We start from the raw sequence: 57,287 nt of genomic DNA, 5'->3' as shown, positions 1-57,287 counted from the left end.
TCGGGGTGATCTCGACGGCCATGACGGAGGCCGTGGTGTGGATGAAAGCGCGCTACCGTACGGTGCCGGCGGTGGTGGTGAGGGTTCCGGTGAGCTCCGCGTCGCGCAGCCGCAGCCGCCAGTCGAGGCCGGTGATCGTGCCGACCGGCTCCAGCGTGAAGTGGCCGATGGGAAGCCGGGCGAGACCGAAGAGGGAGCCGAACTCCGGCCGGTGGTCCTGTACTTCGGAGTGCTGGACGTTGAAGCGCACGGCGTTTCTGCCGGGTTCGGCGTAGATGCCGGACCCGAGGTGGCCGTTGCCGAGGTAAGGGCCCTCGTACCAGGTCCTCGGCGTCTTCTGCCAGACGAGGTCGGCGTCGTCCAGGACGGTGCGCCAGCTGTCCTCGGGCGCGGTGACGGTGGCCGCCGCGTCCACGGGCGGGGCCGGGGCGGGAAGCGCGGCGGCAGGAGGGGCGGCCGGACCTCCTACGGTCAGTGCACCGCCGACCGCGGCCCCGGTGGCCAGCACGGACCGTCTGGACCGTGGCTCGACGCCTCCCGCCGCGTGCGCGGCCCCGACAGGAGATGAGTCAGGTGCGGTTGCCATGTCGCCTCCCGGCGGCTCGTCTGTCAGGCGCGTCCATTCATCCGAGCTATCCAGGGAGGGAACGTAGGGAAGTGGCGGGATGCCGTCAATAGACCGAGAGAGATCCGATGTGTCTCTGCCCATCTGCATCCTGTTCACGACCGGCGATGCCGGGCGGTCAGCCCCAGACGACCGCGCCGAGCCAGGCGCCCACCACGAGCAGCGAGGCGAACAGCTCCACCAGCACACTCGTCCCCACGGCCCGCATCACCGCGCGGGTGGACGCGGCCGCGGGACCGTGCCCGCCGAGTCGCCGACGCTCACTCAGATAGATCCCGCCGATGAACCCCGGGATCGAGCCCACCACGGGCAGTACGACGAAACCCAGCAGCGCTCCCGTGCCCGCCCAGACGGCCAGCTTCGGCATCACGCCCACCTCGCGGATCCTGCGTGGTGGCAGCTGCCACACCACGACCTGGTCGACGATCAGCACCACCGTCGACGCCACCAGAAGCGTCCAGGCCAGGCCCGTCTGCACATGCAGGGACCACCAGAGCATCCCCGCCCACACCAGCCAGCGCCCCGGCACACCGGGGACGAGCACCCCGACCAGACCCAGCACCATGACCAGGCCGACCAGCAGGAGCTGCCACACGCTCATTTGCCCAGCGTGCAGGATCGGGATCATTCCCGCAGGTCGCGAGCCACCCAGCCCTTCGCGTACGCATGCCAGCCGAGCTGCAGACGGGTCGTTACCCCGGTGAGCTCCATGAGCCCCTTCACCCGCCGCTGGACCGTCCGCAGTCCCAGGTCCAGCTGCTTGGCCACCCGTGCGTCCGTCATTCCCGCGAGCAGCAGCGACAGGATCTCCAGATCCGTCGCGTCGGGGCCCGACGACACCTCCTCGAAGGAGCCGCCCACCGCGCCCAACCCGAGCCGCAGCGGCAGCGCCTCCCGCCACACGGCCTCGAACAGGCCCATGAGCGAGTCCAGCAGGCCGCTGCCGTGGACCACCAGCGCGGCCGGGTCGGCCCCGCGGCCCGTCAGCGGAACCATCGCCAGGGTGCGGTCCGCGACGACCAGCTTGGTCGGCACCCGGTCCACCACCCGTACCTGCTCGTCGCGGCCCAGTGCGGCGGTCAGCTCCGTGACCCCGCCCGGCGCGGACAGCACCTCGCGCTCGATCACCGCGCGGTAGGTCACCCCGCGCCGCGCCGCCTTCTCCTCGGCGTCGTTGTCCGCTCCGGTGATCAGGACCGGATTTCCGGTGACCAGGGCACAGACCTCCTCCGTCGCCCCGAGCTGGAGCTGGACGAAACGGTGCGCGACCGCACTCGCGCCCGTCACCACCTCCACCAGGTCGTGCACGGCCGGCTCGGCGGCCTCGGCGCGGTACTCCTCGGCCAGCAGTGCGGCGGCCAGTTCCGCCTGCTCCAGCTCGTGCCGCTGCTGGGTCAGCAGGGCGCCCAGGGCCACCCCCGGAGGCGCCGCCACCCAGCGGCCGGTGCGCGCCGACGACTGGGCCGCCAGCCCGTGCTGTTCGAGCCGCCGCAGCGCCCGCTCCGTCACGGTCTCGGGCAGCGCGAGCCGATGGGCGAGATCGCTGACCTCCGCCGCCCCGAGCGCCACCAACGCGCGGTACGCGGACTCCTGCTTCTCGTCGAGACCTATCGCTCCCAGCACCAGAACCCTCCCCGGACGTGCACTTCCTCGCCGCGTTGGCGGAAACCGGCCACGGCGTGTTCCCGCCGCGCCCATCATCCCTGCACCACCCGCCGCTCTGCCAATGTGGCGCCACCGCAGCACCAACAGCCTTCGGCATCAGTGCCTTTGGTGTGCACTTGTGCCGAATTCAGATGGGGAGAGCGATGCGCCTGATGACGCGTACGGCCCTGGGGGCGGCCACCGCCGCCGTTCTGGCCGTCACGGCGGTCGCGCCGTCGACGGCCGCCGGGCGGCCCGACGACGGTACGACAGGCAAGAGACCGCTGACCGGCAGCGGGTCCGCCGCCGCGCAGGCGGAGCGGCCGGTCACCGTGACCCTCGTGACCGGCGACCGGGTGGCCGTGAGCCGTGACCGTTCCGGAGCACCGTCCGCCACCGTCCTGCCCGGCGGCGACGGAACGGCTCCGCTCGTACAGACCCGCCGGTCCGGCCAGGACCTCTACGTCTACCCCGAGGGCGCCGCCGCGGCCCTCGCGGCCGGCACGGTCGACGAGGAACTCTTCAACGTCACCGGCCTGGTCCGCCAGGGCTACGACGACGCCCACTCCGCCACCCTGCCGCTGATCGCCGTGTACGGCACGGACGTCTCCCGCTCGGTGCCCGTCGTCCCCCGGGGCGCGCGCCGCGGCCTCGTCCTGAACGCCGTCGACGGCGTCGCCCTCCAGGCCGACAAGAAGCAGGCCGCGCACTTCTGGTCCGACGTCACCGCCACCCGCTCGCGCGCCGCGGCGGGGCTCCGCAAGCTCTGGCTGGACCGCAAGGTCGAGGCCACGCTCGACCGCTCCACGCGTCAGATCGGCGCAGACCTCGCCTGGGCCGCCGGCTACGACGGCAAGGGCACCAGGATCGCCGTGCTCGACACCGGCGCGGACGCCGAACACCCCGATCTCGCGGGCCGTATCGCCGAGGCGAAGAACTTCACCGACTCCGACTCCGAGACCGACCGCCAGGGGCACGGCACCCACACCCTCTCCACGGCCGGCGGCTCGGGTGCGGCGAGCGGCGGCAAGAAGAAGGGCGTCGCGCCCGGCGCCGCACTGCTGAACGGCAAGGTGCTCAACGACAGCGGCTCCGGCGCCACTTCGTGGATCATCGCCGGAATGCAATGGGCCGTCGACAACAAGGCCGACGTCGTCTCCATGAGCCTCGGCAGCCCCGAACCGACCGACTGCACCGACCCGATGAGCGTCGCCGCGGAAGAACTCTCCCGCAGCGAGGACACGCTGTTCGTCGTCGCCGCCGGCAACGCCGGTCCCGCCCTCAACACCGTCTCCTCGCCGGGCTGCACTCCTGGCGTGCTCACCGTCGGCGCCGTCGACCGCGACGACTCCACGGCTTCGTTCTCCAGCCGTGGCCCCGCGCCCGTCACCCACACCCTCAAACCGGAGATCTCCGCGCCCGGCGTCGCCATCTCCGCCGCCGCCGCGGGCGGCCGCGGGGTGTACGCCTACCAGGCGATGTCCGGCACGTCGATGGCGACGCCCCATGTCGCGGGCGCCGCGGCCCTCGTCAAGCAGCGCCACCCAACTGGACGGCCCAGCAGATCAAGGCCGCGCTCGTCTCCTCCGCCACGACCGCCGTCCCCGGGGACGTGCGTGAGACCGGCGGCGGGCGGCTCGACGCCAAGGCCGCGATCTCCACGACCGTGACCGGTGCGCCGGCCGTCCAGGGCGGCACCTTCAACTGGCCCCAGGACAGCAGCGACCGCACCACCGTCCAGATCCCTTACACCAACTCCGGCGACAAGCCGGTCCGGCTGAGCCTGGACGTCCGGTCCGTCACCGGCAACGACGGCTCCCGCATCCGCTCCTCGCTCGCCCGCCTCGGCGCACGGTCCGTCACCGTCCCGGCCGGCGCCACGGTGAAGGTGCCACTGACCCTCGACCCGTCCGCCCGTATCGACCGCGCCCAGTACGGCGACATCACCGGCCGCGTCGTCGCCACCGCGTCCGGCGTCGGTGTCTCCACCCCCTTCGCGCTGTACGTGCAGCCCGAGACCGTCACCCTGCGCGTCAAGCTCGTCGACCGCTCCGGCAGGCCCGCCGGGGGAGCGTCCTCGCTGGACGTCATCGGCACCGACGACGCGAGCGGCGAGCGGCGGTTCAACGACGGCGCCGCCGACCAGGTCTACCGGCTGCGGCCCGGCGCGTACTTTCTGTCCTCGTTCGTCGACTCGCCCGACCTGACGGTCGGCTACCTGGGCCGTCCCCAGCTCGATCTGACGAAGGACACCACGGTCGTCCTCGACGCCCGCAGGGCCCACCGGCTGAGCGTGCGGACCGACCGCACCAGCGAGAGCCGCACCGTCACCCTGGGCTTCGCCCGCAGCTGGGACGACACCTGGCTGCACTCCGGAAGCATCTCCGGCAACCGGCTCGCCGCCGGCTACTACGCCGACGTCCAGGGCCGCGCCGAGGACGGCGAATTCGAGTTCGCCAGCTACTGGCGCGCCTACGCCCCGCAGATCGAGAAGCTCTCCGTGGCCGGCGGACCCGCACTGCACCCCGTGGTCGCGAGCCTCGGCTCCGTCAACCTCGACGGCACCGGACAGGCCTCCGTCGTCGACGCCGGCACGGGCACACCCGAGGAGCTCCGGGCCGCGGGCGCCGACGGCGCATTCGCCCTGGTCGAGGTCCCCGACACCGACGCCGACATCATCACGCTCGCCCGCAACGCGAAGGCCGCGGGCGCCAAGGCCGTCATCGTGCACCGCCCGTCCGCCGGGCGCTGGCTCCCGTCGACCGGCTTCGGGACCGCGCCGCACCCGGTGCTCGGCCTGGAGGCCGCCGAGGCGAAGGACCTGCTGACGCGGCTCGCGGACGGCCTGGTCACTCTCCGCTGGAAGGCCACCGCCGCGAGCCCGTACGTCTACAACCTGGCCTTCCCCGAGACCGGCCCGGTCACCTCGGACCGCGCCTACCGGGTGCGCGACAGCAAGCTCGGCCGCAACGAGTCGACGTACCACGCCATGGGTCTGAAGGCCGACTACTCCGACTCCGTCCTCGCCCAGCGCCCCAGCGGCGCGACGGCCTCCGCCTCCGGATTCGACCTGGTCACCGTCCCCGGCACCCGCACCGAGTACTACACCGCCGGTGACACCTCCTGGGACCACTACGTCTCCTCCAGCTTCCCCTGGGGCGAGTTCCTGATCGACGAGCCGCGCACCTACAGGGCCGGCTCGGTGCGCAAGGAGAGCTGGTACGGCGGGGTCCTCGCACCGGCCGCCCCGCGCGACACCACGGGCCGGCCGGCGCTGGCCGGTGAACGGCAGGGCAATCTCCTCGGCGTGGCCCCCGCGTTCTGGGGAGACGCCGAACACGCCGGCGTCGCGGGCTCGTTCGGTGACATCGGCAGCATGCGGCTGAGCCGTGACGGCGAGCAGATCGGCGAGAGTCCGTACCCGTTCGGGGTCTTCGAGGTCCCGGCGGACGAGGCCGCATACGAACTGTCCCTCGCCACCACCAAGTTCGGGCAGCCCGCCGCGGTCTGGAAGCGCTCGACCGAGGTGCTGACGACCTGGAAGTTCCGCTCCCGGCTGGACGAGAACGTCTACTCCCAGGGCCTCGGGCTCCTGTTCCCGCACTACGGCCTGCCCGAGGACGGGCTCAAGACCCTGCCGGCGAAGGACGGCCAGAAGATCGCCCTGAGCGTCACCGGGCACGCGGGCTACACGCCCGGCGCCCTGACCGCCGCCAAACTGTCGTACTCGTACGACGGGGGCGAGACGTGGATCCAGGTGTCGACCGCCCGTAAGGACGGAGCCTGGACCGCGACCGTCGACCACGCGGGGGCGGCGGGCCGGCCCGTGACCCTCAGGACCGAACTGACGGACGCGCGCGGCAACTCCGTCACCCAGCTCGTGGTCGACGCGTACGCCGTGCGCTGACCACGAACGGGTCCGCCGGGCGTTCTTCCCGTGGGGGGTTGAGGCGCCCGGCGGACCACTTTCGTCGCGTTCTTTTTGTGGATGCCCCGTTTTCGTACCGCCCTGGCGGTGGACAATAAGGGCATGAGCCAGCAGGGGGAGAGGCCCACCACCGAGAACGACTGGTGGAACCGGCTGTACGACGAGTCCGCCCCGGACACCGGCCCGGCGACAAAGCCGGGCGACACCTTGGACGACCGTTTCGACTCGGCAGCGGACGCGGTCTCCGCGCCCGGGCCCGCCGCCGATCAGCCGGACCGGCCGAAGGCGTGGTGGGAGACGGACCCGGCGGACACGCTGGAAGTCCCGGGCCTCCCGGAGGGCTTGGCCGACCCGGCCCCGGCGGCGGGCGGCCCGTCCGGCGACGCGCCCCCGGTCGGCCCGGACAGTCCGGACTGGCCGTTCACCGCCCCGGCCCGCCAGGCGCCGCGGCCACCCGCACCCCGCCACGCCGACGAACCCCGGGCGTCCGCCCGGCCGGCGGCGCCCGAGCCCGGACTGCCGGACCGCCCCGACAGGCCGCCGGCGTCCACCGACGACCGGTCAGCGGGGCCCGGGTTCGATCCGTACCGGCCGGGGGGCGCGTCCTCCCGTCCGCCATGGCCGGCGGACGACAGCGGGCCGGCCGCACCCGGTACGCCGCCTGTGCCCCCGTCACCGCCGCGCCGGCGCGCTCCGTGGGAGCCGCCTGTCGTACCGGCACAGCCGCAGTCCTCGCCTCCCGAGCCCCGGTACGCGCCCGCGGCCCAGGAGGAGGCCGAGCCGCCGGAGCCCCGATACGCGCCCGCACCCGTCGCCGTCGAGGTACCCGAGCCGCCTGTCGCCCCGCCCGTCGCCCCGCCGCGCCCCCGCGTCGACCACATCGGGGACGGGCCGCCCACCTACGACCCCGAGCCCACCGCCCTCCCGGCCGTCGGCCCCGACGAGCTCGACGACCTGGTCGCCGACACCGTGCTCGACGGCGCCCGGTACGGCACGTACACCCTGCGCGCGGCGTCCGTGCGCGGGGACTCCGCCCGCTTCCGGGGGGAGCCTCGGCGCGACGCCCTGCTCACCGCCCGCTTCGGCAGCGGACCCGCCGCACTGCTCCTCGTCGCCGTCGCGAGCGGCGCCCGCGCGACCGAGGGTGCCCATCTCGCCGCCGCCGACGCCTGTCGCTGGATCGGCGGAGCGGTCGGCCGCAGTCATGCCCGGCTGTCGGAGGACATCCGGGCGGGCCGGCGCGGCGACCTCAAATCCGGTCTGCACCGGCTCACCGACCGCAGCCTCGGCAAGCTCCGGGCCGGCGCCGCGGCGCGGGGCGTGGAGCCCGAGGACTACAGCGCCGGTCTGCGCTGCCTTCTGCTCTCCGCCGACCCCGACTGCCGTACCCGCGTCTTCTTCGGGGTGGGCCCCGGCGGCCTCTTCCGGCTGCGCGACGGCGTGTGGCAGGACATCGAGCCGTCCGTTCCCGAGCCGGCGGCCGTCACCGGCGCTCCCGTGGTCGGGTTCGGCTCCGTACCCGCCGGGGACGGAAGGGACGGGATCCAGGGGAATCCGCTCGACGGCATCCCCTCGGAGACCCCCGCCGGCGACCGGCTGACGATGGACCTCGGCATCCCGACGCCCCCGGCCCCCTACGTCGAGGCACCACCACCGCCGCCTCCCGAGCCGTTCCGCTTCCGGGCCTCCGTGGCCCGCCCGGGTGACGCGCTCCTGCTGTGCAGCCCGGGCCTGGCGGAACCGCTGCGCGGCGAGCCCGCGCTCGCCGACGAACTGGCCGGACGCTGGGCATCCGCCGGACCGCCGGGCCTCGCGACCTTCCTCGCCGACACCCAGGTGCGGGTGAAGGGCTACGCCGACGACCGTACGGCCGTCGGCGTCTGGGAGGCGTAACCCGCTGCGCCATGGGTTGATGGACCTCCGGGCCGTCAAGCCGAGAAGGGTACGCATCCATGGCCAAGCAGAACGTCGCGGAGCAGTGCGTCGACATCCTCGTCCGCGCCGGTGTGCAGCGGCTGTACGGAGTCGTCGGCGACAGCCTCAACCCCGTCGTCGACGCCGTCCGGCGGCACGACGGCATCGAGTGGATCCACGTCCGGCACGAGGAGACCGCCGCCTTCGCGGCGGGCGCCGAGGCACAGATCACCGGCAGGCTCGCGGCCTGCGCCGGCTCCAGCGGCCCGGGCAGCCTGCATCTGATCAACGGGCTGTACGACGCTCATCGCTCGATGGCCCCGGTGCTCGCCATCGCCTCGCACATCCCCTCCGGCGAGGTCGGGCTCGGCTACTTCCAGGAGACCCACCCGGACCAGCTGTTCCGCGAGTGCAGCCACTACAGCGAGCTGATCTCCAACGCACGGCAGATGCCCCGGCTGCTGCAGACCGCGATCCAGAACGCGATCGGACAAAGTGGTGTCAGTGTCGTGGCACTCCCCGGCGACATCGCGTCCCAGCCCGCCCCGGACAAGACGATCGAACACGCACTGGTCACGACCTTGCCCTCGGTACGCCCCGGGGACGCCGAGATCGACAAGCTGGTCCGGATGATCGACGAGGCGGACCGGGTCACGCTGTTCTGCGGAAGCGGCACGGCGGGGGCGCACGCGGAGGTCATGGAGTTCGCGGAGCGCATCAAGTCCCCGGTCGGTCACGCCCTGCGCGGCAAGGAATGGATTCAGTACGACAACCCGTTCGACGTCGGCATGAGCGGACTGCTCGGCTACGGCGCCGCCTACGAGGCGACGCACGAGTGCGACCTGCTGATCCTGCTGGGCACCGACTTCCCGTACAACGCCTTCCTCCCCGACGACGTCAAGATCGCCCAGGTCGACGTCCGGCCCGAACACCTGGGCCGCCGCTCCAAACTGGACCTTGCTGTCTGGGGCGACGTACGGGAGACGCTGCGCTGTCTCACGCCGCGGGTCCGGGTCAAGTCGGACCGCAGGTTCCTCGACAAGATGCTGAAGAAGCACGCCGACGCGCTGGAGGGCGTGGTCAAGGCGTACACCCGCAAGGTCGAGAAACACCTACCCATCCACCCGGAGTACGTCGCCGCGGTGCTCGACGAACTCGCCGACGACGACGCCGTGTTCACCGTCGACACCGGCATGTGCAATGTGTGGGCCGCGCGCTATCTCTCCCCCAACGGCCGGCGCCGGATCATCGGTTCGTTCACCCACGGCTCGATGGCCAACGCCCTTCCCCAGGCGATCGGGGCGCAGTTCACCGACCGCGACCGCCAGGTCGTCTCGGTGTCCGGCGACGGGGGATTCTCCATGCTGATGGGCGACTTCCTCACCCTCGTCCAGTACGACCTGCCGGTGAAGATCGTCCTGTTCAACAACTCCGCACTCGGCATGGTGGAGCTGGAGATGCTGGTCGCCGGTCTTCCCTCGCACGGCACCACCAACGTGAACCCCGACTTCGCGGCCGTGGCCCGCGCGGCGGGAGCGTACGGGGTCCGGGTCGAGAAGCCGAAGCAACTGGCGGGCGCCCTGAAGGACGCCTTCCGTCACAAGGGCCCGGCGCTCGTGGACGTGGTCACGGACCCCAACGCCCTCTCGATCCCCCCGAAGATCAGGGCGGAGATGGTGACGGGGTTCGCCCTGTCGACCAGCAAGATCGTGCTGAACGGCGGGGTGGGCCGGATGCTCCAGATGGCCCGCTCGAATCTGCGCAATGTGCCGAGGCCGTAGGGCCTGTTGGGATCAGCCCCGCACCCTGACCGCGGCCAGGAGGGTCTCGGCGGCGGCGGTGCGGGCGTAGAGCACGGAGCGGCCCGCGCGGTGGGCGCTGACCAGGCCCGCGTCGCGCAGGGCTGTCAGGTACTGGGACACCCCGGCCGCCGAGAGCCCGGTACGGCGTGCCAGGTCGGTCGTGGAGGCCGGAGTCTCCAGTTCGGTCAGCAGCCGCGTGCGTGAGCGGCCGAGCACGGCGGCCAGGGCCTCGGTGCCGGTGACGGGCCGGGACTCCCACAGCAGGCCCACACCCCGGGCCGAATAGGCGAGTTGGGGTGGGTCGGGCAAGGCCACACGGGTGCGCAGACCGGGCCCGGTGAAGGCCGAGGGGATCAGCACCAGCCCCGCGCCCGCCGTCGCACGGGTCAACGGCTGCTTGCGGCGGGCCAGCCGCAGGGCGTTGTCGTCCCAGCTCACCGTGGCATGCAGGTCGTTGAGGAGATGGCTGGTGCCGCGCTCGGCGACCTGGCGCGCCCGGTGGAAGACATCGGCGTCCAGCACGGTCCGGATCCGGGCCCAGTACGGGGCGAGTGCCAGCTCCCAGTAGGCCTCGACCGCTGCGGTGACCTTGGGCAGAAGGGCCCGCGGGTCGGCGTACAGGGCCCGTGCCCGGGGGCCGAGACCCCCCTGATGCCGGGCCAGGTGATCGAGGTCGCCGCGTACCCGGTCGACGGGTGCGGCGCGGATCGCGGCCAGTTCCGCCGCCAGCACCGGGGCCGGGCCCACGGGTGCGGGGTTGAGGAAGTCGGGCACGTACCCCGACGGCGGGATCAGCTCGGCGAGCCAGCCCCGGGCCGGCCCGGCGGCCGCCGTGCGCGGCCGCACCTGTTCCACCCAGGGGTGGTGCACGGGATGCGTGGCGGCCGACTCCAGCAGTCGGAAGCTGGGTGTGATCTCCCACATCGGCGAGACGGCGAACCGCAGCTGCGCCAGATCGTCCGCCGAGAACGCCAGCTCCTGCAGGGGTACCACTCCAAGGATTCGGACATGCCTTAATCAATGGTCCATGAGTCTATCCGGCGGCGATCCTTGCGGCATGACAACGGAGACGATCACCGCAGCGGCATCGGGCAGTTGGACACTCGGGGACCGTGTGGTCCACCGGATGGGGTTCGGCGCGATGCGCCTGACACAGGAGGGCGAGGCGTTCGCGGCCGATGCCCGCCCGAGCGACCGTGGGCGTGCGATCAGTGTGCTGCGCCGCGCGGTCGACCTCGGGGTGAACCACATCGACACCGCCGCCTTCTACTTCTCGGCGCTGCGCTCCGCCAACGAACTGATCAATCGGGCGCTCGCCCCCTACAGCGACGATCTCGTCATCGTCACCAAGGTCGGGCCGGGCCGCGGCCCGTCGGGCCCATGGCTGCCCCATGCCACCCCGCAGCAGCTCCGCGGCCAGGTCGAGGAGAATCTGCGCCAGCTCGGCCGCGACCACCTGGACGTGGTGAACCTGCGCATCGTGGGGACCGATTCGATCGCCGAACGTTTCGGTGCCCTCGCCGAGCTGCGCGAGGCGGGGCTCATCCGTCACCTGGGCCTGTCCAACATCCGCCCCCATCACCTTGCCGAGGCTCAGGCCATCGCACCGGTGGTCTGCGTCCAGAACATGTACGGCATCGGCGCGTCGCCCGAACAGGAAGCGTTGTTGCGTACCTGTGGTGAACAAGGCATCGCCTTTGTGCCGTTCTACTCGATCGCCGGCACGGGCCGTGAGGCCGGCGTGACCACCGACGAGACCCCGCAGGTCCACACCATCGCCCGCGCCCATGGTGTGAGCGCGGCGCAGATCCGGCTGGCGTGGACGCTGCACCGCGGCCCCCATGTGCTGGCCATCCCCGGTACCGGCAACCCCGACCACCTCACCCAGAACGTGGCCGCCGGAGCCCTGAAGCTGTCCGACGACGAACTCACCGCCCTGGACTCCCTGCACTGCGAAGCGTGAACCCGCCACGGCTCACCGTGGACCGGCGGTCCGGACCACCGCGACCGCCGCGACCGCCGCCACAAGCGGCCGTAGCCGTTCCGACCGCGCGCCGACTGCGGCAATGGGCGTACCTCGCCTCCCACTTCTGTGCGCAAAGTCCGTCTCCTGGGAGTGCTTGACCCGGCCCGATGAGTGGCGCGGCGTGGTCGGGGCAATGCTTTCCGTGAACACTTTCGAGGTCGTTCCGGAGTAAGGGGCTGTTCCGACGTGCGGGTGGGGATGATGAGTGGGCGTCAGGGAGGAGCCGGAGCCGGTGCGGGTGGGCACGGCGGCGATCCGGGAGCGGAGGCGGCGACGGGCCGGCTGCGGCGGCGATTGGGCTGCGCCGACCTCAGAGCCGTCCCCGAAGTCCGTCAGGTATTACGGGAGTTGCTGCACCACTGGCACGGGTCCGACAGAGCGCATGTCGCGGAACTGCTGACGAGCGAGCTGGTGACCAACGCGCTGATCCACACCGATCACGGCGCCGTGGTGACGGCGACCGTGGCATCCACCACCCTGCGGGTGGAGGTGCGTGACTTCATGGCGGGACTGCCCGTGCCGAGCCACCCCGAAGTCCATCTCGGGACCCACGGACGGGGCTTGATGCTGGTGCAGAGCCTCGCGGACGCCTGGGGCGTCCGGACACACAGCATGGGCAAGGTGGTCTGGTTCGAGCTGCACGAAAGGCCGGCCTGAGGGTCGGGCCGGCCTTCCGGGGCTGTGCCACTCAGCCGAACTGCTGCTCCAGATCCTTGAGTTTGCGCTCCAGCGAGTCCAGCCGCGGCAGCGCCTGGGTGTCGTCCTCGGCGGTGAGGTCGACCGTGCGGGGCTCAGCGCCGTCCGAGCGGACGGCCTGGAGGGAGGGCCGGGAACGCAGCGGCAGCTGTCCCGGCTCCGTTATGGCAGGCTCCGCGACGGACCCCGATCCGCCGGTGACGGCCGGTGCGGAGGCCGAGCCGGCACCGAGCGCGGGGCCGCCTGCCGCACCGAGGGCGGCCAGCTCGGGCTCCCGGCCGGTGCGGCTGCGGCCCCAGGCCCGGTGCTGCCGGTTGAACGCCCTGATGCGCGCCCGCTCCAGCTTCTCCCGGTCCCGCCTGCGGAGACGGTTCTGTTCCTTCTCGCGCCGGTCCTCGCGTACCTCCTCCACCGCCTCGTCCAGGGTGCGTACGCCTTCCAGCAGCATCAGCGACCAGGCGCCGAAGGTCTCCCGGGGGGCGCGCAGCCAGCGGACGATCCGGATCTGCGGCAGCGGACGGGGCACCAGGCCCTGTTCGCGCAGCGCTGCCCGACGTGTCTGCTTGAGCGCGCGGTCGAACAGGACCGCGGCCGAGAGCGACATGCCGGCGAAGAACTGCGGTGCGCCGGCATGGCCCAGACCCCGTGGTGCGTGGACCCAGTTGAACCAGGCCGCCGCGCCCGCGAAGGTCCACACCAGCAGCCGTGAGCCCAGGGCCGCGTCACCGTGACTGGCCTCGCGCACGGCGAGGACGGAGCAGAACATGGCCGCACCGTCGAGGCCGAAGGGGACGAGGTACTCCCAGCCCCCGGACAGGTTCAGATTCTGCTGGCCGAAGCCGACCAGTCCGTGGAAGGAGAGGGCGGCGGCCACCGCGGCGCAGCAGAACAGCAATACGTAGGAGGCGGTGCCGTACACGGCTTCCTTGCGCCGGCGGCGTTCCTCGCTGCGTTCCCAGGAGTCCTCGGCCGCAGCCTGCCCGGCGGCCCGCTTGCCGCGCGCGACGACCGCCACCGCGACCAGGACTCCCACCAGCATCACTCCGGCGGGAAGCAGCCAGTTCAGCGATATGTCGGTCAGTCTCATGTGCGGTGTCCCTTGCATCTGCATCGCGGTAGGGCGTTTCGGCCGCCATAGTGGCCGAAGTCCTGGGGGTGGCAGAGGGTTTCGGGGCAAGAGAACGCCAACGGGGCCACACGGAGCACAGATAGGTGCGATTTATTCGAACGGCCGTATGTGAGGCGGAAGTTGAGTTCGATTTAGTCCACCCGGACGGGTGGCGTGGGTGGGGCCGGGGGTCAGGCGTCGGCCAGCAGCCGGGTGATCCTGTCGGCGTCACACGTGCGCGGACAGGTCCCGCACGTCTCGTCCGGACGCAGTGTGTAGAACAGGCAGCAGCTCGCCCGGTCCCGGGTCGGCAGTTCCTCGCCCGCGGGCCCGGTGAGCACCCGGAAGCCGGGGGTGCCGACATACGGCTTGGTGGTGCCCGGCAGCAGCAGGTCCAGTTCGGTCATGGCGCGCTGTTCCTCACCGAACAGGCCCGCGATGTACCAGAGGCTCTCGACGACCTCGTCGGTCGCCATGCCCCACAGGGCCCGCTTCCCGCGCCGCATCCGCGGCCCGAAGCCTTCCAGGACGGGCCCGAGATGCCCGGCGACGGCGGCGCGCACCTCGTCGCGCAGGGCATCCTCGTCCGGCACGACCCGGGCGCCGGGCAGCGCGGCCGCGGGGTCCCCCGGCAGACAGGCGAACTCGGTCACGCGGACCGTCATGTGCCCCAGCACCCGCTGGAAGGACACGTGCTCGGGCGGCACCCGGGGAACCCGGCGGTGCAGGAACCAGGGCACGGTGATCAGCAGGCAGGCGGGCCAGGCGTAGCGGTGGAGTCCGAAGCTGGCGATCACATCGGGCCGCGCCTGCTGTCCGTAGTCGCGCAGCACCTGCGCGTTGTCCCACGCCAGGAAGGCGTCGAGCGCGGGCCCGCCGTGTGCGAGATCACTCGCACCGACCCAGCCGGCGCCGACGGGGGACTGTTCGCCGTCCTTGAGCTCGCGCACGCGCAACCCGGAGAAGACCTCGGAGAGGCGCGTGTACGCGTCCTCGACGGGCGAGGTCAGGGAGGGCAGAAGTGCGGGAACGGCCATGCCGGGGACCACCGAATCACGATCGTTAGCAGGTTAGCCTTACCTTACCCGATGTGATCGATGTTTGAACTGGAGGCCGGTCCGCCTATCGTGCACCACGGGCCCCGCCATCGCAGGCCGGGCCAGGCCCAGGCCGGAGGAGGACCCGAGTGGAGCAGGCCCGAGCGCGCGACGCCGCGACCTCGCAGCCCCACGCCTCGGTGCGCATCCCCGGCCAGCAGGGACCCGAGGGCCGCCCCGCGTCCCACTCCTCGCCCCGTGTCCCGGAGCAGGCCCGTGGCGAGCACACCCACAGCGAGCCGCCGGCCGCGCACACGGTCCGGCGTCACTCCGTCCGCGGTCAGATCCTCGACGCGCTGCGCACCGCGCTCGTCGACGGGGAACTGATGCCCGGCACCGTGTACTCGGCTCCGGCCCTCGGCGAACGGTTCGGCGTCTCGGCCACCCCGGTCCGGGAGGCGATGCAGCAACTGGCGGTCGAGGGCGCCGTCGAGGTCGTGCCCAACCGCGGGTTCCGCGTCATCGTGCGCTCCCCGCGCGAACTCGCCGAACTGGCCGAGGTCCGCGCCCTGATCGAGATCCCCGTCATGCTGCGGCTGGCACGTACGGTGCCCACCGCGCGCTGGTCCGAGCTGCGTCCGCTCGCGGACGCGACCGCAGCGGCGGCGGCCGTCGGCGACCGCGCGGCCTACGCGGACACGGACCGTGCCTTCCACCGTGCCGTCCTGTCCCTGTCGGGCAATCACCAGCTGGTGATGGTCGCCGAGGACCTCCACCGCCGCTCCCAGTGGCCGCTGTCGACCTCCCTGGTCAGCCGCCGGGCCGATCTGGTCGCGGACGCGGCGGAACACATGGCCCTCCTGGAGGCCCTGATCGCCCAGGACCTGACCGTGGTGCGGTCGCTGGTGCGGGAGCACTTCACCGGCGCGGACGGCTGACGGGACGTCAGGTCCGATGTGACCGGGATGCCGTCGCGACCCCCGGTGCTGCCGGGGCGGTGGGGACTAAAGTGATGAGCGGTACCGCTCGTGCGCGGTCACGTCCTCAGCAACGGGGGGTTCATCCATGACCGCGGAGTCGTCGGACTCGTCGGAATCGAATGAGTCGAGTGAGTCGAGTGAGTCGACTGAGGCGTCTGAGTTGTCTGGGTCGTCGATACCCGACGACGCATGGGAGCAGTTCCAGCGGGAGAGCGAGGGCCCCGCGCGGCTGAGAGCGCCCAAGGAGCCTTCGGCGCGGGCCCGGATCGTGGCCGAGCGGCTGCGGCGGGCCGACGAGGAGGCCGCGCGGCAGGGCCTCGGCAAGCGCCGCAGGGCGGAGCCCGACGCATGGCGGGCGTGGGCCTCACGGGATCGGGTGCACAAGCCTCGCAGCAGGGCCTGGGGACTGGTCTGGGTGGTGGTGGCGGTCGGGGTCGCCCTGGTGGTCATGAACCCCGGCCGTGCGCTGTCCTGGTTCTCGTGACCGTCCGCAGGTGACCGTTCTTCTCGCGGCATTCGCGAGGTCCGAGGCTCCGCCGCTTCTGCGGTCCGGGCGTCAGGAAGCCGGTGGCTCCAGCCCGGTCAGCAGTGACGCCACGTCGAGACCCGTCAGCAGGTACTCCTCGAAGGCCCGGTTGTGCAGCGCCCACGGTGAGCGCCGCAGCCTGACCCGGTCGATCGCCCCGGGTGCGTCGTGGCCCAGCTCGATCAGCGTCTGCGCGGCCACCAGCCCCGACCGGTTGTATCCGGAGTAACAGCGCACCAGCACCCGCCGCCGGCCGCGGACCGCGTCGGCCGCGACCTCCGCGATCCGGCGTACGCGGTCGATCTCCTCCGCGGTGAGCCAGTCGTCCGGGATCGGTACGACCCGGTGCTCCACACCCGGGGACGGGCCATGGCCCTCGCGGGTGTAGAGGCTGATCACCAGGTCGAACTCGCGGTCCACGACCACGTCCTGGTGGCCCTGCTCCCCGTCCGCCCAGACATGGCCGCCCATCCACAGGCCCGTCGTGATCTCGTCCCACCGGGACCGCGGCTCCGGAACGTCCCCTTCCCTGCGCCGCGTTCTCACCGGACGGACAGCCCGCTCATGCGGCGGGTTCCGGCTGGGCCGGGGACGGCTGCGGGGGGATGTGGGCGGCCAGTTGGCTCTCCAGCCACACCGGCACACCGCCCAGCAGCCGGAACAGCCTTCCCGCTTCCGCCCGGAGCCGGGACGCCTCCGGTTCCGGCTCGCAGTCGGCGAGCGCGGCGAGCGTCGGGGCCGTGCCGATCAGATACCCGAGCTCCTCGCGGATCCGCAGCGACTCCGAGAAGCCGTGCCGCGCCTCGGCCAACTCGCCCTCGCGCAAGGCCAGTCCGGCCTGATGGTGCCAGGTGAAGGAGAGCAGCAGGGTGTCGCCCTGCGCGGTGGCGCCGTCGTGCGCACGGCGGTACGCGGCGCGAGCGGCCTGCGGCGAGTCGGCGATGTGCTCGGCGACCAGCCCTCTGCGGAAGTCCAGCAGTGGCCGTCCCGGTGAGGTGGGCGCGAGCAGGGCGGCCGCGCGGCCGAGTGCGGAGCGGGCTTCGTCCGCACGGTCGCGCACCCCGAGCCGGGTGGCGGCGTAAGCCAGCCTGCCGCGCTCGCAGGCGGCCCCGCCGCGCTCCTCGTCGTCCCGGGCGACGGCCTCCGCGGTCCGCAGCGCGTCCTCGGCCTCGGCCCAGCCGTCGCCGGTGAACAGGCAGCGCTCGACGAGCAGTCCGGCACGTTCGAGCGCGGCCGCGGGGTCCGCGGCCCGCGGGGCTAGGAGAGCAGCCGCGTCGGTCCAACAGCCGCGCGAACGCAGCCGCCATACCGCGGTCTGGAGAGGATTGTCACCCGCAGTGGTTCCGTAACCAGACATGGCGGTATGCGCCACTATGCCCTCCCCGAGCACGCCATTGAGCTGTTGAGTAAGTCGCATCTCAGCATGGATGTGTACGCCGGGCCAAGAGGCTAGGTGAATGAATTCACAATCGCTCAGCGGGCGGTGGGATCGTGATATGCGCCGTCGTGGGGAGTGATCGACCGGGGCGCGCGCGGCCGGTGCGGCTACGGGGGCGGCCGCTGAGGTGTCAACCAGCTGGATCTTTCGATGACCGCCACGAGTGAAGCCGCCGACACGTCGCGGGGGTGACGGCCGCGCCCCGTGCCGAGGCGCCCGCCGGCAACGGATGCCGGCCCCGGATGCGGCATCGGGCGGGGATGCGGGTGGGGCGCGATCCGGCGGCGGGCGGGGCGAGTTCGTTGTCGGTCGGCCGCGCCCGGCAGGACGCGAGCGGGAAGTGCGGCCACCCGCCGAGCGGGTCTGGCCGCCTGTGTCGGCGGGCCGGTCCCGGCCGTGCCCGGCTGCGGCCGGTCGGGCCGTCCAGCCTCGGCGAGCACCCTGAGGTCCGCTCCGGGGTCGACCGGGAAGACCGGCAGCGGGTTACAGCGGGGAGGCCGGCTGCGAGCCGTGTCGGCGGTCCGGTCCCGGCCGTGCCCGGCTGCGGCCGGTCGGGCCGTACAGCCGTGGCGAGCACCTTGAGGTCCGCTCCGGGGGCGACCGGGAAGACCGGCAGCGGGTTACAGCGGGGAGGCCGGCTGCGAGCCGTGTCGGCGGTCCGGTCCCGGCCCTTCCCGGCTGCGGCCGGTCGGGCCGTCCAGCCTCGGCGAGCACCCTGAGGTCCGCTCCGGGGTCGACCGGGAAGACCGGCGCGGGTTACAGCGGGAAGGCCGGGTCGGCGGGCCGGCTTCTGGGTCGAGTGCCTGGAGCGACCTCGCCCGCCGGGCGGGAGGCCCGGCCGCGCGGTCGGGCGTGAACGCGCGCGCCGCGCGGGCGGCGGCGCCAACTCCCCGCGCCCGAAGCCCCTTTCGTCCCGGCCCCGAAGCGCCGCCCGTCAGCTCATCCGCAGCGCCAGGAAGAAGTCCAGCTTGTCCTCCAGGCGCGACAGGTCACGGCCCGTCAGTTGTTCGATGCGGCCCACCCGGTATCGCAGCGTGTTCACGTGCAGATGGAGGCGGGTCGCACAGCGGGTCCAGGAGCCGTCGCAGTCGAGGAACGCCTCCAGCGTCGGGATCAGCTCCGCGCGGTGGCGGCGGTCGTAGTCCCGCAGCGGGTCGAGGAGCCTGGCCGTGAACGCGCGCCGTACGTCGTCCGGGACGAACGGCAGCAGCAGGACGTGCGACGCCAGCTCGTGGTGACCCGCCGCGCACACCCGGCCGGGGCGCGCCGCCGCCACCCGGCGGGCGTGCCGGGCCTCCTCCAGGGCGCCGCGCAGTCCCTCCGCCGAGCTGACCGCCGCGCTCACGCCCAGCGTCAGGCGCCCGTCGTCCGCGAGGCCGGCCGACAGGGGGTCGCGTACGGACGACAGCAGGGCGTCCGCGTGCAGGCCCTCGTCGGTGGCCTTGGCGTCTTCCGCGTCGGGGTCCGTGGATACGGCGGGCAGCGGTACCAGGGCGATCGCCTCGTCACCCGTATGGGCCACCGCGATCCGGTCCGACGAGTCGGGTCCCGGGGCCGTGGGGTCGACCAGGATCTCCTCCAGCAGGGACTGGGCGACCGGGCCGGCCTCGATCGCCGTGGCCGCCGAACCCGGCTGGCCCGTGGACTCCTGGTCCCAGTCCACCCGCGCCACCACGACCTGCCAGTGGGGGGCGGCGCCGAGGCCGGGCAGCAGCACGGGCGCCGCCACCCGCAGACGCGCCGCGATCTCGGCGGGCGCGGCACCCGTCTGGACCAGTTCCAGAACCTCCTGGGCGAGCCGCCGCCGTACCGTCCGGGCCGCCTCGCGGCGGTCCCGCTCGACGGCGATCAGCTGGGTCACGCCCTGGAGCAGGTCCAGCCGTGCGGCGGGCCAGTCGCCCGCGTCGGCCTCCACCGCCAGCAGCCAGTCGGACAGGACGCTCTCGCGGACATCCCGGGACGCGGGCGCTGCTCCGCGGCCGGTGTTCCGGATCGGGAAGAGCGAGTACGTCGTACCGCCGAGTGTCGCCCGGTGCGGTCCACGGCGTCCCGTGCGGGTCGCGGCCAGATGTTCACCCGCAAGAGTGGCGCTCACGGAAGCGGGGAGCTCGTCGCCCGCGCCCGCGATCTGGCGGCCGGTGGGGGAGAGGACCCAGGCATGAAGGTCCAGGTCGGAGCCGAGTAGATCGAGGACGACCTCCGGTCCGCCGCCGGCCGGGCCGGAGGTCATCAGCCTTCTGTGCCTGTCTACGACGGCGGCCAGGTCGCCGGCCCGCTCGCCGGAGACCTGGCGGACGACATATTCCGTGATGGTTGCGAATGCAACGGATTCATTGACTGCAAACAAAGGGAGGCGATGGCGCGAACACGCCGCCGCCAGATCGTCCGGGATGTCGCCCATCTCGGCCTCGCCCGCAGCCAGCCCCGCGACCCCCGCGCCCGCGAGGATCCGTACGAAAGGCTCCGAGTCCTCCGCCGAATGCCGCCACGCCAGCCCGGTCAGCACCAGCTCGCCGCCCGAGAGATAGCGGCTCGGGTCCTTGAGGTCCGTCGTCATGACGCCGCGTACGCCGCGGTCGAGTTCGTCCTCGCCGCCGAGCAGCCGCAGCCCCAGCGCGTCGTTCTCCAGCAGTGCGCGCAGCCGCATCTCGTCGCCGCCGATCTGTCTCGTTGTTGCCGGTGGCCCGTGGCCAGGGTTTCCAGGGGAAAACAGTGGGGTTACCGAGCCCCACCTTTCGTTCGAATCTACAAGACGCGACAGGCGACCAGCCAACTCCTTCATGGTTTCGGTGACTGCACCGACCGGAGCACGCCCTTGTGTACTGAGGCCACACCGCGTTAACAGCACGTGAATAACCAGTCGAGGGCCGACCGTCCCGGGCCCGCTGAGACGAACGACTTCGATTCAGAAGAGAGCCACTCATGGACTTCCTTCGCCCCGCCAGCTGGGAGGAGGCGCTCGCCGCCAAGGCAGAGCACCCCACCGCTGTACCCATTGCGGGTGGCACCGATGTGATGGTCGAGATCAACTTCGACCACCGCCGGCCCGAGTACCTCCTGGACCTGAACCGCATCGGTGAGCTGTGCGAGTGGGAGGTGGGCGAGGAGAACGTCCGCCTGGGCGCCTCCGTCCCGTACACGCAGATCATGGAGCAGCTGCGCTCAGAGCTGCCGGGACTGGCCCTCGCCTCGCACACCGTGGCCTCCCCGCAGATCCGCAACCGCGGCGGCGTCGGCGGCAACCTCGGCACCGCCTCCCCGGCCGGCGACGCCCACCCGGCGCTGCTCGCCGCGGGCGCCGAGGTCGAGGTGGAGTCGGTGCGCGGAAGCCGCCTGATCCCCATCGACGCCTTCTACACGGGCGTGAAGCGCAACGCGATGGCCGCGGACGAGCTGATCCGCGCCGTGCACATCAAGAAGGCCGACGGGCCGCAGCAGTACTCCAAGGTCGGCACCCGCAACGCGATGGTGATCGCGGTCTGCGCGTTCGGTCTGGCCCTGCACCCCGAGACCCGCACGGTCCGTACCGGCATCGGTTCGGCCGCGCCCACCCCGGTCCGGGCGACGGCGGCCGAAGAGTTCCTCAACGCCGCGCTCGAAGAGGGCGGCTTCTGGGACAGCAAGAAGATCATCACCCCGTCCGTCGCCAAGCAGTTCGCCCAGCTCGCCTCCGGCGCCTGCAACCCGATCGACGACGTTCGCGGCACCGCGAACTACCGCCGTCACGCCGTCGGGATCATGGCCCGCCGCACGCTCGGCTGGACCTGGGAGTCGTACCGCGGCAACGGCCGCAGCACTGAGGGAGTCGCATAATGCGCGTGAACTTCACGGTCAACGGCCGCAAGCAGGAGGCCGACGATGTGTGGGAGGGCGAGAGCCTTCTCTACGTCCTGCGCGAGCGCATGGGTCTGCCCGGCTCCAAGAACGCCTGTGAGCAGGGCGAGTGCGGTTCCTGCACGGTCCGCCTCGACGGTGTCCCGGTCTGTTCCTGCCTCGTCGCCGCCGGCCAGGTAGAGGGCCGCGAGGTCGTGACGGTCGAGGGCCTCGCGGACTTCGCCCAGCAGCGCTCCGCGAGCGGCTGCGCGACCGGCGCCTGCGGGACGACCCTCCAGGACGCCCGTCAGTGGAGCGCCCAGGGCACCGACTCGCAGACCGGCGAAGGCGCCGAGCTCTCGCCCATCCAGCAGGCGTTCATCGACGCCGGCGCCGTCCAGTGCGGTTTCTGCACCCCCGGCCTGCTGGTCGCCGCCGACGAGCTGCTGGAGCGCAACGCCGAGCCGTCCGACGCGGACATCCGCGAGGCGCTCTCCGGCAACCTCTGCCGCTGCACCGGCTACGAGAAGATCCTCGACGCGGTACGCCTCGCTGCGGCCCGCCAGGAAGAGACGGTCTGACAGCCATGGCCACGACTGGTACCCCCACGAACATCACCCAGGGCTCCAAGACCAAGGGCGGCATCGGCGAGTCGACGCTCCGCCCGGACGGCACCCTCAAGGTCACCGGAGAGTTCGCGTACTCATCCGACATGTGGCACGAGGACATGCTCTGGGGCCACACCCTGCGCTCCACCGTGGCGCACGCCGAGATCCGGTCGATCGACGTCTCCGAGGCGCTCGCGATGTCCGGTGTCTACGCCGTGCTGACCTACGACGACCTGCCCACCGAGGTGAAGAACTACGGCCTGGAGATCCAGGACACTCCGGTGCTCGCGCACGGCAAGGTCCGCCATCACGGCGAGCCGGTGGCCATCGTCGCCGCCGACCACCCGGAGACCGCGCGCCGCGCGGCCGCCAAGATCAAGATCGACTACGCCGAGCTGCCGCTCATCACCGACGAGGCGTCGGCGACCGCTCCGGACGCGATCCTGGTCCACGAGAACCGCGACGACCACCACATCGGCCATGTGCCGCACCCCAACATCGTGCACCGCCAGCCCATCGTGCGCGGCGACGCCGACGAGGCCGCGAAGCGCGCCGATGTGATCGTCAAGGGCGAGTACACCTTCGGCATGCAGGACCAGGCCTTCCTCGGCCCCGAGTCCGGCCTCGCGGTCCCGTCCGAGGACGGCGGCGTCGAGCTGTACGTCGCGACCCAGTGGCTGCACTCCGACCTCCGCCAGATCGCACCCGTACTCGGCCTGCCCGAGGAGAAGGTGCGGATGACGCTCTCCGGCGTCGGCGGCGCGTTCGGCGGCCGCGAGGACCTGTCGATGCAGATCCACGCTTGTCTTCTGGCCCTGCGCACCGGCAAGCCCGTCAAGATCGTCTACAACCGGTTCGAGTCCTTCTTCGGGCACGTCCACCGGCACCCGGCGAAGCTCTACTACGAGCACGGCGCCACCAAGGACGGCAAGCTCACGCACATGAAGTGCAAGATCGTCCTGGACGGCGGCGCCTACGCCTCCGCCTCCCCGGCGGTCGTCGGCAACGCCTCCTCCCTCTCCGTCGGCCCCTACGTCATCGAGGACGTCGACATCGAGGCCATCGCCCTCTACTCCAACAACCCGCCCTGCGGCGCGATGCGCGGCTTCGGCGCGGTCCAGGCGTGCTTCGCCTACGAGGCGCAGATGGACAAGCTCGCCGCGAAACTGGACATGGACCCGGTGGAGTTCCGGCAGCTCAACGCCATGGAGCAGGGCACCCTGCTGCCGACCGGCCAGCCGGTCGACTCGCCGGCCCCGGTCGCCGAGCTGCTGCGCCGCGTCAAGGCCAGGCCGCTCCCGCCCGAGCAGCAGTGGCTCGCGGCCGGTGAGCAGGCGGACGTCCGCGCGCTGCCCGGCGGTCTGTCCAACACCACCCACGGCGAAGGCGTCGTCCGCGGCGTCGGCTACGCGGTCGGCATCAAGAACGTCGGCTTCTCCGAGGGCTTCGACGACTACTCCACCGCCCGGGTGCGCATGGAGGTCGTGGGCGGCGAGCCCGTCGCGACCGTGCACACCGCCATGGCGGAGGTCGGTCAGGGCGGTGTCACCGTCCACGCGCAGATCGCCCGCACCGAGCTCGGCGTCACCCAGGTGACCATCCAGCCGGCCGACACCCAGGTCGGCTCCGCCGGATCGACGTCCGCGTCCCGCCAGACGTACGTCACCGGTGGCGCGGTCAAGAACACCTGCGAGAACGTGCGCGAGAAGGTCCTCGAGATCGGCCGCCGCAAGTTCGGCTCCTACCACCCCGCGTGGGCCACCGCCGAGCTGCTGCTCGAAGGCGGCAAGGTCGTCACCGACGGCGGCGAGGTCCTCGCCGACCTGGTGGACGTCCTCGAGGACGAGGCGGTCGACCTGGAGCTCGAATGGCGCCACCGGCCCACCGAGGCCTTCGACCTGCGCACCGGCCAGGGCAACGGCCACGTCCAGTACTCCTTCGCCGCGCACCGCGCGGTCGTCGAGGTCGACACCGAGCTCGGGCTCGTCAAGGTCGTCGAACTCGCGGTCGCCCAGGACGTCGGCAAGGCGCTCAACCCGCTGTCCGTCGTCGGCCAGATCCAGGGTGGAACCACCCAGGGACTGGGCGTGGCGGTCATGGAGGAGATCATCGTCGATCCGAAGACCGCGAAGGTGCGCAACCCCTCCTTCACGGACTATCTGATCCCCACCATCCTCGACACCCCGACCATCCCCGTCGATGTGCTCGAGCTCGCCGACGACCACGCGCCGTACGGGCTCCGTGGCATCGGTGAGGCCCCGACCCTGTCGTCCACCCCGGCCGTCCTCGCGGCGATCCGGAACGCGACGGGTCTCGAACTCAACAGGACGCCGGTACGTCCCGAACACCTCACCGGCACCTGAGAGAAGCCCTCCGGGCGGTACGTCCAGGGAACGTCACACTTCCACGGCGTACCGCCCGGAGCACCGGAGCACCGCACCGCTCGCGGCCGTTCCCCCACCGTTCGTCTCGGGCCGTCCCCCGGGTCGTGCAGCCCACACAGTCATCCCAAATCCCGCAATCTCCGTCTCCATGCGGGTGCCCCTGTGAACCTTGGGAGTAGGCATCATGACCCAGCAGTCCCAAAAGCCCAGAAGCAGCGAGGAGGACGCCGGCACCGGCACCCTCCCCCCGAACCTTCGGCCTGGGGGGACCCCCACCTCGCTTCGCTCGCCCGCCGGAGGCTCTTGGCTCGACCGTTACTTCCACATATCCCGGCGTGGATCGACCGTCGGCCGGGAGGTGCGCGGCGGCATCACCACCTTCATGGCGATGGCGTACATCATCCTTCTCAACCCGGTGATCCTCTCGGTGCCCGACGCGACCGGTCACCGGCTCGACGGCGACCAGCTCACCACCGCCACCGTCTTCGCCGCGGCCGCCACCACCATCGTGATGGGCTTCATCGGCAATGTGCCGCTGGCCCTCGCGGCGGGACTCAGCGTCTCCGCCGTCATGGCCTTCCAGGTCGCCCCGGAGATGACCTGGGGCAACGCGATGGCCATGTGTGTCATCTACGGCCTCGTGATCGTCCTGCTGGTCGTCACCGGCCTGCGTGAACTGATCATGAACGCGATCCCGTTGGCGCTCAAGCACGCCATCACCATGGGCATCGGCCTGTTCGTCTGCCTCATCGGCCTCGTCCAGGCCGGCTTCGTCACCTCGATGCCCGGAGACGGAGGCATCGCCGGTGCCAAGCCCATCCAGCTCGGTACCAGCGACATGCTCACCGGCTGGCCGGTCCTCTGCTTCGCCGTCACGGTCCTGCTGATCTTCCTGCTCCAGGTGCGCAAGGTCCCCGGCGCGATCCTCATCGGCATCATCGGCGGCACCGTCTTCGCCGCCGTCGTCCACCAGTTCGCCGGGCTCGACAAGAAGGCCTGGGGCGGTCTGAACGCTCCCGAGCTCACCGGCTCCATCGTGAGCACCCCCGACTTCGGCCTCTTCGGCCAGGTCTCGTTCGACGGCATCGGCAGCGTCGGCGGCATCACGGTCGGCGTCATCGTCTTCACCCTCGTGCTCGCCGGCTTCTTCGACGCGATGGGCACCATCATCGGCATCGGCCAGCAGGCGAACCTCGCCGACGACAAGGGCAAGATGCCGGGTCTCAACAAGGCCCTGGCCATCGACGGTGCGGGCGGCGCGATCGGCGGCCTCGCCGGTGCCTCCGGCCAGACGGTGTTCGTCGAGTCCACCGCGGGCGTCGGTGACGGTGCGCGCACCGGCTTCGCCAGCGTCATCACCGGACTCGCCTTCACGCTCTGCCTCTTCTTCACCCCGCTCGCCCAGCTGATCCCCACCCAGGTCGCCGCCGCCGCGCTCGTCGTCATCGGATCGATGATGCTCACGAACGCCAAGCACATCGACTGGAACGACCAGGCCACCGCCATCCCGGTCTTCCTGACCACCGTTCTGATGCCCTTCACCTACTCGATCACCGCGGGCATCGCGGCCGGTGTCATCGCCCACGTCCTCATCAAGGCCGTCCAGGGCCGGGCCCGCGACATCGGCTGGCTGATGTGGGTGCTGTCGGTCGTCTTCCTTGCCTACTTCGCCCTTCACCCGATCGAGGGCTGGCTCGGAGTGAAGTAACTCCCGCCGCCCGCCACACACTCTGAGGAGACCGACATGCTGGACATCGCCGACGAGCTCAACCGGTGGGTCGAGCAGGGCCGTGAGTTCGCTGTCGCCACCGTGGTGGCGGTCGGCGGCAGTGCGCCCCGGCAGCCGGGAGCCGCGCTCGCCGTCGACAGCGAGGGCACGGCGATCGGGTCGGTCTCCGGCGGGTGTGTGGAGGGCGCGGTGTACGACCTGTGCCGACAGGCACTGGAGGACGGCGAAAGCGTCCTCGAACGCTTCGGCTACAGCGACGACGATGCCTTCGCCGTGGGTCTGACCTGCGGCGGGGTCATCGACATCCTCGTTACCCCGGTACGCGGCGCCGTCATCCCGGCGGCGCTTGCGGCGGCCGCGTCGGGTGAGGCGGCCGCCCTCGCCAGGATCACCGAGGGCCCTGCCGACCTGCTCGGCCGCGCGCTGCTCGTACGCCCCGACGGCTCCCGCGAGGGCAGCCTCGGCGGCCACCCCGAACTGGACCGAACCGCCGCGGCGGAGGCGGGCGCGCTGCTGGACGCCGGCCGCACCGGCACGGTCACCATCGGCGCGGACGGCAGCCGCTGCGGCCGTCCGCTGACGCTGCTCGTCGAGTCGAGCGTCCCCGCCCCGCGCATGATCGTTTTCGGTGCGATCGACTTCGCCTCGGCGCTCGTACGGATGGGCAAGTTCCTCGGCTACCACGTGACCGTCTGCGACGCACGGCCCGTCTTCGCGACCCGGACCCGCTTCCCGGAGGCGGACGAGATCGTCGTCGACTGGCCGCACCGCTACCTGGAATCGACGGAGGTCGACTCCCGTACGGTCCTGTGCGTCCTGACCCACGACGCCAAGTTCGATGTGCCGCTCCTCGAACTCGCCCTCGCACTCCCGGTCGCCTACATCGGCGCGATGGGCTCCCGCCGCACCCACCAGGACCGCAACCGGCGCCTGCGTGAAGTGGGCGTCAGCGAACTCGAACTGGCCCGGCTGCGCAGCCCGATCGGCCTGGACCTCGGCGCCCGTACCCCGGAGGAGACGGCCCTGTCGATCGCCGCGGAGATCGTCGCCCACCGCCGCGGCGGCAGCGGCGTCTCACTGACCGGTGCCCACACCCCGATCCACCACGACGCCACGGACCGCACCGCGGGCCGGATCGGCTCGGTCGCCTGACCCGTCGGCCGGTCGCCTGACCCATCGGCCGGTCGCCCGATCGCGGGCTGCCCCGCCGGGCACTCTGCCTCTTGCGCGGAACGCCGCTACGGCAGATCACGGGGGACACGGCGGCCCGCCGGAGGGGAGGCCCCGGCCGCCCGCCGGGGCGATCCGGCCGCCGCCGGGAATTCGGTTGCCGAACGCCCGCACGGCACGGTCTCATCAGGGGGACGACTCGACGACTCAGAGGTGGTGCGTGTATGCCCAGGGACCGGTGGAAGCGTTCTCGCGATCGGGGAAGGCCTCCCACCTCCGTGGTGTGAACTCCCCGGATGCGAGACGACATCGACCGCTGTCGCCCTGTCCCACGCATCACCCCAGGAGTCGTGTCCACGATGTCACGCAACACCTCCCGGCGCGCCCGCACCGAGGCGCGCGCCGAGTCCTTCCGCTGTCTGCAGTGCGGTCTCGACGTTCCGATGACCGCTGCCGGCACCGGCCACCGCAACCACTGTCCGAACTGCCTGTGGAGCCGTCACCTCGACGACACCCCGGGCGACCGGGCGGCCGACTGCGGCGCCCGGATGGAACCCCTCGCCATCTCCGTACGCGGTGATGGAGAGTGGGTGCTCGTCCACCGCTGTACCCACTGCGGTGTGCTCCACGCCAACCGGACGGCGGGCGACGACAACGCCCTGCCGCTGACCCGCCTCGCGGTCCGGCCGCTGGCGCAGCCGCCGTTCCCGCTGGAGCGCCTGACCGCGCTGTGACGACGAGCCGTGCCTCCCGGGTCCCCGGACCCGGGAGGCACGGCCCGCTCAGCCGCCCTTCGTCGCCACCACCAGCCGGCAGCGCGGGCTGCCGTCCGTCAGGCGTCCCAGCTCCTCCAGCGGCAGCAACTCCACCGTGAACCCCGCCCGGGTCAGCTCGTCCTGCACCTCGACGAGGCGGAAGGTGCGGTAGTACATGACGAACTCGGGCTTCCACACCAGGTTCCGTACGCGCATCACCGCGTCGAAGCCCCACAGGGTCCAGTACTGCCGTGAGCCCACCCGCGCGGGAGCCGGGAGCGGGAAGACGAACCGGCCACCGGGCCGCAGCGAGCGATGGACCTGGGTGAACAGCGCCGGCAGTTCACGCGGCAGGAAGTGCCCGAACGCGCCGAAACTCACCGCCAGGTCGAAGACCGGGGCGAAGGGAAGAGCCCGGGCGTCCGCACGGACCCAGTGCACCGACGGGCCCTCCGGTGTGCCCGGCTCCGGCAGGACCGCCCGGGCGTGGGCGAGCATCCCCGCACTGAAGTCGACGCCCGTGACCTGCTCCTCGCACACCTGCCGCAGTACGCCGACCCCCGCGCCGGTGCCGCAGCAGACGTCGAGCCCCGAGCGGAACGGACCGAGGGACCGCACAGCGCGGGTCACCGGATCCAGTACGCGGTCCGGGGTGCGGAAGGGTGTCCTGTCGAACGTGGGAGCCAGCAGATCGTAGCCGTGCTCGACCGACGAGAGAGCCTGGACGGCCAGCTCGCGAAGGGTGGGGCCGGAAGGGGTGAACATCACCTTCACAGTAGTGCCCCACGCGCCCCGGGGGTTGAACATCACCACTCCACGATCCGTATTCGGAGAGGGTCCCTGCGCTTCGTGAGGGCCACAGGCAGGCAGGGGAGGCAGCTTCATGGCCGGCAGCAATGTCACGGCACTCTTTCGCGCGTCCACGGCGCACAGCCCTTCGTACTTCACCCTGAACAGGGCGGGCGGCGCCGAGGCGGGAGAGATCACCGACTTCTGCATCCCCTGCAACCCGTACTTCCCCACCCCTGAGATGTTCGAGATGCTCGGCAGCCGGCTGCGCGAGATCCTCACCTACTACCCGAGCGGCGCCGACACCATCACCGCCGAGCTGTGCCAGGTGCTCGGTCTCAATCCGCAGACCGTCGCGATGGGCAACGGCTCCACCGAACTGATCACCTGGATCGATCACTTGCTGGTCCGCGAATCGCTGGCCGTCCCCGTGCCCACCTTCGGACGGTGGACCGACCAGCCGATGGAGACGGGCAAACGCGTCGACATGCTGCTGCTTCCGGAGGCACACGGATTCGGCCTGGACCCGGCCTCCTTCGTGCAGTTCATCCGGTCCCGCGGCTCCCGCACCGCCGTCATCTGCAACCCCAACAACCCCGACGGCGGCTATCTGCCCAAGCAGAAGGTCATCGCCCTCCTCGACGAGCTCCAGGACCTCGATCTGGTCGTCGTCGACGAGTCGTTCCTCGAGTTCGCGGACGCCGAGCCCGATCCGAGCGTCGCCGCCGAGGCGGTACTGCGGACGAACGTGATCGTGCTGCGCAGCCTCGGCAAGAACTTCGGCCTGCACGGCGTCCGGTTCGGCTATCTCGTCTCCAACCCGACGCTCGCGGGCAAGGTGCGTGCCGCGCTGCCCAAGTGGAACCTCAACTCCTTTGCCGAGACCGTGGTGTTCATGCTGAGGGAACACCGTCAGGAGTACGCGCAGAGTCTCGCCCAGGCGCGTCAGGACCGGCAGGAGATGATGTGGCGGCTGTCCCAGCTGCCGGGGCTGACCGTCTACCCCTCGCAGGGGAACTTCCTCTATGTACGCCTCCCGGAGGGTGTGGACGGAGCCGTTCTGCGTGACCGCCTGCTCGGCGAGCACGGCGTGCTGGTGCGCGAGTGCAGCAACAAGGTGGGCAGTTCCGGCCGCTTCCTGCGACTCGTGATCAGACCGCAGCACGATGTGGCACGGCTGATGTCGGCGATGGAACAGGTCCTCTACGGCCGCAGCGTGCAGGTCCCCGAGCAGCCTCCGCAGCCGATGGCGCCCATGCTCTCCCAGGTCCCCTCGCAGGCACAGCCCCAACCGCAGCCCCAGCCGCAACCCCAGCGCCAGCCGCAGCCTCAGATGCAGATGCAGATGCAGGCCCCGGCACCGATGCTGGCGCTCGCTCAGGAACCGGTCTCGGCCCGGGGGTTGTCCCCGGCCCGCCAGCCGGCCCCCGGCCGCACCGCTGCACCCCCGGCGGCCCCCGCGGCCGCGCTCTCCCAGGCGATGGTCCCCGGGTACACGTCGGGGACGGCGGCGGTCGACCGGCTGATCGCGGGGGCGTGACCCTCCGGAGCGACAAGAAACAGGTGGCCCTGACGCCGTGTCCGTCCGCAGGCCGACACACGGCGGCCGGGCCTGCTCCCCGTGAGGTACGGGCAGTTGCGCCGAGCAGGGGACGACCGGCCCGAGGCGGATGCCGAGGATGGCAGCAACCGTCCGAAGGAGTCGTCATGCGCCACCCTGCCGCGCTGCTTGCCACCGCCCTGCTGCCCCTGATCGCCCTGTCCACCGCCGGTACGGCGTTCGCGTCCGGGGGTGGATCCGGCCCGGTACGGCTGTCCGGGCCCAGCCCGTTCGCCGGCTGTGCACCCGGCGCGGCCGACGGGCTGATGGCCGAGGGCGCCATCGAACCCGGCCTCGCGTCCGACCCGTCCCGTCCCGGCCTGATGGCCGCGGTGTGGCCGCAGGACCGCCAGCGGGGTCTGGTCGTCGCCGTGACGAAGGACGGCGGTCGCACCTGGAAGCGGTCCGTCGTTCCCGGTCTGACCCGCTGCTCGGGAGGCCGCTTCGATTACGTCGACGAGCCGGCCGTGACCTTCACGGGCGACGGCGGACTCGTCGTGTCGGGCGGTCTGTTCATGGCCGACGGATCCGACTCGGCCGGTCTGTCGGTGCGTTCCGACGACGACGGGGCGACCTGGGCCGCCCCGGCGGTGATCGCCCGCGAGCCGGACCCGGCCGAGGGCGGGGTCGCCGCCGGTCCGGTCGTCGTCGACCCGCGCAGCCCCCGGGTGATGTACGCCGTCACCCCGCGCTTCCCGGCGACGGAACGCTCGCGCAACCAGGCCCTGATCGCGCGCAGCAGCGACGGAGGACGGACCTGGCAGAGCCCGCACCTGGTCGTCGACTCGGGCGAGGGCCACATGGTGTCGGGGCACCGGCTGAGTGTGCTGCCCGACGGCACCCTCGTCGACGTCTACACCCTCATCCGGTTCGGCGGCCCCGTCCTGTCCGTGCACGCGACGCGTTCCACGGACGGCGGGCGGACCTGGTCGGCGCCGGTCAAGGTGTCCGATCTGCGTACGAAGTGGCTCTTCCAGGACCCCGAGTCGGGGGAGCAGGTCTCCCACACCACGAGCCTGCTCTCCGACTCGGGCGTCGATCCCCGTACCGGGCGGATGTACGCGGCCTGGCAGGACGCGAGGTTCAGCGCAGGCGCCGCCGACGGGGTGGCGCTGTCGTCCTCCGGTGACGGAGGGCGCACCTGGAGCGAGCCCGTCAAGGTGAACCGCACACCGGCCGGCATCCCCGCCGCTCATCAGCAGGCGTTCACCGTCTCGCTGGACGTGGCCCGGGACGGGACGGTCGGTGTCGCGTACTCCGACTTCCGTCACAACGACGCCCGGGCGCCCCTGTTCACGGACCGCTGGCTGGTGCGCTGCCGCCCGCTCGCATCGGCCGCGGGCGGCTGTCACCTGCCGACCGCTGGTACGGACCGCGGTTCAGCCCGTTGGAAGGAGACACGGCTGACTCCCGAGTCCTTCGACATGCGTCAGGCGCCCCGGATTCCCGATGCCGGCAGTCCGCGCGGCTACTTCCTGGGGGAGCAGATGGGACTGGCCGCCACGGGCCGGGGGTTCGCCGCGGCCTGGGCAGTTCCTGATGCCCCGGGCAGCGCGGCGATCCACGTCCGCCCCGCCGCCTGATACCGCGGCGTCCGCGAGTCTTGACGCAGACACGCCACAGACCTACCTTCCTATCGCTGAGGTTGTTCAGCTATTAACCCATCGTTCAGAATCCTGAACGAACAGCGGTTGAAGGAGCCCATGATGACCGGAAAGCGTCTCTTACTGGCGGGGGCCGCAGCGACCTGCGGACTCATCTTCGTCGCGCCCCAGGCTTCCGCGGAGGTCGAGCCGGGAGGGTGGACGTCGCACTCGCCGTCCTTCTCCGTCCAGGAGAGGGGTTGCGGCCAGGTCGACAACCTCACCTTCCGCCTCACCTGCTCGACCACCAGCGGCGACCAGCGCGCCGAGCGCCGGTACGCCACGTACAACGGCGGCACCCACCAGTTCGAGGGCTACTTCCGCATCACGGCCATGAGCGGGACCCGCATCAGTCTCAAGCAGACGTTCCGCGACGGCTCGTCGGCCGGTCCGTACTTCATGCTCGCCGTCGAGCGCGGCGGCCGCCTGTACGCCGTGCACGGCGGAGCGACCGTCGCCGACGGAGCGACGGTCGGCACACAGGTCCGTGTCAACACCGTTCACCAGGTGGGCACGTCCCACCGCACCTACATCAACGGCTCCCGCCGGCACACGTACGACAGCCCCGGCGGCAGCTACTACGACAAGTTCGGCGCCTACCGCACGAACAGTGGCAACGGGACCGCCACCGTGCAGTGGAGCGGCATCAAGTTCTGGCGCAAGTGAGCGCACGGTCCTCGGATGACGACGATTCCCCGCCCGGCCGCCCGCGCGCTGCTGGCCACCGCTCTGGTGTCCGCCGTCCTGTCCGGCTGCACGGACAGCTCCGCGGACGCCTCCGCGGGCGCGCGGGCGGACGGGCCCGCCGCCGGGAAAGCCGCCGGGAAACCTGACACCACGGCCGGTGTGACGCTGGCGGCCACCCTCGACTCACCGATCGACATCACGCTGCGCTGGAGCGGCCGGGACCCGGGAGCGGCGGGGCACGTCGTCGAGTTCGCCACCGAGCGGCAGGGGCCGTACACCGTCCTGCAGTTCGCGCCGCCCGGCCGGCGCGCGTACACCCACCCCGATCTCATCCCGATGACCCCCTTCTACTACCGGCTCCGGCCCTACTACGGGCCCGCGTCGGACGCGGTCGGCATCGCGCTGCCGCCGGGCGGCTTCGGTGAGCGGGACCAGCGGAAGGACCACGGGTGGGCCGAGCCCCGGAAGCTCCCCGGCGACGAAGGGGCCGGCGCACCCCGGTACCCCGTCACGGGAGGCCCGGACAGGGCGGCGGCGCCGACCGAGCTGGAGGCGACCGTCATGCACGCGAACGGTGTGAAGCTCACCTGGCAGGACCACGCCCGGGACGAAGTGGGCTATCTGATCGAGATACGGCCCGCCGGCGAACGCGAGTACCGGGTCGCCGCGGTCCTCGACGCGGACATCGAGTCCGCCGGGCTGATCACCCTGCCGCAGGAGAAGAAGGCGGCGATCCGCGTCCGGCCCCTGCGCTACGGGCAGCAGTCCAACATCGTCCACCGCACGACGGGAGCGGAGACGTCCGGCTGACCGGGAACCGGAGGCCGACGGCCGACGCCGGACCCGGGTACCTCTGGCTACGGACGGAATGTCGCGTTCGCGCCGCCGGCCTTGTGCACAACGGCGCAGGCCCGCAGCGGTACACCGCCCCTAGCCTCGCCGGAACAGCACCAACGAGGGGCGGTACCGGTGAACTGGCTCATCCGCGACTACCGCGAGAGCGATCTCGCGGCGGTGGTCCACCTGATCGACACCACGGCCGAGCTCGGCCAGGAGTCCGTGTTCTCGCTCGCCGAGTGCATCGGCGCGCTCACCTCGCGCCAGCACGCGGTCGTCGCGGTGCACCAGGGCGTACCGATCGGCGCGGCGCTGGCCACCGTGGCGGGCGAGCGGGCCTGGGTGATGCGTGTCGCCATCTCCTCCGCCTGGCGCGGCCGGGGTCTTGCGAGCGCGCTCCTCGTGGAGCTGGAGCGGCGCCTGATCGCAGCCCGCGTGGGGCGTATCGCCTATGTGCTGCCCGAGGAGGAACTGCTCGGCGAGGGGCTGCTGAACGCCGGATACACACGGCAGCCCGCCGTCGCCTACTTCGAGAAGGTCGAGCCGTTGCACGGTCCGGCGGCCAATCTGCTGGAGGACCTCGGCGGCCGGTTCCTGCCGAGCGATCTGTGGACCAGGGTCGCCGGCATGGAGGCAGAGAAGGACTTGATCGAACGGCGGGTGGTGCTGCCGCTGGCGGAGCCCGAGCGCGCCGCCCGGCACGGCGTCCGACCGCCGCGTGCGGTCGCGCTGTTCGGTCCGCCGGGGACGGGTAAGACCACGTTCGCCCGCGCCGTCGCGGCCCGGCTCGGCTGGCCCTTCGTCGAACTGCTGCCCTCCCGGCTGGCGGACGAGGGCAATCTCGCCGCCGCGCTGCGCAGTGCCTTCGCCCGGATCGCGGAGCTGGAGCGGGTGCTGGTCTTCATCGACGAGGTCGAGGAGATCGCCCCGGTGCGCTCGGACGCGGTGCAGGTGGGCGGGATGCACGGCGTGACCAATGAACTGCTCAAGCTCATCCCGGGTTTCCGGGAGGGCGACGAGCGTCTCCTGGTGTGCGCCACCAACTCCGTACGCTCACTGGACCCGGCGTTCCTGCGGCCCGGGCGGTTCGACTACCTGATTCCGATCGGTACGCCGGACGCGGCGGCCCGTGCCGCCATCTGGTCCCGCTTCACGGACGGCCGCCCTGATGTCGAGGTCCCTGTCCTGGTCGCGGCCAGTGAGCTGTTCACGCCCGCCGACATCGAGCACGCGGCACGGATCGCGGCACAGAGTGCGTTCGAGCGGGACCTGGAGACGATCGGTGGCGCCCCGCTCGACCGGCGCGATCTCGGGGCGGGGACCGAGGACTATCTGACGGCGATCTCCCAGTGCCGTCCGACGGTGACGACCGAAATGATCGAGCAGTTCGGAGCGGACATCACCGCGCATGCGCGGGTATGACACGAGTACTCAACACCCCCTTTTCCGTTGGCCATTGCATTCGAGCCACCGTGGGCATTCCTGATCGGTAAACGATCAGTAAATGGGAACGGGCCGGCGATCGCGGCGGATACGTTCGAGCCGTGAATGCGAAAAACCTCCCCCAGGCCCGCACGGGCCTTCCCCGAACCGGCGCAGGCCCTGACCGGGTCGGCACCGGACGCCGTGCGCTGCTGCGCGCCGCGGTCGCCGGCGGTGCGACCGCGGTCGGCGGGCTCGCGCTCGGCGCGACGCCCGCCACGGCGGCACCGCGGACCGGCAACCGCCCGGCCACCCCCGCTCAGGCGCTCAAGGAGCTCTCCGCGGGCAACCATCGCTGGCGCACGTTCCGCCAGCAACACCCCCACGAGACCAGGGCCGTTCGCCATGCCCTGGTCTCCGGACAGAACCCGTTCGCGGTCGTGCTGTGCTGCGTCGACTCACGTGTACCTCCGGAGCTGATCTTCGATCAGGGCCTCGGTGATCTGCTCACCGTACGGTCGGCGGGCGAGGTGCTGGACGAGGCGGTGCTGGGCAGCGTCGCGTACGGTGTACTGGAACTCGGCATACCCTTGGTCCTCGTGCTCGGGCACCAGTCCTGCGGCGCGGTCGAGGCAGCGGTCCACGCCGACGAGACGGGGGACGAACTCCCCGCGCACATCCAGTATCTGGCCGACCAGATACGCCCGGCGATAGACCGCGGCCAGTACGGCGACGCACGCGTCGACTCGACGATCAACCGTCAGGTCGCCCTGGTGCACCGCCGGCTCTCGGCGGAACCCGACCTGGCGGCGAAGATCGCCGCCGGTGAACTGGCCGTCGTCGGGGCGCGCTACGAACTGGACAGTCAGCTGGTGCACACGATCGCCTGACGTCACCGAGCGTGTCGGGTGAAGGCCCCGGTGGCGGCGAAGGATGCCGCGGCCGGGGCGCGGCGCATTCGCCGGCGGCGCCCTTGCGCACCGCCGTATGGTTCTATACCAGCTGAATCGTCAGTCAGTAGGTGGCTACGACACGGGAAACGGAAGATGACCAACGAGCCGGAAATGCCAGCCCTCCTGGGCAGGCCCGAGCGCATGTGGGAACGCGCTGTCCTCCTCGTGCTGATCGCCGTCACCAGAACGGCCCGTCCCGCATTCCGCCTGGGGGAGCGCGCGCTGGAGTGTTCGCATTCCAATGGCGGGTGGAATCTGGAGCTGCTGCCGGACGGCAATGCGGTCTTCTTCGGCCAGGACGTCGACTGCAGCGACACCACCTACAGGGGCGACAAGCCCGTCGACCTGCTGGCCGGCGCACCTTCCTGGCTGCCCTACGGCCGGCTCCGCGATCTGAACGACGGCTATGAACTGGGCTATCTGTACTGGTGGGAGGGGGACCGCTGGGGCCGCGCCCCCTACCCCGACTTCGTCGAGGACGACGGTCTGGCCGCCTCCTGCGACGGATACGCCGGACTCTTCGACGACAGGTCACTCGCCGACAGCTTCGCCGACGCCGGCTACCGGGACCGGGAGGTGACCGAGCGCTTCACGGCCCGGGTCGCGGCCCGCACGGTGAACGCCGAAGCCCTCAGGGACCTGATGGACTCGGCCTCCGATCCGGGCCCGCTGCCGTGGGAGTCACGGCTGCCGAGCGCTCTGGAGTGGGCGCAGCGGCTGGGCGTCGCCGGACCGACGGAGGCGCAACAGCCCTCGTGAAGGGACGGGCACACGACAGCCCTCCTGGATCGACGCGTCACGGCTTCCGCTGAGCAGGGCGCACGCGTCGTACGTATCCCTTCCCGTACGCCCCCGCACGCCCGAAGGGACCTTCAGCATGGGATACGCGACCCGGAGCCGACGGGCCACCGTGTTGCTCGCAGGCCTGCTCGTACTTCCGCTCGCCGGCTGCTCCGACGAGCCGGACGGTGCGACGGACAAGAAGGCGGCGGCGAGGCAGACGGCGGAGAAGCGGACCCCGGCGAAGCAGCAACCCCGCCCGGCCGCGACCGCGCCGGCGCCGGCTCCCGCGAACGTCGAGAAGATCGGCGCGCTCACCGGCTGCACTCCCGAGGTCCGCATCCAGGCCAAGGAACTCCGTGAAGGCGTGTGCACCACGGCGCAGGGCAGTTGGACCGTCACCACGTTCCCCGAGGAGAAGTTCAAGACGATCTGGCTGGACAGTGCCCGGATGTACGGCGGGACCTATCTGGTCGGGCCGCGATGGGCCGTCGGTGGAAAGCCGGAGCTGTTGGACACCCTGCGCACCAAGCTCGGCGGTGAGGTCGTGCGTCTGCGGGACGCCGCCCCGGGCAGCAGTCCGTCCTCCTGACCCCTGCATCACTGGCTTCAACTGCCATACCGGCAACGGAGTTGCGCACCGGCGATTCGCCCGACCGTGCCCGTGCGGCCACCACGCCCTCGAAGGGACGATGGCGTCCGACGGGGCTCCCGCCGCCTCGGCGAGGTCCGGGACCGGAACGCGGAGGAGGCCGTGCCGGAGGTGCGGGCGATGGCGATCTTCCGCTGACCGGCGCGCCGCCTGCGCGGCAGCCGCACCCCGGCGGGCCGGGCGTGGCAGACTTCCGGCCGATGAACGTCCGGCCCCGCACGGCCGTACTGCTGACTGGCAACGACACCTGGACCGTCACCGCCACGGTCGGTCCGTCATACGCCGGCCGGGCAGGAGGGACATGCTGTGACCCTGTCTTCTTCGAAGGCGCGACTGGCAGCGCTGCGCACCGACCTCGAGCGCCGCAATCCGGCACAGCCCGAATTTCATCAGGCGGCGACGGAAGTGCTGGACACCCTGGCGCCCGTACTCGCCGCCCGGCCCGAGTACGCGGAACCGGGGCTCGTCGAGCGCCTCTGTGAACCCGAACGTCAGATCATCTTCCGCGTGCCCTGGCAGGACGACCGTGGTGAGGTTCAGGTCAACCGCGGATTCCGGGTCGAGTTCAACAGCGCGCTGGGCCCCTACAAGGGCGGACTGCGTTTCCACCCCTCGGTGAACCTGGGCGTGGTGAAGTTCCTCGGCTTCGAACAGGTCTTCAAGAACGCGCTCACGGGGCTCGGTATCGGCGGTGGCAAGGGCGGCAGCGACTTCGACCCGCGCGGCCGCTCGGACGCCGAAGTCATGCGCTTCTGCCAGTCCTTCATGACCGAGTTGCAGCGGCACATCGGCGAGCACACCGATGTTCCCGCGGGGGACATCGGCGTCGGCGGCCGGGAGATCGGCTATCTGTTCGGCCAGTACCGCCGGATCACCAACCGCTGGGACGCCGGAGTCCTCACCGGCAAGGGCCAGGGCTGGGGCGGCTCGGCCATGCGCACCGAGGCGACCGGGTACGGCAGCGTGCTCTTCGCCGCCGAGATGCTGCGCCTGCGCGGCGAGGAGCTCCAGGGCCAGGCGGCCGTGGTCTCCGGCTCCGGCAACGTCGCCATCCACACCATCGAGAAGCTGACGCGCAGCGGCGCCCACCCCATGACCTGCTCCGACTCCGAGGGCTGTGTCGTGGACGAGAAGGGCATCGACCTCGAACTCCTGCGTCAGGTCAAGGAGGTGGAGCGCGCCCGGATCAGCGAGTACGCCAAGCGTCGCGGCGCATCCGCGCGCTTCCTCCCCGGCGGCCGGGTGTGGGACGTGCCCTGCGACATCGCCTTCCCTTCGGCCACCCAGAACGAGCTGCACGCCGACGACGCGCTCGCCCTCGTGCGCAACGGGGTCAAGGCCGTCTCCGAGGGCGCCAACATGCCCACCACCCCCGAGGCGGTACGCATCCTCCAGGACGCGGGTGTGGCGTTCGGCCCGGGCAAGGCCGCGAATGCCGGCGGCGTCGCGGTCAGCGCCCTGGAGATGCGGCAGAACGCCTCCCGCGACGCGTGGACCGCGATGCGCGTGGAGGAGGAACTCGCCGTCATCATGCGGGACATCCACCAGGTCGCCCACGACACGGCGGAACGCTACGGCCTTCCCGGCGACTATGTGGCAGGTGCCAACATCGCGGGGTTCGAGCGGGTGGCGGACGCGATGCTGGCCCAGGGCCTGATCTAGCACCGGCAGCCCGCCGGTGGACCAGGGGCCCGCATCGCTTCGGTGCGGGCCCCTCGCACGGCTGCCGCCCTCCGCGTCAACGGCGCTGCAACGCCTTGACGTTGTTCCCGAACGTCCAGTTCTTCGACCCGTCCCAGTTGACCGACCATGTCATCAGGCCCTTGAGCCCTCCGCCGTAGGTGTTCCAGGCCTGCGCGACCAGATTCGGCGCCATGTGGCCGCCGCCGGCGCCGGGCTGGGCCGGCAGACCGGGGACCTGCTTGTCGTACGGCACCCGGATCGTGGTGCCCTGGACGACCAGACCTTTGTTGAGACAGTCGGTCTGCGCGGTGAAGCCCTGGACGGTCCCCGCGGAGTAGGAGTCGCGGGAACAGCCGTACATGCTGCCGTTGTAGTACTGCATGTTGAGCCACCAAAGCCGGCCGTTGTCGGCGTACTTCTTCACGATCGGCAGGTACGCGCCCCAGATCGATCCGTAGGCCACGCGACGCCCAGCAGACGTAACGTCCGTCCGATCATGCTGTGCTCCCTTCGTGCCGGAGTGGTACCGGAGGAGTTCAGCGTCTTGTGGTCCAGACCTTTCGTCAATAGGTCTGGACCAAGTTGCCGGGCCGGTGCGCCGGTTGACGAGGCGGCGGCGGCGGTACGGTCGGGCCGAGTGCGGAGATACCAGGGGGCGCATGTGGCACGAGTGGTGGAGTTGGCGTACTACCCCGTCAAGGGGTGCGCCGGCAGCGCGGTGCGCGAGGCGGTGCTGACACCCGCGGGACTCGCACACGACCGCAGTTTCATGGTGGTGGGTGAGCAGGGGGTGTACCGCACCCAGCGCCGGGACCCGCGGCTCGCGCTGATCGTCCCCACGATCGGCGCCGACGGCCTCCGGCTCACTCTGAACGCGCCCCGGCACGAGCCGGTCGCGATCGACGTCGACACCACCGGACCACGCAGGGACGTCGATCTGTTCGGTGCCGCCTTCCTCGGGATCGACCAGGGCGACGACGCCGCCGAGTGGCTCTCCACCGTCCTCGCCGCACCGAGCAGGCTCGTCCGCGTGCCGCCCGAGCACCACCGGGTGACCGACGGCCGCACACCCGGCACCTCCGGCTATGCCGACAGCTGCGCCGTCCACCTGCTGTCCCGGTCGAGCCTCGACCTGCTCAACGAGAAGCTCGCCGAGCGGGGCGCTGCGCCGATGCCGATGGACCGCTTCCGCCCCAACATCGTCGTCGGCGGCTGGGACGAGCCGCACACGGAGGACCGCGCACGCCACATCACCGTCGGAGCGGCGGAACTGGGCTACGCCAAACCGGCCATTCGCTGCGCCGTCACGGTGGTCGACCAGCTCACCGGCGAACGGGACGGCCCGGAGCCGCTCCGCTCGCTTGCCGGCTACCGCCGCGCGAGGGAGGGCGGCGTCGCCTTCGGTGCGAAGTTCGCGGTGCTGCGGCCGGGCAGGCTGGCCGTGGGCGACGAGCTGACGGTCGGCACCTGGGGAGAGACCGAGGTGTAGCCGCGGTGGGCACTCACCCGCGGTCGATATCCGGCAACGCGAAGAAGCTGCCGCCGTGCTCGTCGACATGCACCACGTATCTGCCCACGCGGACGACCTGCACCGGGCCCGACCGCCAGGCGCCGCACGGCCCTTGACTGCCGGGCAGGGGTGTCCAGACCTCGTGGAACGTGCTGCCGTCCGGGTTCGTGCCCGACTCGGTCATGTCACCGCCGGACGCACGCGCCAGCCGCCCCACGTCCTCGCCCGGTTCCCCGACGTCGTGATGGAACCGGACCAGGCCGTCGCCGTAGGCGGTCACGCCGGCGAAACCCCGGCTGTCGGCGTACCAGTCGCCGGCCTGGAGCCAGACCACGTGCTCGTTCTCCTGCAGCGGTCCGCCGTCACGGCTGATTCCGGCGCGCAGCCATGCGCCGGGAGAGGGTGGCTTCACCCGTCCAGCATGGCAGCCGGGCGACATGTCTTCGGCCCGCTGTGTCAGCGGCAGATACGTCAGCGGCGCCAGAGCCGTCGCAGTCCACGAGGCTGCGGGACACCACCCGTCGTGGTCGTCGCACCGGCAGCCGCCGGACGGGCCGACTCACGCCGCAGGAAGTACTCCGCGTCCTTCGGGCGGCCCAACTCCGTGGTGCGGGGCCTCGGCGCCGGCTCCAGGTGCGGAATGTACTTGGAGCAGTGGACGTACGCCTCGTGGACCGTCACGTGCACCCACAACTGCGCCTGCCGTCCCGGAGCAGCGTCCCGCGGAAGATCGGGGTGCGCGGCACGCTGCTCCTCGTCGGTGCGCAGTGCGGCCGCGCCGTTGACGTGCAGACCGATGTGATGCCGGGTGAAGTCGACGAACAGCAGGCCGAGATGGGGATTCTCGACGAGGTTCCCCACACCGGCCAGGACGCCGTTGCCGCGGTACTCGGGATAGGTCAGCGTGCGGTCGTCCAGCACGGTGACGAACCCGGGCGGCCCGCCGCGGAACGTCGCGTCACAGGCACCGCCGGCGTCCGCCGTGGACAGGAACACCATGGTCTGGTCACCGATGAACTCCCGCATGGCAGGCGTGAGTACGTCGTGCATCTGCCGGTCGTAGAAGTCGGCCGCCCGCTCGGCGGTGCCGAACTGCTTCTGGGCCAGCCGTTCCCCGTAGGAGCCGAACTCCTGGTCGCTGGTGGTCACGGCGGTTGGGCCTCCTCGGAAGAACGGCTGGATCCGGCGGAGGCTCATTTTCGTCTGCGCTGTATCTCCCCGTCCAGGGACGGGGAGATACAGCCGGCAGGTCGTCAGCGGGTCCGGCCCGCTCACCCGCCCTCCGTCTCACCTGCCGGGGCGCTCCGGGCGGTACGCGTCCTGCCGGCCCGGCTTCCCCGGGTGCTCGCCCGGCCCCTCGGTGTGGCTGGCCAGAGGGGTGGGGGACAGCGCGGTGCTCTCCTCGCCCGGCTCCAGCAGGGTGTCCGCCGGGCCGACGATCAAGGGGTCGGGACGGCCGACGGTCTCCTTGTCCTTGCTCGCGTAGTCCAGCTGCGAGAGCAGGCTGCGCATCGCCTCCAGCCGCCCCCGCCGCTTGTCGTTGCTCTTCACCACGGTCCACGGGGCATGGCTGGTATCGGTGGCCCGGAACATGTCGACCTTGGCGGCGGTGTAGTCGTCCCACAGGTCCAGCGACGCGAGGTCGGTGGGGGAGAGCTTCCACTGCCGTACCGGGTCGATCTGGCGGATCGCGAAACGGGTGCGCTGCTCGGCCTTGGACACGGAGAACCAGAACTTCACCAGCACGATGCCGTCGTCCACCAGCATCTGTTCGAAGCGAGGGCACTCGTGCAGAAACAGCTCGTACTGCTCCGTGCTGCAAAAGCCCATGACCCGTTCCACACCGGCGCGGTTGTACCAGGAGCGGTCGAAGAAGACGATCTCGCCGGCAGCCGGCAGATGTGCCACATAGCGCTGGAAGTACCACTGGCCCGCTTCGCGCTCCGTCGGCTTCTCCAGGGCCACCACGCGCGCGCCACGCGGATTCAGCCGCTCGGTGAAGCGCTGGATCGTGCCGCCCTTGCCGGCCGCATCACGGCCCTCGCAGAGGACGACCAGCCGCTGGCCGGTGTCCTTGACCCACCGCTGGAGCTTCAGCATCTCGATCTGGAGCAGCCGCTTCTGCCGCTCGTACTCGGAACGCCGCACCTTGCGGTCGTAGGGGTAGTTCTCGCGCCAGGTCTTGATGGGGCGGCCCTGCTCGTCCAGCAGAAGCGGATGCTCGGGCCTGCTCTCGTCCACCGTCAGGCCGTCGAGGAGGCTGTGCTGGTCGTCCCGGTCGTGTGCGTCACTCACAAACGTCACCTGTCTCGCAGCCGTGGAGGGATGGGAACGCCCTGCCGGTACACACCAGTAAACGGGGCCGGGCGCCGCGGGGCACCCGGCCGGGTGAGGGCGCCGGCCGGGACGGGGTCAGAGGTGGGTGGAGTGGATGGTGCGCTGCGACGGCAGTCGCAGCGCATGACGGGCACCGCTCCGCCGTCCCGTCGCGCTGCCGGACGGGACCCGCGGGCCCTGGTCCGCCAGGAGCTCCTCGAGATGCGCCCGGCCGGCGACCATGGCGCGGCGCATCGCGTCGGCATCCGTGACACCCGCAGCGGCCTGCTGCGCTGCGGCGTGCAGCAGGCGGGCACCGTCGATGTGCCGCGGGAAATGGACCGACAGGGCGTCGAGCTGGCGCTCGCGGGACTCGGCCGTGAGGCCCCGGTCGGAGGCGAGCCGGCTCAGCAGCTGGTTGGCCCGCGCGGCGGCCGCTCCGGGTGCGTCGACGAACTGCTCCTGGAGCCCTGACCAACGGCTCAGGTACTGCCGCCGGGTGGTGTCGGTGAGCGAGAAGGGGCAGAGACCGCCGAAGCACCGCAGCCGGTCGGCCAGTTCGCGCTCCGCCGCTCGCACGTCCCCGCCCGCCAGAGCGACCACCCGGTCGTACTCGGGTCCGAAGCGGCGCGTGAGGGTGGCCGTGCTGTACAGCTTCACCGGCCGGGCGAGCAGGAGTACCGCGATGATCGCTGCCACCAGTCCCAGAATCGCCAGGATGCTCACGGACATGGTTCCTGCCTTTCGACGAGTCTCCACGGCTTACGTGTGTCACTGCGTGTTACCAATGTGCCGCAGCGTAAACACCCCGGGTGACGGAGTGGTTACCTCCGGTTCCTCGTGACCCCGGACCACCTCACGTACACGGGCACCGCTCACAGATACCGGCGGATGGGCTGGACGGCGGCCTCACGGGCCCGCTGGAGCACCGACCGCCGCTTCCAGCGGCCGCCCTTGATCGGCTCGCTCCGCGCGGCGTCCTCGTCGAAATGGCCGTCCAGGGTCGCGGTGAACTCCTCGTCGAGGACGGCCAGCATGACTTCCTCGTCGTGTTCGAGCGACCGGCGGTTGAAGTTGGTGGACCCGATGAGCGAGGCCACGCCGTCGACCGTGATCACCTTCGCGTGCAGCATCGTCGGCTGGTACTGGAAGATCTTCACGCCGCAGGCGAGCAGCTCGTCGTAGTAGTGCTGCCCGGCCAGCTGGCAGACGCGTTTGTCGGTGTACGGGCCCGGCAGCAGGATCTCCACCTCCACGCCCCGCCGCGCCGTCGCGCACAGCAGGTCGATGAAGTAGGCGTCCGGCGAGAAGTACGCGGTGGTCAGCCGGAAGCGTTCCTCGGCCGACTCCAGCATGACGCGCATGAGCGTCTGCATGTCCTGCCAGCCGAAGCTGGCGGAGCCGCGCACCACCTGCACGACCGCGGAGCCCTGCCGCTCGTGCTCGACGAACCGGTCACGTTTGTCGAAGAGCTCGTCGTGGCACTCGGCCCAGTTCTGCGCGAACGCGGCGGCGATGCCGTCCACGGCAGCGCCCTGGAGCCGGACGTGCGTGTCACGCCACTCGTTCTCATTGCGGGCGTCCCCGCACCACTCCTCGGCGATGCCCACACCGCCGGTGAAGGCCGTCGTCTCGTCGACGACGAGCGCCTTGCGGTGGCAGCGGTGGTTCTGCTTGAGCGGCGACAGGTACAGCGGCTTGCGGAACCAGGCCACCTGCACGCCGTCCCGCTCCATCATCGTCAGCTGATCCTTCTCGATCAGCCGGCAGCCGAAGCCGTCCAGCAGCAGCCGCACCCGCACACCCGCGCGTGCCCGCTCGGCCAGGGCCTCGGCGAACTCCTTGGCGATGTCCCCCCGCCAGTACACGAAGGTCATCATGTCCACGGTGTGCTGCGCGGACCTGATGCTCTCCAGCATGGCGGCGAAGATCTCGTCCCCGTTGCGGAGCGGGACGAGACCGTTGCCTTCGGTGGCGGCGATGCCGATGAGGCGCTCCAGCCGCCGCCGCAGACGCCGGATCCGCTGCTCGGGCGTGGACGCCTCGGCGGCGAATGCCTCGCCTGTTCTCGCGGAACGTCTTTCGGGACGTATCCGCGGCTGGTCCTGTGTGCTCGTCATCGATTCACTGCTCCGGTGCAAGAGGGGCGTCGCGTCGGAGGACGGCGACGCCGGGACGGTACTCAGCAAGGGACCCCGACCGGTCCGGTCGGGGCCACGAGGATGCCGGCGGGTGCCCGTGATCGAGGAACCCTCTGTCCAGCCCCCCGGTCCGCCGCATGCCCCCGCGGCAACCGAACATGCCCTCCGCCTTTTCCACGAAGCTCACGGGTTTACCAGCGGTGTGAGCGGTGACGCGACTGTCAGGACCTGTTGTCTAGCCGACTTGGAAGTGAACAGCTGTGGCTGAGAACCAGAAGGCCAAGGCCAAGATGGAACAGACCAAGGGCAAGGCCAAGGAAGCGGTCGGGCGCACCGTGGGCAACGAGCGCATGACCGCGGAAGGCCGCGCCGAGCAGGCGAAGGGCGACGCCCGCCAGGCCAAGGAGAAGACCAAGGACGCGTTCGGCCACTGAGGTCTGCACACACTGTCGGGCCCGTCGCACCCCGCTGTGCGACGGGCCCTTGTCCTTAGGGGCCCAGGGCCCCACCAGGACGATGCCCAAGGAGTGCTGGAGCGTGTCTGCTGATGAACTGACGGGACCGGTGCACCCGGTTCCGCAAGGTCCCGCCGAAGCGCGCAGGGAAGTGGAGTTCCTGCTGCACGAGCGATTCTGCCGGCCCGATTCCGATCGCGACGATCCCGCCCTGACGGATGCGTTGCTGGTGACCTCGGAATTGGTGACCAATGCTCTTCTGCACGGTGGCGGCGTCACGGACTTCGAGGCGGAGCTGACGAAAGAAGGTGTCCGTGTGAGCGTGAGCGATCACAGCGACGAGATGCCGGCCGTCCAGGAACGCACCGACTCTCGTGGCCGCTTCAGAATCGGAGGACACGGCTGGCGTGTGATCAGCCGGATCGCGCGGGACGTGGTCATCACGCGCCATGACGGCGGCGGTAAGCGGATCTCCGTACTGGTCCCGCTGGTCCCCATGATGTGATGTGAGCGCATACTGACCCGGTACCCACCCGACAGGGATGGAGGACCCCAGGTCGATTTCCTGGGGCATTGCCTCCATCTCTTCGGGATCGGGTGTGTGAGCGGGCGGATCGGGGGCACACGCCTCTTCGTCACACCGTCTTCAGGGGAGGGACCTGACATGCCGAGCGCCACATCGTCCACGCACCGCAGCCTGTCGGACTCGGCAGAGTCGACGGCCGGGGCCCCGCAGTGGGTGGGGGACCTGCCGTGGGTCGAGGATGCCGGCAAGGTCGCGCCGAGGGATGCGAAGAGCCTGTCCAAGGTGTTCTTCGACCGGCTGCAGACCCTCGAAGAGGGCACGCACGAATACCAGTACGCGCGCAACACCCTGATCGAGATGAACCTCTCGCTGGTGCGGTTCGCGGCCAACCGGTTCCGCAGCCGCGGCAACGGTGAGATGGACGACATCATCCAGGTCGGCACCATCGGTCTCATCAAGGCCATCGACCGCTTCGAACTGAGCCGTGAGGTCGAGTTCACCTCCTTCGCGGTGCCGTACATCGTCGGCGAGATCAAGCGCTTCTTCCGTGACACCAGCTGGGCGGTCCATGTCCCGCGCCGGCTCCAGGAGCTGCGCACCGAACTCGCCAAGGCCCGCGACGAACTGGCCGGCGTGCTCGACCGCGACCCGACGGTGAAGGAACTCGCCGAGCTGCTCGACCTGAGCGAGGACGAGATCATCGAGGGCCTGGTGGCCGCCAACGGCTACACCGCGGGCTCCCTCGACACCCCGAACGCCGACAGCGACGACGCGCCCACCGGCGCCGGAAGCGGCCGTGCGTATGCCGACGTGCTCGGTGACATCGATCCGGCGATGGAACTGACGGAGGATCTCCACACACTCGCGCCGCTGCTCGGACAGCTGGACGACCGTGAGCGCCGCATCCTGCAGATGCGCTTCGGCCAGGAGATGACGCAGGGCGAGATCGGCAAGGAGCTCGGCATCTCCCAGATGCACGTCTCCCGCCTGCTGACCCGCATCCTGGCGAAGCTCCGGGCGGGCATGCTCACCGAGCGCTGAGCCCGGACTCGGCACGAATTCCGAGCGGATGCCGCGCTCGCCGGACGACGGCGGGCGCGGCATCCGTGCGTGTGCATCCGCCGCCCCCGGTCGCGGCGAAGTGATGACGCGGTCCCGGCAGGCGCGCTCCTGAGCCCTGCCGGGCCCGTGTCCCCGCGCGTCCCGGCGCCGTGCGAGTCATGATCGGTCCTGGGTGACCTGCCACTCGCCGTCCCGCGACCGCATCCGTTCGCCGTCCTTCGCCGGAAGTGTCGGTGCAGCTCGGCGACAGCACGGTCGCGGATCATGCGACGGACGAGCGGACCACGGGCACAGGAGGCGCCGATGCCGACGGATGGGGACAACGGACGTACGGGGGCGCAGGACCGGCCGGAGTCCGGGTACCGACCGGTGACGCGTGACCAGCCGGAGACGGGGCGGGACACCTCGCCGCTGCGGTGCCTGGTCACCGGGGCCACCGGATACATCGGCGGCCGGCTGGTGCCCGAGCTGCTCGAAGCCGGACACTCCGTACGCTGTCTCGCCCGCTCTCCCGACAAGCTGCGCGACCATCCGTGGGCCGAGGACGCCGAGGTGGTCCGGGGCGATGTCACCGATCCCGCGTCCGTCAAGGCCGCGATGCAGGACATCGACGTGGCCTACTACCTGGTCCACGCCCTGGGCACCGGCTCGCACTTCGAGGACACCGACCGCGAGGCCGCCAGGATCTTCGCCGACGCGGCGCGGTCGGCAGGCGTACGGCGCATCGTCTACCTGGGCGGTCTCACACCCGCCGGAGTCCCCCGGCACGAGCTCTCCGCGCATCTGCGCTCCCGTGCCGAGGTCGGGCAGATCTTCCTCGACGCGGAGGTCCCCGCGGCCTTCCTGCGCGCGGCCGTGATCATCGGCTCCGGTTCGGCGTCCTTCGAGATGCTCCGCTATCTGACCGAGCGCCTGCCGGTCATGGTGACCCCCAGCTGGGTGCGGACCCGAATTCAGCCGATCGGCGTACGCGACGTCCTGCGGTATCTCGTCGGGGCGGCCCGTATGCCCGAGGACGTGAACCGCGCCTTCGACATCGGCGGTCCGGATGTCATCACCTACCTCGACATGATGCGCAGCTACGCCACCGTGGCCGGACTCCCGCGGCGGCTCATCGTGCCCGTCCCCGTCCTCACACCTCGGCTCTCCAGCCACTGGGTCGGGCTGGTGACGCCCGTACCCCACTCCATCGCCCGGCCCCTCACCGAGTCGCTGCGGCACGAAGTGGTGTGCGACGAACACGACATCGCGCGCTATGTGCCCGACGTGCCGGGCCGCCCGCTCACCTTCGAGCAGGCCCTCACCCTCGCCCTGCGACGGGTACGCGAGGCCCAGGTCACCACACGCTGGTCGTCGGCTTCGCTGCCCGGCGCGCCCAGCGACCCGCTGCCGACGGACCCCGACTGGGCGGGCGGCAGCCTCTACAAGGACTGCCGGGAACTGGTGGTGGACGCACCGCGCGCCTCGCTGTGGCGGGTGATCGAGGGCATCGGCGGCGACAACGGCTGGTACTCCTTCCCGCTCGCGTGGGCGGTACGGGGATGGCTCGACCGCTTCGTGGGCGGGGTCGGCCTGCGGCGCGGACGGCGGGACGCCGAACATCTGCGGGTCGGGGACTCGCTGGACTTCTGGCGGGTGGAGGCGATCGAGCCCGGTCGACTGCTGCGGCTGCGGGCCGAGATGCGGCTGCCGGGTCTGGCGTGGCTGGAGATGTATGCCGAGGACGACGACGGGGGACGCACCCGCTACCGGCAGCGCGCGCTCTTCCACCCCCGGGGCCTGCTCGGCCACGCCTACTGGTGGAGCGTGTCGCCCTTCCACACGATCGTCTTCGGCGGCATGGCCCGCAACATCGCGCAGGCGGCGGTGAAAGGCAGGCCCACCGAGGCCTCCCGGCGGCCGGTCTCCCGCTGAGCGGGGCACCCGGTCTCCCGGTGCAGGGTGCATCCGCCGGGCCGCCCGTGCCCGAATCATCCCCGTAGACCCCGTAGACCCCGTAGACCCCGTAGACACCCGTTGACATCGACATCCCCACCAGGAGAGACGCCCATGACGGTCTCCGTCGTCCTGTTCACGTCGGACCTGCGGCTGCACGACCATCCGCCCCTGCGCGCGGCCGTGAACTCCGCGGACGAGGTGGTCCCGCTGTTCGTGCTGGACCCGGGTATCCGGGCCGCCGGTTTCGACGCGCCCAACCGGCGGGCGTTCCTCGCGGACTGCCTGGCGGATCTCGATGCCGGGCTCGCAGAGCGCGGAGGCCGGCTCGTGCTGCGGTCCGGCCGTACGGCGGAGGAGGTGTGCAAGGTCGTCGCGGAAACGGGAGCGTCGACCGTCCACACCGCGGCCGGAGTCTCCGGGTACGCGGGCCGCCGCGAGGAGGAGCTGCGGCGCGAACTGGACGGGCAGGGCTGCCGTCTGGAGGTCCACGACGCCGTGATCACCGCCGTACCGCCGGGGGCTGTGGTGCCCGCGGGCTCCGACCACTTCGCCGTCTTCACCCCGTACTTCAGGCGCTGGGCGCAGGAACACCTTCGCACTCCCTACGGCGCACCCCGGCGCGTCACGGTCCCCGACAACGTCGGTTCCTACCGGCTTCCGCCGCGCGAGGACGTGGAGGGGGTGGCACCCGGACTGGCCGAGGGCGGCGAGACGGCGGGCCGCAGACAGTTCCTCACCTGGAAGCGGCGGGGACTGGCCGGCTATGCGGACCACCACGACGACCTGGCGGGCGACGACACGTCCAAGCTCTCCCCGTACCTCCACTTCGGCGCGCTGTCCCCGGTCGAACTCGTGCACCGCGCGCGGGACCACGGCGGCGCGGGGGCGGAGGCCTTCGTCCGTCAGCTGTGCTGGCGCGACTTCCACCACCAGGTGCTGGCCGCGCGTACGGCGGCCTCCCGGGACGACTACCGGCCCCACGGCGACGCATGGCGCACCGAGGAGGACGCGGCCGAGGAGATCGAGGCCTGGAAGCAGGGCCGCACGGGATACCCCGTGGTCGACGCCGCGATGCGCCAACTGCGGCACGAGGGATGGATGCACAACCGCGGCCGGCTGCTGACCGCCTCCTTCCTGGCCAAGACGCTCTACGTCGACTGGCGCATCGGCGCCCGCCACTTCCTGGAACAGCTGGTGGACGGCGACATCGCCAACAACCAGCTCAACTGGCAGTGGGTGGCCGGCACCGGCACCGACACCCGCCCCAACCGTGTGCTGAACCCGGTCGTCCAGGGCAAGCGCTTCGACCCCGACGGCGTGTATGTACGCCGCTGGGTGCCGGAGCTGGCGGAGCTGCGCGGCTCCGCGGTGCACGAGCCGTGGCGGCTTAAGGGGCTGGACCGCGAGCAGTATGACTACCCGGAGCCGATCGTCGAACTGTCCGAGGGCCTGGCGCGCTTCAAGCACGCACGCGGCAAGGAGTAGAGGGGGCCGGCGCGCGACACGTCGGCCCCCGGGCCCGGCCGGTAGACGCCGTGGACCTCACAGCGCCGCACCGGACCGGGACGGGCCGTAGGTCTCGGTGATCCGCCGCCGCAGCCGGTGCAGCCCGCGCCGTACGTGGCTCTTGACCGTGCCGAGCGGGATGCCGGTGCGCTCGGCGATCTGCACCTGCGTCAGGTCCTCGTAGAAGGCCAGGCACAGCACCTCCCGCTGGGGGAGCGGCAGTTTCGCCAGTTCGTCCGCGAGGAGCACCCGGTCCAGACACTCCTCGGGCGACACGCCGGACTTCGGCTCGGCGGCCTGCGCCGGTACATGGGCGGCGGCCGCGGCGAGTTCGGTGCGCCGGGTCCGCGCGGCCAGGGCGTCCACCGTCTTGCGCCGGGTGATCCCGACGAGCCAGGCGCCGAGCGGGCCGCGCTCCGGCCGGAATCCCGACCGGCCCCGCCATGCCGCGAGGAAGACCTGCTGAGTGACGTCCTCGGCCTCGCGCGCGTCGCCGAGAGTGCGGGCGGCCAGTGTGTGCACCAGCGGTGCCCAGTGGCGGTAGACCGCGGCGAAGCTCTGTTCGTCGCCGCGCAGCAGCCCCTCGGCGAACTGCCCGGACTCGTGGGTCTCCTCGGCCGGTGGATGCAGCTGCCCGGCCGGGCCGGCCAGTGCTGACGTGGTCATGGTCTCGCTCCCTCCGCCGGATCCCGGCCGGTCGGTGCGTCGAACAGGTCCGACGCCGCTGTCCGCGGCTCGCCCCCTGGGACACCGGGCCGGTGTTCCGCGGGGGTGACTCAGTCTTGGACGGGCGAATCGACGCGGGCAACACGCGTCGTTTGTGCGTCGTATGCTCGAAGGCGTGGACACTTCCGCGGCTGACGGACCACGGCAGGCCGGCGGCCTCACCACCGGAGCGGTCGCGCGCCGGCTCGGGGTCGCGCCCACCACGCTGCGCTCGTGGGACCGGCGTTACGGCATCGGCCCCGCCGGGCGCGACGGCAGGAAACACCGCCGCTGGACCGACGAGGACATCGCGATGCTGGAGCGCATGTGCGCGCTGACCAGCACCGGCCTCCCGCCCGCCGAGGCCGCCCGCGTCGTCCTCGCCGCCTCACCGTCAGGAGCCGTGGTGGCCGGCGGTGCCGGGGCGGCGGGGGAGACGGGTCCGCAGCCGCCGGTCCACAAGGAGCCGGGCCGCCGGCGCGGGGCCCGCACCGGACTGCAGCTCGGCGACGTACGCCAGGAGTGCCGGGGCCTCGCACGCGCCGCGCTCCGTCTCGACGCCCGGGCCGTCGACACCCTGCTGGCCGCGGTGATCGCGGAGCACGGGCTGGTCACCGCCTGGGACGAGGTCATCGTGCCCACGCTGCGCGCCGTCGGTCGCAAGTGGGAGCGCTCCGGCGAGCAATACGTCGAGGTCGAGCACCTGCTCTCGTGGCACGTCTCCAGCGCACTGCGGCGGAGTGTCGGCCCCGCGTCCGGGAAGGAGCCGGGCGCACCCGTGCTGCTGGCCTGCGTGCCGGGGGAGAACCACACCCTGCCGCTCGAAGCCCTCGCGGCGGCCCTCGCCGAACGCGGTCTGCCGGTGCGGATGTACGGGCCCGCCCTGCCGGTCGAGGCGCTCGACGGCGCCGTCCGCAGGACCGGGCCGGCGGCGGTGGTGCTCTGGGCGCAGTCGCGGACGACCGCGAGCGCGCCGCTGGCCCAGCACGTCGCCCGGATCACCTGGGGTGTCCGGGGCGCGCGCAGAAAGCCGGTGGTCCTGACCGCCGGACCGGGGTGGGCTGGCCCGCGCGTCGCGGGCACGGTGCGTCCACTGGGGCTGGGCGAGGCGCTCGCAGCCCTGGAATCGGCGCTGGGCGCCTGACGTCCCGCGACGCCCGGCGGGGCGCCGGGGAGACCGGGGTCCGTCGTTCGGATCAGGCTGGGTCAGTGAAGGGGGTCCCCCCTACGCCCGCAGGGCTCGCGAGGCGGAGGAGGGAGCCGACGCGGTGGGGGTACTGCCCGTGCCCGGAGGGCTACCGGGGGCCTGTCGGCGACTGACGACAACGCGGCGTGGGGGTACCTCCCGTGCCCGCAGGGCTACCGGGGGAGTGCGCACCAGGGCACGCGAGCCCCGGCAGGATCCGAACGACAGGCCCTACCCGCGCCCCCGCGGCCCGGCGTTCCGGTCGGCCAGGATTTCGCGGGCCGCCCTCGACCCGGAGGCCAGAGCGCCCTGCACCGAGCCGGTCGCGCGGTGGTCGCCGCACAGATAGCGCCCGGGACCGAAGCGCGTGGAGCGGCTCAGCGGCCACGGCGGCGGCATCGCCGGCAGGGCGTCCTCGACGGTGTACGTCGCCACCGGCTCCCAGGACCCGGTACCGGTGACGTAGACGTCCGCGAGGTCGGCGAGCAGCGCCCGTTCGCGTCCTGGCTCGTCACGGCCGAGCACCGAGGTGGAGATCAGCGACCGGCCCTCGGGCGCGTACGACCGGGAGACCTCGCTGAGCACACAGGTGTTGAGGAACCGGTGCCTGCTGTCGGTGACCAGGGTCGGCTCGGCCAGCGGCGGGGTGGAGGCGGCGTGGTAGTACGTCGTGACCGTCCGCGTCCCCGGTACCTCCAGCCCGGGCAGCAGACGCGACGCCGCCCGCGGACCGGTGGCCACGACGACGGCAGGTGCGGACCGCTCACTTCCGTCGTCGAGCAGGACCCCGCTGTCCGTGACGGCCGTGACCGGCGTCCCGAGACTCACCGTGCCGGGCGGCAGCCGGTCGGCGAGCTGCGCCGGCACGGCCCCGATGCCCGCGTCGGGCAGACACAGGCTGCCGCGCGTCATGCTGCGCCACACCAGATGGAAGAAGCGCGCGGACGTCTCCAGTTCGTCCTCCAGGAACACCCCGGAGAGGAAGGGCCTCAGCACGGTGTCGACCGTCTCGTCACCGACTCCGGCCTCCGCGAGGGCAGTCCACGTGGTGCGGTCCGGACCCCGCTTCAGCAGGGCCGCCGGCGCCAGCATGTCCCGTGCTGTCAGCACGCCGAGGGCCGCCATGTCCCGGGCCGGCGCGAGACGTCCCGGCCGGAGGTCGGCCACCGCCCGCGGCCGCCGGGTGGGGTCCACGACCCGCAGCATCTCGCCGCCCCGGTGCAGCAGGAAGCCGGGAGTGAAGGGGTGCAGCCGCAGGTCCCGCAGCGCCAGCCGCTTCTTGACCTGCGGATAGGAGGTGTTGAAGACCTGGAACCCGCGGTCGAGCAGAAAGCCGTCACGGCGGTCGGTGCGCATCCGGCCACCGACGTCGTCCGAGGCCTCCAGGAGCTGGACGGACAGCCCGGCCATGCCGAGGTCGTGAGCACAGGCGAGGCCTGCCAGGCCCGCCCCGATCACCAGTACGTCGATCGGCCGCTGCATGCGCTCTCCCACTGTCCGTCGGTGCACCCGATGGCCGGGACCCCGTCAGGCCGAGCGCGCGGCGTCCAGGTCGGGGGCGATGGCGAAGATCGTGTCCGTGCCGGTCACCTGGAAGAGCCTGTGCACCGGAGGGCTGAGCGGGCCGGCCAGCACCAGATTCTGCTCGGAGTGGGTGCTCAGCAGCAGATTGAGCAGGCTGGAGTCGCCGAACGTCACACGCGAGAGGTCGAGCACGGTCCGTACGGCCGCATCCCCGGCCGATTCGGCGAGGACGTCCTGAAGCTGCTGGAGCGAGCCGAGGTCGAACGCCCCGGCCGCCGAGATGACTCGGACCGGATCGGCCGCGTCCGACAGCAGGGTCACTCTCGGCAGGTCCGCATCGGCGGCGGAGTGTGTGGACTGATGATCCATGGTGGTTCGTCCCTCGAAGGTCGGGAGCACCCCCGCGGCCGGCGTCGCAGGAGTGCGCGGCAGTGACAGAACAGGCCAGGCGCCCGGGCTGCGGACCGGAGGCGGTCTACAGGCCGAGGGTGGTGCGGACCTTGATCCGCTTTCCGACCGGGTCGCGCCTGACGTCGAAGCCCTCGCACAGGGCGAGGACGATCTCCAGTCCGTGCTGGCCGACCCTTCCCGGCTCGGCCGCGCGGGCGACCGGCAGGACGGTGCTGGTGTCCCACACGGTGATCTCCAGGAGACCTCCGGTCACTTCCAGGTCCATGAGGCAGGGACCGGGAGCGTACTTGCAGGCATTGGTCACCAGCTCGCTGACGACCAGCTGCGCCGTCCCGATCGCGTGTGCCGACACGGGAAGGCCGAACTCGGCCTGCACACGCGTCAGGAATTCCTTGGTGAACGACCGTGCGGCGGCGATGCTCTCCGGCGCACCGTCGTAACAGACGCTCGCCCACGGCGTGGTACCGGAGGACAGCACCGCGTCCCTGCCGGTCAGTTCGATCTGTTCCATGCTGCTCCTGCGCCCTGCGTGTTCCGCGCTCTGCGGCCCTGCTCGTCTACCCCGGTTCTCCGTCGTCACTCCCGGCTCCTGTGGAGGTGAAGCGGGCGGCGATGGCGAGGGTGTCGTCGCTGTGCAGCACGTCGACGAGTATGTCCGCGGCGATGGCGCCGGGGATGCGGCCGGTGGGCAGGGCACGGTGGCGCAGGGCGGAGGTCATCAGGGCCGCTTCGCCCTCGTAGGGGTCGCGCCGGCACTCGGTCAGCCCGTCGGTGTAGAGGATGACGAGGTCGTCCGGCTCCAGTTCGGTCGTGAGGACCCGCTCGCTGCCCGGCTGGGGGTAGCCGATGCCCCGGCCGCGCACCTCCAGGTACGACGCGGTCCCGTCGGCGCGCACCAGCAGGGCGGGCGGATGGCTGCCGTTGGCCAGTGCGAGTTCGCCGGACGCGGGGTCGAGGCGGGCCAGCAGAAGGGTCGCCATCACGTTCTGGTCGAACGACGCGAGGATCTCGTCCGTACGGGACACGATGCTGCCGAGTGAGTGCCCCTCCAGCGCCAGCGTGCGCACCGCATGGGTCACGGTCAGAGCGGTCCGGGTGCTGGTGACGCCGTGGCCGAGCGCGTCGACGATGGTGATGTGCACGGTGCCGTCCGGCAGGGTGAACCAGTCGTAGAGGTCCCCGCCGGTGGGGGCGTCGTCGCTGGCGGGGGCGTAGTGCACGGCCAGTTCGACGCCGTCCGCACGCAGCGGGCGCGGGCGGAGCGCGTCCTCCAGGGCGCGCAGGGTGTGCCCGTGGGCCGCACGCAGTTGTTCGTCCCGCTCCTCCAGCTGCACGTAGAGGGCGAGGACACCGCTGTTGGTCTCCGCCAGCTCCTCCTCCAGGCGGCGGTGCTCGACCGCGAGGGCGTCCGCGCGGGCGAGGGTGGCCTGCAGCTCCTCCTCGACCAGCGCCAGGTCCGCCTCGGCGCCGGCCACGGCGGTGGCGGAGTGCGTCCGGCCGTTGTGCGACCGCTCGCCCGGCGACGGCAGGACGATCCGGCCCGGCTGATGGCCCGGCTGCTCCCCGCCGGCGGGTTGCTGCCCCGTGGGAGGGGCCGCAAGGCGCCAGACCAGGGTGCCGTCGGAAGTGGCCCTCCCCGGCAGCGGCAGGGTCTCGGGGTCCGTGACGCTCGGGGCTTCCGGGTGGGTGAACCGCAGCGTGACGACCACCTGGTCGCCGCCGCGGCCGGACTCCTGCGCGGCGGTGAGCGTGACCAGACGCCCGCTGTTCAGGGGAGGGGCGGCGACCTGGCTGAGCGACATCACCAGCCGGGCCCGCTGCTCGGCGCTGAGGCGGTGGGTGACGGCGATCCTGCGGGCCGTACGGCGCAGTGCGTGCACCGTACGGAACGTATCGCGGATCATGACTGCCCCTGGGGGAGATCGCCGAGGACGAGTGCCGTGGCATCGTCCCGGTGCCGGCGGTGGGAGTGCATCAGGGATGCCGCCAGCAGCGTGGGCGGCAGGCGCAGCTGTGCCGGCGGGACGTCACGCGTCCAGCGGTGGTCGATCCCGTCGGTGTGCACGAGCACCGCGGCAGCGCGTTCGAGCTGCACGGTGCGTGGTGTCGGCATGTTGTATCCCACTATCCCCGGCTGCCCGGTGAACTGCTGGGCAATGCCTTCGCGGGAGCACATCACCACCCGGATGTTGCCGATCCCACAGTGTTCGACGTATCCCGGATGCACCCGCACGACGGTGGCGGCGGCGCCCCGGCTGTGCCGCAGCGCCTTGTGCAGGGCCGTGAGGATTTCCGCCGGTGGCAGGTCGGGTTCTGCCCGGAACGTCCGCACGGCGCGCCGGGTGGCCGTGGCCGCCTCGGGGCCGTGGCCGAGTCCGTCGAGCACGAGTCCGGTCCAGACGCCGTCGTGCCGGGCGACGGCGTAGCCGTCCCCGCTCACCTCCTCCCCGGTCGCAGGAAGGCACAACCCGCCCACGCCGGCGGGGTGTTGATGTCCGGGCGTGTCGGTGAGCCATGCGTGGGCGAGGGTGCCGTGCCCGGGGTCCGAGCGCAGCGTGAAGTCGGTCGCGGTACGCAGCACCGTGCCCAGGCCGGCACCCAGGGTGCGGGTCGTGGTGTAGCCGTCGGTGAAGCTCAGCGGGATGTCCGCGATACCGGGTCCCCGGTCCACCGCGACGACGTCCAGCCCGTCCCCGCGGGGGGACGGCTGGAGGTAGATCGCGCCGTCGCGGGCGTGCTTGTCGATGTTGGTGGCGAGTTCGCTGGCCAGGACGGCCG

48 protein-coding genes and 3 pseudogenes (2 of these 51 running past the window's edge) are annotated in these 57,287 nt (G+C 71.6%); 29 read left to right on the top strand and 22 right to left on the bottom strand.

The genetic code is table 11. The features are described from left to right. The 3 genes and pseudogenes from RPQ07_RS08290 to RPQ07_RS08280 form a co-directional block, all read right to left on the bottom strand. Positions 1–586 (bottom strand): annotated as a pseudogene (locus RPQ07_RS08290) (glycosyl hydrolase family 95 catalytic domain-containing protein) (it extends 1,811 nt beyond the left edge of the window). Positions 587–743: 157 nt separating this feature from the next. Next, positions 744–1,226, bottom strand: a complete 483-nt coding sequence (locus RPQ07_RS08285; protein WP_313943421.1) for a DUF456 domain-containing protein — start codon at positions 1,224–1,226, stop codon at positions 744–746. A 23-nt stretch (positions 1,227–1,249) separates the two neighbouring features. Then, entirely contained in the window at positions 1,250–2,248 is a 999-nt protein-coding gene (locus RPQ07_RS08280) for a helix-turn-helix domain-containing protein (protein WP_313943420.1), read from the bottom strand. Positions 2,249–2,433: 185 nt separating this feature from the next. Between RPQ07_RS08280 and RPQ07_RS08275 the strand changes: the two are divergent. From RPQ07_RS08275 to RPQ07_RS08265, 3 genes and pseudogenes are all read left to right on the top strand, one after another. Beyond that, positions 2,434–6,176 (top strand): annotated as a pseudogene (locus RPQ07_RS08275) (S8 family peptidase). 123 nt (positions 6,177–6,299) lie between these two features. Further along, positions 6,300–8,090 (top strand): protein phosphatase 2C domain-containing protein, encoded by a 1,791-nt coding sequence (locus tag RPQ07_RS08270; protein ID WP_313943419.1) that lies wholly within the window; start codon positions 6,300–6,302, stop codon positions 8,088–8,090. A gap of 59 nt (positions 8,091–8,149) precedes the next feature. Further along, a complete protein-coding gene (locus RPQ07_RS08265; protein WP_313943418.1) occupies positions 8,150–9,892 on the top strand; it encodes a pyruvate dehydrogenase in 1,743 nt (580 codons plus the stop codon). A 12-nt stretch (positions 9,893–9,904) separates the two neighbouring features. On the opposite strand, the gene RPQ07_RS08260 is transcribed toward RPQ07_RS08265, so the two are convergent. Beyond that, positions 9,905–10,837, bottom strand: a complete 933-nt coding sequence (locus RPQ07_RS08260; RefSeq protein WP_413777827.1) for a DUF5937 family protein — start codon at positions 10,835–10,837, stop codon at positions 9,905–9,907. A 133-nt stretch (positions 10,838–10,970) separates the two neighbouring features. Between RPQ07_RS08260 and RPQ07_RS08255 the strand changes: the two genes are divergently transcribed. Continuing rightward, positions 10,971–11,876, top strand: coding sequence for an oxidoreductase (locus tag RPQ07_RS08255; protein ID WP_313943416.1), 906 nt, complete (start codon positions 10,971–10,973; stop codon positions 11,874–11,876). Between the two features lie 264 nt (positions 11,877–12,140). Next, a complete protein-coding gene (locus RPQ07_RS08250) occupies positions 12,141–12,596 on the top strand; it encodes an ATP-binding protein (RefSeq protein WP_313943415.1) in 456 nt (151 codons plus the stop codon). A gap of 31 nt (positions 12,597–12,627) precedes the next feature. Here the strand turns inward: RPQ07_RS08250 and RPQ07_RS08245 are convergent, their stop codons facing one another. After that, positions 12,628–13,722 (bottom strand): DUF2637 domain-containing protein, encoded by a 1,095-nt coding sequence (locus RPQ07_RS08245; RefSeq protein WP_313943414.1) that lies wholly within the window; start codon positions 13,720–13,722, stop codon positions 12,628–12,630. Between the two features lie 212 nt (positions 13,723–13,934). Further along, positions 13,935–14,780, bottom strand: coding sequence for a (2Fe-2S)-binding protein (locus RPQ07_RS08240; protein ID WP_313943413.1), 846 nt, complete (start codon positions 14,778–14,780; stop codon positions 13,935–13,937). Positions 14,781–14,929: 149 nt separating this feature from the next. Here RPQ07_RS08240 and RPQ07_RS08235 point away from each other — a divergent pair, with 149 nt between their 5' ends. Both RPQ07_RS08235 and RPQ07_RS08230 read left to right on the top strand, forming a co-directional pair. Continuing rightward, positions 14,930–15,718 carry a GntR family transcriptional regulator gene (locus tag RPQ07_RS08235; protein ID WP_413777714.1) on the top strand — a complete coding sequence of 263 codons (789 nt, stop codon included), beginning with the start codon at positions 14,930–14,932 and terminating at the stop codon, positions 15,716–15,718. Positions 15,719–15,920: 202 nt separating this feature from the next. Beyond that, positions 15,921–16,244: a hypothetical protein gene (locus RPQ07_RS08230; protein ID WP_313943412.1), complete on the top strand. Its 324-nt coding sequence runs from the start codon at positions 15,921–15,923 to the stop codon at positions 16,242–16,244. A 72-nt stretch (positions 16,245–16,316) separates the two neighbouring features. On the opposite strand, the gene RPQ07_RS08225 is transcribed toward RPQ07_RS08230, so the two are convergent. From RPQ07_RS08225 to RPQ07_RS08215, 3 genes are all read right to left on the bottom strand, one after another. Continuing rightward, positions 16,317–16,832: a protein phosphatase gene (locus RPQ07_RS08225; RefSeq protein ID WP_313943411.1), complete on the bottom strand. Its 516-nt coding sequence runs from the start codon at positions 16,830–16,832 to the stop codon at positions 16,317–16,319. A 16-nt stretch (positions 16,833–16,848) separates the two neighbouring features. Further along, positions 16,849–17,643 carry a hypothetical protein gene (locus RPQ07_RS08220; protein ID WP_313943410.1) on the bottom strand — a complete coding sequence of 265 codons (795 nt, stop codon included), beginning with the start codon at positions 17,641–17,643 and terminating at the stop codon, positions 16,849–16,851. Positions 17,644–18,658: 1,015 nt separating this feature from the next. Then, positions 18,659–20,371 (bottom strand): PucR family transcriptional regulator, encoded by a 1,713-nt coding sequence (locus RPQ07_RS08215; protein ID WP_313943409.1) that lies wholly within the window; start codon positions 20,369–20,371, stop codon positions 18,659–18,661. 275 nt (positions 20,372–20,646) lie between these two features. On the opposite strand from RPQ07_RS08215, the gene RPQ07_RS08210 reads away from it, so the two are divergent. The 6 genes from RPQ07_RS08210 (at position 20,647) to RPQ07_RS08185 (ending at position 28,162) form a co-directional block, all read left to right on the top strand. Further along, positions 20,647–21,537, top strand: a complete 891-nt coding sequence (locus tag RPQ07_RS08210) for an FAD binding domain-containing protein (RefSeq protein ID WP_313943408.1) — start codon at positions 20,647–20,649, stop codon at positions 21,535–21,537. Beyond that, entirely contained in the window at positions 21,537–22,118 is a 582-nt protein-coding gene (locus RPQ07_RS08205) for a (2Fe-2S)-binding protein (RefSeq protein WP_313943407.1), read from the top strand. Before RPQ07_RS08210 ends, RPQ07_RS08205 begins: the two co-directional genes overlap by 1 nt. A gap of 5 nt (positions 22,119–22,123) precedes the next feature. Further along, positions 22,124–24,508: a xanthine dehydrogenase family protein molybdopterin-binding subunit gene (locus tag RPQ07_RS08200; RefSeq protein WP_313943405.1), complete on the top strand. Its 2,385-nt coding sequence runs from the start codon at positions 22,124–22,126 to the stop codon at positions 24,506–24,508. 205 nt (positions 24,509–24,713) lie between these two features. After that, on the top strand, positions 24,714–26,237 hold the full coding sequence (locus RPQ07_RS08195; RefSeq protein WP_313943404.1) for an NCS2 family permease: 1,524 nt from the start codon (positions 24,714–24,716) through the stop codon (positions 26,235–26,237). Positions 26,238–26,273: 36 nt separating this feature from the next. Next, on the top strand, positions 26,274–27,410 hold the full coding sequence (locus RPQ07_RS08190; protein ID WP_313943403.1) for an XdhC/CoxI family protein: 1,137 nt from the start codon (positions 26,274–26,276) through the stop codon (positions 27,408–27,410). A gap of 377 nt (positions 27,411–27,787) precedes the next feature. Continuing rightward, entirely contained in the window at positions 27,788–28,162 is a 375-nt protein-coding gene (locus RPQ07_RS08185) for an RNHCP domain-containing protein (RefSeq protein WP_313943402.1), read from the top strand. A gap of 48 nt (positions 28,163–28,210) precedes the next feature. On the opposite strand, the gene RPQ07_RS08180 is transcribed toward RPQ07_RS08185, so the two are convergent. Beyond that, positions 28,211–28,948, bottom strand: a complete 738-nt coding sequence (locus tag RPQ07_RS08180) for a class I SAM-dependent methyltransferase (RefSeq protein ID WP_313943401.1) — start codon at positions 28,946–28,948, stop codon at positions 28,211–28,213. Between the two features lie 118 nt (positions 28,949–29,066). Between RPQ07_RS08180 and RPQ07_RS08175 the strand changes: the two genes are divergently transcribed. The 9 genes from RPQ07_RS08175 to gdhA all read left to right on the top strand — a co-directional run bounded on the left by RPQ07_RS08175 (position 29,067) and on the right by gdhA (position 39,208). Further along, the gene (locus RPQ07_RS08175) at positions 29,067–30,512 is read left to right on the top strand and encodes a histidinol-phosphate transaminase (RefSeq protein ID WP_313943400.1); all 1,446 of its coding nucleotides are present in this window, start codon (positions 29,067–29,069) and stop codon (positions 30,510–30,512) included. A gap of 167 nt (positions 30,513–30,679) precedes the next feature. Then, positions 30,680–32,155, top strand: coding sequence for a sialidase family protein (locus RPQ07_RS08170; protein WP_313943399.1), 1,476 nt, complete (start codon positions 30,680–30,682; stop codon positions 32,153–32,155). Positions 32,156–32,278: 123 nt separating this feature from the next. Then, positions 32,279–32,881 (top strand): hypothetical protein, encoded by a 603-nt coding sequence (locus RPQ07_RS08165; RefSeq protein ID WP_313943398.1) that lies wholly within the window; start codon positions 32,279–32,281, stop codon positions 32,879–32,881. Between the two features lie 15 nt (positions 32,882–32,896). Beyond that, positions 32,897–33,712, top strand: a complete 816-nt coding sequence (locus RPQ07_RS08160; protein WP_313943397.1) for a fibronectin type III domain-containing protein — start codon at positions 32,897–32,899, stop codon at positions 33,710–33,712. A gap of 159 nt (positions 33,713–33,871) precedes the next feature. Then, the gene (locus RPQ07_RS08155; protein ID WP_313943396.1) at positions 33,872–35,161 is read left to right on the top strand and encodes a bifunctional GNAT family N-acetyltransferase/ATP-binding protein; all 1,290 of its coding nucleotides are present in this window, start codon (positions 33,872–33,874) and stop codon (positions 35,159–35,161) included. 209 nt (positions 35,162–35,370) lie between these two features. Next, positions 35,371–36,051 carry a carbonic anhydrase gene (locus tag RPQ07_RS08150; RefSeq protein ID WP_313948821.1) on the top strand — a complete coding sequence of 227 codons (681 nt, stop codon included), beginning with the start codon at positions 35,371–35,373 and terminating at the stop codon, positions 36,049–36,051. A gap of 174 nt (positions 36,052–36,225) precedes the next feature. Continuing rightward, the gene (locus tag RPQ07_RS08145; RefSeq protein ID WP_313943395.1) at positions 36,226–36,873 is read left to right on the top strand and encodes a hypothetical protein; all 648 of its coding nucleotides are present in this window, start codon (positions 36,226–36,228) and stop codon (positions 36,871–36,873) included. A gap of 118 nt (positions 36,874–36,991) precedes the next feature. Continuing rightward, on the top strand, positions 36,992–37,486 hold the full coding sequence (locus tag RPQ07_RS08140; RefSeq protein ID WP_313943394.1) for a hypothetical protein: 495 nt from the start codon (positions 36,992–36,994) through the stop codon (positions 37,484–37,486). 366 nt (positions 37,487–37,852) lie between these two features. Then, positions 37,853–39,208 (top strand): NADP-specific glutamate dehydrogenase, encoded by a 1,356-nt coding sequence (gdhA, locus tag RPQ07_RS08135; RefSeq protein ID WP_391837499.1) that lies wholly within the window; start codon positions 37,853–37,855, stop codon positions 39,206–39,208. A 76-nt stretch (positions 39,209–39,284) separates the two neighbouring features. Here gdhA and RPQ07_RS08130 read toward each other — a convergent pair. After that, positions 39,285–39,695, bottom strand: a pseudogene (locus RPQ07_RS08130) (chitinase); the annotation flags it as partial. Positions 39,696–39,890: 195 nt separating this feature from the next. Between RPQ07_RS08130 and RPQ07_RS08125 the strand changes: the two are divergent. Further along, a complete protein-coding gene (locus RPQ07_RS08125; protein ID WP_313948819.1) occupies positions 39,891–40,718 on the top strand; it encodes an MOSC domain-containing protein in 828 nt (275 codons plus the stop codon). Positions 40,719–40,731: 13 nt separating this feature from the next. Here RPQ07_RS08125 and RPQ07_RS08120 read toward each other — a convergent pair whose 3' ends face one another. The 5 genes from RPQ07_RS08120 to RPQ07_RS08100 form a co-directional block, all read right to left on the bottom strand. Further along, on the bottom strand, positions 40,732–41,151 hold the full coding sequence (locus tag RPQ07_RS08120) for a hypothetical protein (RefSeq protein ID WP_313943393.1): 420 nt from the start codon (positions 41,149–41,151) through the stop codon (positions 40,732–40,734). Between the two features lie 59 nt (positions 41,152–41,210). After that, positions 41,211–41,888, bottom strand: a complete 678-nt coding sequence (locus RPQ07_RS08115; protein ID WP_313943392.1) for a pyridoxamine 5'-phosphate oxidase family protein — start codon at positions 41,886–41,888, stop codon at positions 41,211–41,213. Positions 41,889–42,026: 138 nt separating this feature from the next. After that, on the bottom strand, positions 42,027–43,034 hold the full coding sequence (gene ppk2 / locus RPQ07_RS08110) for a polyphosphate kinase 2 (protein ID WP_413777713.1): 1,008 nt from the start codon (positions 43,032–43,034) through the stop codon (positions 42,027–42,029). 117 nt (positions 43,035–43,151) lie between these two features. Continuing rightward, positions 43,152–43,787: a hypothetical protein gene (locus tag RPQ07_RS08105; RefSeq protein WP_313943390.1), complete on the bottom strand. Its 636-nt coding sequence runs from the start codon at positions 43,785–43,787 to the stop codon at positions 43,152–43,154. Between the two features lie 143 nt (positions 43,788–43,930). Further along, positions 43,931–45,175, bottom strand: a complete 1,245-nt coding sequence (locus RPQ07_RS08100; RefSeq protein ID WP_313943389.1) for a phospholipase D-like domain-containing protein — start codon at positions 45,173–45,175, stop codon at positions 43,931–43,933. Positions 45,176–45,456: 281 nt separating this feature from the next. Here RPQ07_RS08100 and RPQ07_RS08095 point away from each other — a divergent pair, with 281 nt between their 5' ends. The 5 genes from RPQ07_RS08095 to RPQ07_RS08075 all read left to right on the top strand — a co-directional run bounded on the left by RPQ07_RS08095 (position 45,457) and on the right by RPQ07_RS08075 (position 50,662). After that, on the top strand, positions 45,457–45,630 hold the full coding sequence (locus RPQ07_RS08095) for a CsbD family protein (protein WP_313943387.1): 174 nt from the start codon (positions 45,457–45,459) through the stop codon (positions 45,628–45,630). 82 nt (positions 45,631–45,712) lie between these two features. Next, positions 45,713–46,156: an ATP-binding protein gene (locus RPQ07_RS08090; protein ID WP_313943386.1), complete on the top strand. Its 444-nt coding sequence runs from the start codon at positions 45,713–45,715 to the stop codon at positions 46,154–46,156. Positions 46,157–46,315: 159 nt separating this feature from the next. Continuing rightward, positions 46,316–47,218: an RNA polymerase sigma factor SigF gene (locus tag RPQ07_RS08085; RefSeq protein ID WP_313943385.1), complete on the top strand. Its 903-nt coding sequence runs from the start codon at positions 46,316–46,318 to the stop codon at positions 47,216–47,218. A 390-nt stretch (positions 47,219–47,608) separates the two neighbouring features. Then, positions 47,609–49,153 (top strand): SDR family oxidoreductase, encoded by a 1,545-nt coding sequence (locus RPQ07_RS08080; protein ID WP_413777826.1) that lies wholly within the window; start codon positions 47,609–47,611, stop codon positions 49,151–49,153. A gap of 135 nt (positions 49,154–49,288) precedes the next feature. Then, the gene (locus RPQ07_RS08075; RefSeq protein ID WP_313943383.1) at positions 49,289–50,662 is read left to right on the top strand and encodes a deoxyribodipyrimidine photo-lyase; all 1,374 of its coding nucleotides are present in this window, start codon (positions 49,289–49,291) and stop codon (positions 50,660–50,662) included. 57 nt (positions 50,663–50,719) lie between these two features. Here the strand turns inward: RPQ07_RS08075 and RPQ07_RS08070 are convergent, their stop codons facing one another. Then, complete coding sequence (locus RPQ07_RS08070; RefSeq protein ID WP_313943382.1) at positions 50,720–51,349, bottom strand: RNA polymerase sigma factor; 630 nt, start codon at positions 51,347–51,349, stop codon at positions 50,720–50,722. A 163-nt stretch (positions 51,350–51,512) separates the two neighbouring features. Between RPQ07_RS08070 and RPQ07_RS08065 the strand changes: the two genes are divergently transcribed. Next, the gene (locus tag RPQ07_RS08065; RefSeq protein ID WP_413777712.1) at positions 51,513–52,532 is read left to right on the top strand and encodes a MerR family transcriptional regulator; all 1,020 of its coding nucleotides are present in this window, start codon (positions 51,513–51,515) and stop codon (positions 52,530–52,532) included. A 273-nt stretch (positions 52,533–52,805) separates the two neighbouring features. Here RPQ07_RS08065 and RPQ07_RS08060 read toward each other — a convergent pair whose 3' ends face one another. The 5 genes from RPQ07_RS08060 to RPQ07_RS08040 all read right to left on the bottom strand — a co-directional run. Further along, positions 52,806–54,056 carry an NAD(P)/FAD-dependent oxidoreductase gene (locus tag RPQ07_RS08060; RefSeq protein ID WP_313943380.1) on the bottom strand — a complete coding sequence of 417 codons (1,251 nt, stop codon included), beginning with the start codon at positions 54,054–54,056 and terminating at the stop codon, positions 52,806–52,808. A gap of 45 nt (positions 54,057–54,101) precedes the next feature. Continuing rightward, the gene (locus RPQ07_RS08055) at positions 54,102–54,467 is read right to left on the bottom strand and encodes an STAS domain-containing protein (RefSeq protein ID WP_313943379.1); all 366 of its coding nucleotides are present in this window, start codon (positions 54,465–54,467) and stop codon (positions 54,102–54,104) included. 106 nt (positions 54,468–54,573) lie between these two features. Then, complete coding sequence (locus RPQ07_RS08050) at positions 54,574–55,020, bottom strand: ATP-binding protein (RefSeq protein WP_313943378.1); 447 nt, start codon at positions 55,018–55,020, stop codon at positions 54,574–54,576. A 46-nt stretch (positions 55,021–55,066) separates the two neighbouring features. Further along, positions 55,067–56,413, bottom strand: a complete 1,347-nt coding sequence (locus RPQ07_RS08045; protein ID WP_313943377.1) for a PP2C family protein-serine/threonine phosphatase — start codon at positions 56,411–56,413, stop codon at positions 55,067–55,069. Beyond that, positions 56,410–57,287 carry the 3' portion of a SpoIIE family protein phosphatase gene (locus RPQ07_RS08040; RefSeq protein WP_313943376.1) on the bottom strand. It continues 130 nt past the right edge of the window, so 878 of the gene's 1,008 nt are visible here — the last part of the coding sequence; its start codon lies beyond the right edge, outside the window — the gene reads right to left on this strand; the stop codon is at positions 56,410–56,412. Before RPQ07_RS08040 ends, RPQ07_RS08045 begins: the two co-directional genes overlap by 4 nt.

Source organism: Streptomyces sp. AM8-1-1, from assembly GCF_032229325.1.
GTDB lineage: Bacteria > Actinomycetota > Actinomycetes > Streptomycetales > Streptomycetaceae > Streptomyces > Streptomyces achmelvichensis.
Note: the sequence above shows the minus strand (reverse complement) of the source record. Positions and strands in the feature narration are given on the sequence as shown.

What these genes read in the sequence shown, in the direction of transcription:
- RPQ07_RS08285 (WP_313943421.1), bottom strand. Translation starts at nt 1,226, where the DNA reads ATGAGCGTGTGGCAGCTCCTGCTGGTCGGCCTGGTCATGGTGCTGGGT.
- RPQ07_RS08270 (WP_313943419.1), top strand. Translation starts at nt 6,300, where the DNA reads ATGAGCCAGCAGGGGGAGAGGCCCACCACCGAGAACGACTGGTGGAAC.
- RPQ07_RS08265 (WP_313943418.1), top strand. Translation starts at nt 8,150, where the DNA reads ATGGCCAAGCAGAACGTCGCGGAGCAGTGCGTCGACATCCTCGTCCGC.
- RPQ07_RS08260 (WP_413777827.1), bottom strand. Translation starts at nt 10,837, where the DNA reads ATGTGGGAGATCACACCCAGCTTCCGACTGCTGGAGTCGGCCGCCACG.
- RPQ07_RS08255 (WP_313943416.1), top strand. Translation starts at nt 10,971, where the DNA reads ATGACAACGGAGACGATCACCGCAGCGGCATCGGGCAGTTGGACACTC.
- RPQ07_RS08250 (WP_313943415.1), top strand. Translation starts at nt 12,141, where the DNA reads ATGAGTGGGCGTCAGGGAGGAGCCGGAGCCGGTGCGGGTGGGCACGGC.
- RPQ07_RS08245 (WP_313943414.1), bottom strand. Translation starts at nt 13,722, where the DNA reads ATGAGACTGACCGACATATCGCTGAACTGGCTGCTTCCCGCCGGAGTG.
- RPQ07_RS08240 (WP_313943413.1), bottom strand. Translation starts at nt 14,780, where the DNA reads ATGGCCGTTCCCGCACTTCTGCCCTCCCTGACCTCGCCCGTCGAGGAC.
- RPQ07_RS08220 (WP_313943410.1), bottom strand. Translation starts at nt 17,643, where the DNA reads ATGTCTGGTTACGGAACCACTGCGGGTGACAATCCTCTCCAGACCGCG.
- RPQ07_RS08215 (WP_313943409.1), bottom strand. Translation starts at nt 20,371, where the DNA reads ATGCGGCTGCGCGCACTGCTGGAGAACGACGCGCTGGGGCTGCGGCTG.
- RPQ07_RS08210 (WP_313943408.1), top strand. Translation starts at nt 20,647, where the DNA reads ATGGACTTCCTTCGCCCCGCCAGCTGGGAGGAGGCGCTCGCCGCCAAG.
- RPQ07_RS08205 (WP_313943407.1), top strand. Translation starts at nt 21,537, where the DNA reads ATGCGCGTGAACTTCACGGTCAACGGCCGCAAGCAGGAGGCCGACGAT.
- RPQ07_RS08200 (WP_313943405.1), top strand. Translation starts at nt 22,124, where the DNA reads ATGGCCACGACTGGTACCCCCACGAACATCACCCAGGGCTCCAAGACC.
- RPQ07_RS08195 (WP_313943404.1), top strand. Translation starts at nt 24,714, where the DNA reads ATGACCCAGCAGTCCCAAAAGCCCAGAAGCAGCGAGGAGGACGCCGGC.
- RPQ07_RS08190 (WP_313943403.1), top strand. Translation starts at nt 26,274, where the DNA reads ATGCTGGACATCGCCGACGAGCTCAACCGGTGGGTCGAGCAGGGCCGT.
- RPQ07_RS08185 (WP_313943402.1), top strand. Translation starts at nt 27,788, where the DNA reads ATGTCACGCAACACCTCCCGGCGCGCCCGCACCGAGGCGCGCGCCGAG.
- RPQ07_RS08180 (WP_313943401.1), bottom strand. Translation starts at nt 28,948, where the DNA reads ATGTTCACCCCTTCCGGCCCCACCCTTCGCGAGCTGGCCGTCCAGGCT.
- RPQ07_RS08175 (WP_313943400.1), top strand. Translation starts at nt 29,067, where the DNA reads ATGGCCGGCAGCAATGTCACGGCACTCTTTCGCGCGTCCACGGCGCAC.
- RPQ07_RS08170 (WP_313943399.1), top strand. Translation starts at nt 30,680, where the DNA reads ATGCGCCACCCTGCCGCGCTGCTTGCCACCGCCCTGCTGCCCCTGATC.
- RPQ07_RS08165 (WP_313943398.1), top strand. Translation starts at nt 32,279, where the DNA reads ATGACCGGAAAGCGTCTCTTACTGGCGGGGGCCGCAGCGACCTGCGGA.
- RPQ07_RS08160 (WP_313943397.1), top strand. Translation starts at nt 32,897, where the DNA reads ATGACGACGATTCCCCGCCCGGCCGCCCGCGCGCTGCTGGCCACCGCT.
- RPQ07_RS08145 (WP_313943395.1), top strand. Translation starts at nt 36,226, where the DNA reads ATGCCAGCCCTCCTGGGCAGGCCCGAGCGCATGTGGGAACGCGCTGTC.
- RPQ07_RS08140 (WP_313943394.1), top strand. Translation starts at nt 36,992, where the DNA reads ATGGGATACGCGACCCGGAGCCGACGGGCCACCGTGTTGCTCGCAGGC.
- RPQ07_RS08105 (WP_313943390.1), bottom strand. Translation starts at nt 43,787, where the DNA reads ATGTCCGTGAGCATCCTGGCGATTCTGGGACTGGTGGCAGCGATCATC.
- RPQ07_RS08100 (WP_313943389.1), bottom strand. Translation starts at nt 45,175, where the DNA reads ATGACGAGCACACAGGACCAGCCGCGGATACGTCCCGAAAGACGTTCC.
- RPQ07_RS08090 (WP_313943386.1), top strand. Translation starts at nt 45,713, where the DNA reads ATGCCCAAGGAGTGCTGGAGCGTGTCTGCTGATGAACTGACGGGACCG.
- RPQ07_RS08085 (WP_313943385.1), top strand. Translation starts at nt 46,316, where the DNA reads ATGCCGAGCGCCACATCGTCCACGCACCGCAGCCTGTCGGACTCGGCA.
- RPQ07_RS08075 (WP_313943383.1), top strand. Translation starts at nt 49,289, where the DNA reads ATGACGGTCTCCGTCGTCCTGTTCACGTCGGACCTGCGGCTGCACGAC.
- RPQ07_RS08070 (WP_313943382.1), bottom strand. Translation starts at nt 51,349, where the DNA reads ATGACCACGTCAGCACTGGCCGGCCCGGCCGGGCAGCTGCATCCACCG.
- RPQ07_RS08065 (WP_413777712.1), top strand. Translation starts at nt 51,513, where the DNA reads ATGCTCGAAGGCGTGGACACTTCCGCGGCTGACGGACCACGGCAGGCC.
- RPQ07_RS08060 (WP_313943380.1), bottom strand. Translation starts at nt 54,056, where the DNA reads ATGCAGCGGCCGATCGACGTACTGGTGATCGGGGCGGGCCTGGCAGGC.
- RPQ07_RS08055 (WP_313943379.1), bottom strand. Translation starts at nt 54,467, where the DNA reads ATGGATCATCAGTCCACACACTCCGCCGCCGATGCGGACCTGCCGAGA.
- RPQ07_RS08050 (WP_313943378.1), bottom strand. Translation starts at nt 55,020, where the DNA reads ATGGAACAGATCGAACTGACCGGCAGGGACGCGGTGCTGTCCTCCGGT.
- RPQ07_RS08045 (WP_313943377.1), bottom strand. Translation starts at nt 56,413, where the DNA reads ATGATCCGCGATACGTTCCGTACGGTGCACGCACTGCGCCGTACGGCC.